Annotated in this window: 72 protein-coding genes and 1 pseudogene (1 of these 73 only partly in view); 44 read left to right on the top strand and 29 right to left on the bottom strand. The window is 63.5% G+C overall.

Annotated elements, in window-relative coordinates:
• Positions 1–183: 183 nt before the first annotated feature.
• Positions 184–1,353 (top strand): tyrosine-type recombinase/integrase, encoded by a 1,170-nt coding sequence (locus L1F06_RS15785; RefSeq protein ID WP_129482075.1) that lies wholly within the window; start codon positions 184–186, stop codon positions 1,351–1,353.
• A gap of 10 nt (positions 1,354–1,363) precedes the next feature.
• On the opposite strand, the gene L1F06_RS15780 is transcribed toward L1F06_RS15785, so the two are convergent.
• The 5 genes from L1F06_RS15780 to L1F06_RS15760 are packed head-to-tail and all read right to left on the bottom strand — an operon-like array spanning position 1,364 to position 4,935.
• A complete protein-coding gene (locus L1F06_RS15780) occupies positions 1,364–1,558 on the bottom strand; it encodes a helix-turn-helix transcriptional regulator (protein WP_100219186.1) in 195 nt (64 codons plus the stop codon).
• Positions 1,555–2,022, bottom strand: coding sequence for a hypothetical protein (locus L1F06_RS15775; protein ID WP_129482076.1), 468 nt, complete (start codon positions 2,020–2,022; stop codon positions 1,555–1,557). Before L1F06_RS15775 ends, L1F06_RS15780 begins: the two co-directional genes overlap by 4 nt.
• Complete coding sequence (locus L1F06_RS15770; protein ID WP_129482077.1) at positions 2,019–2,417, bottom strand: hypothetical protein; 399 nt, start codon at positions 2,415–2,417, stop codon at positions 2,019–2,021. Before L1F06_RS15770 ends, L1F06_RS15775 begins: the two co-directional genes overlap by 4 nt.
• Positions 2,414–3,268, bottom strand: coding sequence for a DNA adenine methylase (locus L1F06_RS15765; RefSeq protein ID WP_129482078.1), 855 nt, complete (start codon positions 3,266–3,268; stop codon positions 2,414–2,416). The genes L1F06_RS15770 and L1F06_RS15765 overlap by 4 nt, the downstream gene beginning before the upstream one ends.
• Positions 3,265–4,935, bottom strand: a complete 1,671-nt coding sequence (locus tag L1F06_RS15760) for a DNA cytosine methyltransferase (protein ID WP_129482079.1) — start codon at positions 4,933–4,935, stop codon at positions 3,265–3,267. Before L1F06_RS15760 ends, L1F06_RS15765 begins: the two co-directional genes overlap by 4 nt.
• Before the next feature lie 74 nt (positions 4,936–5,009).
• On the opposite strand from L1F06_RS15760, the gene L1F06_RS15755 reads away from it, so the two are divergent.
• A complete protein-coding gene (locus L1F06_RS15755) occupies positions 5,010–5,633 on the top strand; it encodes a hypothetical protein (RefSeq protein WP_129482080.1) in 624 nt (207 codons plus the stop codon).
• Between the two features lie 2 nt (positions 5,634–5,635).
• Here L1F06_RS15755 and L1F06_RS15750 read toward each other — a convergent pair whose 3' ends face one another.
• From L1F06_RS15750 to L1F06_RS15695, 12 genes are all read right to left on the bottom strand, one after another.
• Positions 5,636–6,337, bottom strand: a complete 702-nt coding sequence (locus L1F06_RS15750) for a phosphohydrolase (RefSeq protein WP_129482081.1) — start codon at positions 6,335–6,337, stop codon at positions 5,636–5,638.
• Complete coding sequence (locus tag L1F06_RS15745; RefSeq protein ID WP_252576670.1) at positions 6,334–6,615, bottom strand: hypothetical protein; 282 nt, start codon at positions 6,613–6,615, stop codon at positions 6,334–6,336. The genes L1F06_RS15750 and L1F06_RS15745 overlap by 4 nt, the downstream gene beginning before the upstream one ends.
• Positions 6,616–6,640: 25 nt before the next feature.
• Positions 6,641–7,450 (bottom strand): hypothetical protein, encoded by an 810-nt coding sequence (locus L1F06_RS15740; RefSeq protein ID WP_252576668.1) that lies wholly within the window; start codon positions 7,448–7,450, stop codon positions 6,641–6,643.
• A 74-nt stretch (positions 7,451–7,524) separates the two neighbouring features.
• On the bottom strand, positions 7,525–8,352 hold the full coding sequence (locus L1F06_RS15735) for a DUF2303 family protein (RefSeq protein WP_129482083.1): 828 nt from the start codon (positions 8,350–8,352) through the stop codon (positions 7,525–7,527).
• A 61-nt stretch (positions 8,353–8,413) separates the two neighbouring features.
• Entirely contained in the window at positions 8,414–8,758 is a 345-nt protein-coding gene (locus tag L1F06_RS15730; protein WP_129482084.1) for a YfdP family phage-associated protein, read from the bottom strand.
• Positions 8,759–8,807: 49 nt separating this feature from the next.
• A complete protein-coding gene (locus L1F06_RS15725) occupies positions 8,808–9,047 on the bottom strand; it encodes a pyocin activator PrtN family protein (protein ID WP_129482085.1) in 240 nt (79 codons plus the stop codon).
• On the bottom strand, positions 9,044–9,421 hold the full coding sequence (locus tag L1F06_RS15720) for a hypothetical protein (protein ID WP_129482086.1): 378 nt from the start codon (positions 9,419–9,421) through the stop codon (positions 9,044–9,046). Before L1F06_RS15720 ends, L1F06_RS15725 begins: the two co-directional genes overlap by 4 nt.
• Positions 9,418–9,702, bottom strand: coding sequence for a hypothetical protein (locus tag L1F06_RS15715; protein ID WP_129482087.1), 285 nt, complete (start codon positions 9,700–9,702; stop codon positions 9,418–9,420). The genes L1F06_RS15720 and L1F06_RS15715 overlap by 4 nt, the downstream gene beginning before the upstream one ends.
• Positions 9,703–9,713: 11 nt before the next feature.
• Positions 9,714–10,262 carry a hypothetical protein gene (locus tag L1F06_RS15710; RefSeq protein WP_129482088.1) on the bottom strand — a complete coding sequence of 183 codons (549 nt, stop codon included), beginning with the start codon at positions 10,260–10,262 and terminating at the stop codon, positions 9,714–9,716.
• On the bottom strand, positions 10,259–10,528 hold the full coding sequence (locus L1F06_RS15705) for a hypothetical protein (RefSeq protein ID WP_129482089.1): 270 nt from the start codon (positions 10,526–10,528) through the stop codon (positions 10,259–10,261). Before L1F06_RS15705 ends, L1F06_RS15710 begins: the two co-directional genes overlap by 4 nt.
• Positions 10,525–10,716, bottom strand: coding sequence for a hypothetical protein (locus tag L1F06_RS15700; protein ID WP_129482090.1), 192 nt, complete (start codon positions 10,714–10,716; stop codon positions 10,525–10,527). The genes L1F06_RS15705 and L1F06_RS15700 overlap by 4 nt, the downstream gene beginning before the upstream one ends.
• Positions 10,717–10,787: 71 nt before the next feature.
• Positions 10,788–11,462 (bottom strand): LexA family protein, encoded by a 675-nt coding sequence (locus tag L1F06_RS15695; protein WP_177491071.1) that lies wholly within the window; start codon positions 11,460–11,462, stop codon positions 10,788–10,790.
• Between the two features lie 107 nt (positions 11,463–11,569).
• Between L1F06_RS15695 and L1F06_RS15690 the strand changes: the two genes are divergently transcribed.
• From L1F06_RS15690 to L1F06_RS15565, 26 genes are all read left to right on the top strand, one after another.
• The gene (locus tag L1F06_RS15690) at positions 11,570–11,761 is read left to right on the top strand and encodes a helix-turn-helix domain-containing protein (RefSeq protein WP_129482092.1); all 192 of its coding nucleotides are present in this window, start codon (positions 11,570–11,572) and stop codon (positions 11,759–11,761) included.
• Positions 11,762–12,123: 362 nt separating this feature from the next.
• A complete protein-coding gene (locus tag L1F06_RS15685; protein ID WP_129482093.1) occupies positions 12,124–12,633 on the top strand; it encodes a phage regulatory CII family protein in 510 nt (169 codons plus the stop codon).
• Positions 12,626–12,829, top strand: a complete 204-nt coding sequence (locus L1F06_RS15680; RefSeq protein WP_129482094.1) for a TraR/DksA C4-type zinc finger protein — start codon at positions 12,626–12,628, stop codon at positions 12,827–12,829. The genes L1F06_RS15685 and L1F06_RS15680 overlap by 8 nt, the downstream gene beginning before the upstream one ends.
• Positions 12,826–13,380 carry a hypothetical protein gene (locus tag L1F06_RS15675; protein WP_129482095.1) on the top strand — a complete coding sequence of 185 codons (555 nt, stop codon included), beginning with the start codon at positions 12,826–12,828 and terminating at the stop codon, positions 13,378–13,380. Before L1F06_RS15680 ends, L1F06_RS15675 begins: the two co-directional genes overlap by 4 nt.
• Entirely contained in the window at positions 13,377–13,532 is a 156-nt protein-coding gene (locus tag L1F06_RS15670) for a hypothetical protein (protein WP_177491074.1), read from the top strand. The genes L1F06_RS15675 and L1F06_RS15670 overlap by 4 nt, the downstream gene beginning before the upstream one ends.
• Positions 13,514–14,218: a hypothetical protein gene (locus L1F06_RS15665; RefSeq protein WP_129482096.1), complete on the top strand. Its 705-nt coding sequence runs from the start codon at positions 13,514–13,516 to the stop codon at positions 14,216–14,218. The genes L1F06_RS15670 and L1F06_RS15665 overlap by 19 nt, the downstream gene beginning before the upstream one ends.
• On the top strand, positions 14,215–16,995 hold the full coding sequence (locus tag L1F06_RS15660) for a bifunctional DNA primase/polymerase (protein ID WP_129482097.1): 2,781 nt from the start codon (positions 14,215–14,217) through the stop codon (positions 16,993–16,995). The genes L1F06_RS15665 and L1F06_RS15660 overlap by 4 nt, the downstream gene beginning before the upstream one ends.
• A 349-nt stretch (positions 16,996–17,344) precedes the next feature.
• Positions 17,345–17,956 carry a hypothetical protein gene (locus L1F06_RS15655; protein WP_129482098.1) on the top strand — a complete coding sequence of 204 codons (612 nt, stop codon included), beginning with the start codon at positions 17,345–17,347 and terminating at the stop codon, positions 17,954–17,956.
• Positions 17,957–18,234: 278 nt separating this feature from the next.
• The gene (locus tag L1F06_RS15650; protein WP_129482099.1) at positions 18,235–18,591 is read left to right on the top strand and encodes a putative holin; all 357 of its coding nucleotides are present in this window, start codon (positions 18,235–18,237) and stop codon (positions 18,589–18,591) included.
• On the top strand, positions 18,584–18,907 hold the full coding sequence (locus L1F06_RS15645) for a phage holin family protein (RefSeq protein ID WP_129482100.1): 324 nt from the start codon (positions 18,584–18,586) through the stop codon (positions 18,905–18,907). Before L1F06_RS15650 ends, L1F06_RS15645 begins: the two co-directional genes overlap by 8 nt.
• Positions 18,908–19,030: 123 nt before the next feature.
• Positions 19,031–19,540: a hypothetical protein gene (locus tag L1F06_RS15640; RefSeq protein ID WP_129482101.1), complete on the top strand. Its 510-nt coding sequence runs from the start codon at positions 19,031–19,033 to the stop codon at positions 19,538–19,540.
• A complete protein-coding gene (locus L1F06_RS15635; RefSeq protein WP_252576667.1) occupies positions 19,476–21,500 on the top strand; it encodes a phage terminase large subunit family protein in 2,025 nt (674 codons plus the stop codon). The genes L1F06_RS15640 and L1F06_RS15635 overlap by 65 nt, the downstream gene beginning before the upstream one ends.
• Positions 21,500–21,709, top strand: coding sequence for a gpW family head-tail joining protein (gpW, locus tag L1F06_RS15630; RefSeq protein WP_129482103.1), 210 nt, complete (start codon positions 21,500–21,502; stop codon positions 21,707–21,709). Before L1F06_RS15635 ends, gpW begins: the two co-directional genes overlap by 1 nt.
• Positions 21,706–23,286, top strand: a complete 1,581-nt coding sequence (locus tag L1F06_RS15625) for a phage portal protein (protein WP_129482104.1) — start codon at positions 21,706–21,708, stop codon at positions 23,284–23,286. The genes gpW and L1F06_RS15625 overlap by 4 nt, the downstream gene beginning before the upstream one ends.
• Before the next feature lie 8 nt (positions 23,287–23,294).
• Positions 23,295–24,611 (top strand): S49 family peptidase, encoded by a 1,317-nt coding sequence (locus L1F06_RS15620; RefSeq protein WP_129482105.1) that lies wholly within the window; start codon positions 23,295–23,297, stop codon positions 24,609–24,611.
• The gene (locus tag L1F06_RS15615) at positions 24,611–24,961 is read left to right on the top strand and encodes a head decoration protein (RefSeq protein ID WP_129482106.1); all 351 of its coding nucleotides are present in this window, start codon (positions 24,611–24,613) and stop codon (positions 24,959–24,961) included. The genes L1F06_RS15620 and L1F06_RS15615 overlap by 1 nt, the downstream gene beginning before the upstream one ends.
• Before the next feature lie 62 nt (positions 24,962–25,023).
• Positions 25,024–26,049, top strand: a complete 1,026-nt coding sequence (locus L1F06_RS15610; protein ID WP_252576665.1) for a major capsid protein — start codon at positions 25,024–25,026, stop codon at positions 26,047–26,049.
• Between the two features lie 51 nt (positions 26,050–26,100).
• The gene (locus L1F06_RS15605; protein ID WP_129482108.1) at positions 26,101–26,337 is read left to right on the top strand and encodes a hypothetical protein; all 237 of its coding nucleotides are present in this window, start codon (positions 26,101–26,103) and stop codon (positions 26,335–26,337) included.
• 2 nt (positions 26,338–26,339) lie between these two features.
• The gene (locus L1F06_RS15600) at positions 26,340–26,666 is read left to right on the top strand and encodes a hypothetical protein (protein ID WP_129482109.1); all 327 of its coding nucleotides are present in this window, start codon (positions 26,340–26,342) and stop codon (positions 26,664–26,666) included.
• Positions 26,666–27,226, top strand: coding sequence for a phage tail protein (locus L1F06_RS15595; RefSeq protein ID WP_129482110.1), 561 nt, complete (start codon positions 26,666–26,668; stop codon positions 27,224–27,226). The genes L1F06_RS15600 and L1F06_RS15595 overlap by 1 nt, the downstream gene beginning before the upstream one ends.
• A complete protein-coding gene (locus tag L1F06_RS15590) occupies positions 27,223–27,693 on the top strand; it encodes a hypothetical protein (RefSeq protein ID WP_129482111.1) in 471 nt (156 codons plus the stop codon). Before L1F06_RS15595 ends, L1F06_RS15590 begins: the two co-directional genes overlap by 4 nt.
• Positions 27,690–27,893, top strand: a complete 204-nt coding sequence (locus tag L1F06_RS15585) for a DUF7210 family protein (RefSeq protein WP_129482112.1) — start codon at positions 27,690–27,692, stop codon at positions 27,891–27,893. Before L1F06_RS15590 ends, L1F06_RS15585 begins: the two co-directional genes overlap by 4 nt.
• The gene (locus tag L1F06_RS15580) at positions 27,893–28,681 is read left to right on the top strand and encodes a phage tail tube protein (RefSeq protein WP_129482113.1); all 789 of its coding nucleotides are present in this window, start codon (positions 27,893–27,895) and stop codon (positions 28,679–28,681) included. Before L1F06_RS15585 ends, L1F06_RS15580 begins: the two co-directional genes overlap by 1 nt.
• A 74-nt stretch (positions 28,682–28,755) precedes the next feature.
• Positions 28,756–29,121: a hypothetical protein gene (locus L1F06_RS15575; RefSeq protein ID WP_129482114.1), complete on the top strand. Its 366-nt coding sequence runs from the start codon at positions 28,756–28,758 to the stop codon at positions 29,119–29,121.
• A 57-nt stretch (positions 29,122–29,178) separates the two neighbouring features.
• The gene (locus tag L1F06_RS15570) at positions 29,179–29,490 is read left to right on the top strand and encodes a hypothetical protein (protein ID WP_129482115.1); all 312 of its coding nucleotides are present in this window, start codon (positions 29,179–29,181) and stop codon (positions 29,488–29,490) included.
• A gap of 101 nt (positions 29,491–29,591) precedes the next feature.
• Entirely contained in the window at positions 29,592–30,884 is a 1,293-nt protein-coding gene (locus L1F06_RS15565) for a tape measure protein (protein WP_129482116.1), read from the top strand.
• 105 nt (positions 30,885–30,989) lie between these two features.
• Here L1F06_RS15565 and L1F06_RS15560 read toward each other — a convergent pair whose 3' ends face one another.
• From L1F06_RS15560 to L1F06_RS15520, 9 genes are all read right to left on the bottom strand, one after another.
• The gene (locus L1F06_RS15560; protein ID WP_129482117.1) at positions 30,990–34,466 is read right to left on the bottom strand and encodes a phage tail length tape measure family protein; all 3,477 of its coding nucleotides are present in this window, start codon (positions 34,464–34,466) and stop codon (positions 30,990–30,992) included.
• Positions 34,459–35,106 carry a phage protease gene (locus L1F06_RS15555; protein ID WP_129482118.1) on the bottom strand — a complete coding sequence of 216 codons (648 nt, stop codon included), beginning with the start codon at positions 35,104–35,106 and terminating at the stop codon, positions 34,459–34,461. The genes L1F06_RS15560 and L1F06_RS15555 overlap by 8 nt, the downstream gene beginning before the upstream one ends.
• Positions 35,106–35,771 (bottom strand): hypothetical protein, encoded by a 666-nt coding sequence (locus L1F06_RS15550; RefSeq protein WP_129482119.1) that lies wholly within the window; start codon positions 35,769–35,771, stop codon positions 35,106–35,108. Before L1F06_RS15550 ends, L1F06_RS15555 begins: the two co-directional genes overlap by 1 nt.
• A gap of 26 nt (positions 35,772–35,797) precedes the next feature.
• Positions 35,798–36,118 (bottom strand): Mor transcription activator family protein, encoded by a 321-nt coding sequence (locus tag L1F06_RS15545; RefSeq protein ID WP_177491079.1) that lies wholly within the window; start codon positions 36,116–36,118, stop codon positions 35,798–35,800.
• Between the two features lie 299 nt (positions 36,119–36,417).
• Entirely contained in the window at positions 36,418–36,702 is a 285-nt protein-coding gene (locus L1F06_RS15540; protein WP_129482120.1) for a hypothetical protein, read from the bottom strand.
• The gene (locus L1F06_RS15535; protein ID WP_252576663.1) at positions 36,695–37,024 is read right to left on the bottom strand and encodes a hypothetical protein; all 330 of its coding nucleotides are present in this window, start codon (positions 37,022–37,024) and stop codon (positions 36,695–36,697) included. The genes L1F06_RS15540 and L1F06_RS15535 overlap by 8 nt, the downstream gene beginning before the upstream one ends.
• Positions 37,017–37,466, bottom strand: a complete 450-nt coding sequence (locus L1F06_RS15530) for a hypothetical protein (protein ID WP_129482122.1) — start codon at positions 37,464–37,466, stop codon at positions 37,017–37,019. The genes L1F06_RS15535 and L1F06_RS15530 overlap by 8 nt, the downstream gene beginning before the upstream one ends.
• On the bottom strand, positions 37,463–38,104 hold the full coding sequence (locus L1F06_RS15525; protein ID WP_129482123.1) for a hypothetical protein: 642 nt from the start codon (positions 38,102–38,104) through the stop codon (positions 37,463–37,465). Before L1F06_RS15525 ends, L1F06_RS15530 begins: the two co-directional genes overlap by 4 nt.
• Complete coding sequence (locus L1F06_RS15520) at positions 38,101–38,301, bottom strand: hypothetical protein (protein ID WP_129482124.1); 201 nt, start codon at positions 38,299–38,301, stop codon at positions 38,101–38,103. The genes L1F06_RS15525 and L1F06_RS15520 overlap by 4 nt, the downstream gene beginning before the upstream one ends.
• A gap of 1,097 nt (positions 38,302–39,398) precedes the next feature.
• Here L1F06_RS15520 and L1F06_RS15515 point away from each other — a divergent pair.
• The 13 genes from L1F06_RS15515 (at position 39,399) to L1F06_RS15455 (ending at position 50,088) form a co-directional block, all read left to right on the top strand.
• The gene (locus tag L1F06_RS15515; protein WP_129482125.1) at positions 39,399–39,737 is read left to right on the top strand and encodes a DUF3486 family protein; all 339 of its coding nucleotides are present in this window, start codon (positions 39,399–39,401) and stop codon (positions 39,735–39,737) included.
• Between the two features lie 146 nt (positions 39,738–39,883).
• Positions 39,884–41,362: a hypothetical protein gene (locus L1F06_RS15510; protein WP_129482126.1), complete on the top strand. Its 1,479-nt coding sequence runs from the start codon at positions 39,884–39,886 to the stop codon at positions 41,360–41,362.
• Between the two features lie 41 nt (positions 41,363–41,403).
• Positions 41,404–41,922 (top strand): hypothetical protein, encoded by a 519-nt coding sequence (locus L1F06_RS15505; protein WP_129482127.1) that lies wholly within the window; start codon positions 41,404–41,406, stop codon positions 41,920–41,922.
• Between the two features lie 2 nt (positions 41,923–41,924).
• Positions 41,925–43,718 (top strand): hypothetical protein, encoded by a 1,794-nt coding sequence (locus L1F06_RS15500; protein ID WP_129482128.1) that lies wholly within the window; start codon positions 41,925–41,927, stop codon positions 43,716–43,718.
• Positions 43,718–44,164 carry a hypothetical protein gene (locus tag L1F06_RS15495; protein WP_129482129.1) on the top strand — a complete coding sequence of 149 codons (447 nt, stop codon included), beginning with the start codon at positions 43,718–43,720 and terminating at the stop codon, positions 44,162–44,164. The genes L1F06_RS15500 and L1F06_RS15495 overlap by 1 nt, the downstream gene beginning before the upstream one ends.
• Positions 44,161–45,915: a hypothetical protein gene (locus L1F06_RS15490; protein ID WP_129482130.1), complete on the top strand. Its 1,755-nt coding sequence runs from the start codon at positions 44,161–44,163 to the stop codon at positions 45,913–45,915. The genes L1F06_RS15495 and L1F06_RS15490 overlap by 4 nt, the downstream gene beginning before the upstream one ends.
• Positions 45,916–45,923: 8 nt before the next feature.
• Positions 45,924–46,985 (top strand): hypothetical protein, encoded by a 1,062-nt coding sequence (locus L1F06_RS15485; protein ID WP_129482131.1) that lies wholly within the window; start codon positions 45,924–45,926, stop codon positions 46,983–46,985.
• A gap of 26 nt (positions 46,986–47,011) precedes the next feature.
• Positions 47,012–47,584: a hypothetical protein gene (locus L1F06_RS15480; RefSeq protein ID WP_129482132.1), complete on the top strand. Its 573-nt coding sequence runs from the start codon at positions 47,012–47,014 to the stop codon at positions 47,582–47,584.
• The gene (locus tag L1F06_RS15475) at positions 47,574–47,753 is read left to right on the top strand and encodes a hypothetical protein (protein ID WP_129482133.1); all 180 of its coding nucleotides are present in this window, start codon (positions 47,574–47,576) and stop codon (positions 47,751–47,753) included. Before L1F06_RS15480 ends, L1F06_RS15475 begins: the two co-directional genes overlap by 11 nt.
• A gap of 10 nt (positions 47,754–47,763) precedes the next feature.
• On the top strand, positions 47,764–48,330 hold the full coding sequence (locus tag L1F06_RS15470; protein WP_129482134.1) for a hypothetical protein: 567 nt from the start codon (positions 47,764–47,766) through the stop codon (positions 48,328–48,330).
• A gap of 1 nt (position 48,331) precedes the next feature.
• Positions 48,332–49,192 carry a hypothetical protein gene (locus L1F06_RS15465; RefSeq protein WP_129482135.1) on the top strand — a complete coding sequence of 287 codons (861 nt, stop codon included), beginning with the start codon at positions 48,332–48,334 and terminating at the stop codon, positions 49,190–49,192.
• A complete protein-coding gene (locus L1F06_RS15460; protein WP_129482136.1) occupies positions 49,193–49,630 on the top strand; it encodes a hypothetical protein in 438 nt (145 codons plus the stop codon). It abuts the gene before it with no gap.
• Positions 49,630–50,088, top strand: coding sequence for a hypothetical protein (locus L1F06_RS15455; RefSeq protein WP_252576660.1), 459 nt, complete (start codon positions 49,630–49,632; stop codon positions 50,086–50,088). Before L1F06_RS15460 ends, L1F06_RS15455 begins: the two co-directional genes overlap by 1 nt.
• Here the strand turns inward: L1F06_RS15455 and L1F06_RS15450 are convergent.
• Positions 50,071–50,274 (bottom strand): carbon storage regulator, encoded by a 204-nt coding sequence (locus tag L1F06_RS15450; RefSeq protein ID WP_129482138.1) that lies wholly within the window; start codon positions 50,272–50,274, stop codon positions 50,071–50,073. The two genes, L1F06_RS15455 and L1F06_RS15450, sit on opposite strands and share 18 nt — an antisense overlap.
• Positions 50,275–50,361: 87 nt before the next feature.
• On the opposite strand from L1F06_RS15450, the gene L1F06_RS15445 reads away from it, so the two are divergent.
• The 3 genes and pseudogenes from L1F06_RS15445 to L1F06_RS25010 all read left to right on the top strand — a co-directional run.
• The gene (locus tag L1F06_RS15445) at positions 50,362–50,808 is read left to right on the top strand and encodes a structural protein P5 (RefSeq protein ID WP_129482139.1); all 447 of its coding nucleotides are present in this window, start codon (positions 50,362–50,364) and stop codon (positions 50,806–50,808) included.
• A complete protein-coding gene (locus L1F06_RS15440) occupies positions 50,805–51,275 on the top strand; it encodes a hypothetical protein (protein ID WP_129482140.1) in 471 nt (156 codons plus the stop codon). Before L1F06_RS15445 ends, L1F06_RS15440 begins: the two co-directional genes overlap by 4 nt.
• Positions 51,199–51,375 (top strand): annotated as a pseudogene (locus L1F06_RS25010) (hypothetical protein); the annotation flags it as partial. The gene L1F06_RS15440 and the pseudogene L1F06_RS25010, both read left to right, overlap by 77 nt.
• Here L1F06_RS25010 and L1F06_RS15435 read toward each other — a convergent pair.
• Both L1F06_RS15435 and L1F06_RS15430 read right to left on the bottom strand, forming a co-directional pair.
• Positions 51,372–51,578, bottom strand: coding sequence for a TrfB-related DNA-binding protein (locus tag L1F06_RS15435; protein WP_129482141.1), 207 nt, complete (start codon positions 51,576–51,578; stop codon positions 51,372–51,374). The pseudogene L1F06_RS25010 and the gene L1F06_RS15435 sit on opposite strands and share 4 nt — an antisense overlap.
• Positions 51,575–51,943 carry the 3' portion of an AcrIF11 family anti-CRISPR ADP-ribosyltransferase gene (locus tag L1F06_RS15430; protein ID WP_129482142.1) on the bottom strand. 90 nt of this gene lie beyond the right edge of the window, so only the last 369 of its 459 coding nucleotides appear in the window; its start codon lies beyond the right edge, outside the window; the stop codon is at positions 51,575–51,577. The genes L1F06_RS15435 and L1F06_RS15430 overlap by 4 nt, the downstream gene beginning before the upstream one ends.

The raw sequence follows: 51,943 nt of genomic DNA, 5'->3' as shown, positions 1-51,943 counted from the left end.
GCGAAAAATCATCCACATTGACTGTGCACTATGTATTTCTCTGTTTTTTTACGTCCAAGGCGTCCAGTAAAGCCGCAGCCTGCGCGGCGTTTGTGTCCATGAGCATCCTCAGGTGTGCTGGTGCAGCGATGAAAAAAGCGGGTATTTAAGCGGGGTTCGTGCCACCTGCCAGAGATACCCGTTATGCCGTTGACTGACGTCCAGGTCCGCCAGGCAAAGCCTGGGGACAAGCCGCGTAAGCTCAGTGATGAGCGCGGCCTTTATGTTGAAATCCGCCCAAGTGGCAGTAAGTTCTGGCGATACCGCTACAAGATTGACGGTGTCGAGAACGTGTACGCCATAGGCGAGTACCCTGACATTGGGCTGGCTGATGCCAGGGCTGAGCGTGATCGTGCGCGGGCGCTGGTGAAGCAAGGGCGGCACCCTTCTCACGTGCGGCGTATCGAACGGGCCAAGCAGCAATTGGCCAACAACAACTCTTTCAAATCCGTAGCGCTGGAGTGGATCGGCACGAAGACGAACGTCAGTGACAGCTACCGCAACCAGTTGCTGCGGGCGTTCACCAAGAATCTGTTCCCCTACGTTGGGCGCCTGCCAGTGCACGAGGTCACGGCGGCGCAGTTGCTTGAATGCCTGTGCCGGATGGAATCAAGGGGTGCTACTTACTATGCGATCACGCTGTGTAACTGGCTCTCGCAGATGTACCGCTATGCCATACGGAACCTGAAGGCCGAGGCTGATCCGGCAGTCGCGCTGTACGGTGCATTCGTGCGTAAGCCAGTTGAGCACAGTAGGGCGATGACGCGAGAGGATATTGCTCGGTTCAGAGCTGGCTTGAGCGGTTATGGCGGTTTCCGCGCCAACACTATCGCGCTTGAGTTGTTGCAGTTGCTGTTTCTGAGGACCGTCGAGGTCCGGCGCGGCCGGTGGGAGCACGTCGACCTGGCTGCTGGAACCTGGGACATCCCCGCTGAGCTGATGAAAAAGAAGCGCCGGCACCTGGTGCCGCTGCCCCCTCGTGCTATCGAGTTATTGACCGAGCTGCAGGCGATTACAGGAGGTGGCGAGCTGATGTTTCCGGGGCTGCGTCACCCGAACAAACCTGTGGACGGGTCCACCTTCAATCGGGCACTTGAGCGGCTGGGGATGAAGGGTTTCAGCTGCCACGACTTTCGCGCCACGGCTTCGACTCACCTGTATGAATCCGGGCTGTTCAGGTCTGAGGTGATCGAGATCCAGCTCGCGCACGCTGAGGAGAACAAAACCAAGAAGGCCTACAACCATGCTGAGTATTTGCCCGAGCGTAGGGCGATGATGGAGTGGTGGCAGGACTTCGTGCTTGGGTGCAAATGAAGAGGGCGGCTTATGCCGCCCTTTTTTGTTTCATGGATTCGATCCAGCTTTGCACTTCCAGTTGCGACCAGCGCGAGTAGCGGCCCAGCTTCACCTGAGCTGGGAACTCCTCGAACTGGATCATCAGGTACAGCTTGGAACGGCTGCAGCCCACTTGGTCGAGCACGTCCTCGATCTTAATGAGGCGATCCATTGGCTTGTTCATGCGGCCTCCTGCTGCTTGCGCCAGGCACCGAAGGCGTCGAAGACGCGCTCGGCTTGGGCTTCGGTGAGGGTGATTTCGGCGGGGATGGCGAGCCAGGCCAGGCCGATGAAGTGGTAGGGATTGCAGCCCGCCTTCAGCTCGACGCAGTAGGTCTCGACGGCTTCAGCCAGCTGGGCGGCTTTGTAGATGCCTTGCGGGGCGATCTCTACGCTCTTCATGTAGGCAGTGCCGAGTTGGTCGCGGCACAGCGCGGCCAGGTAGAGGCTCCAGCGGTGTGGCATTTCGGTGACTACCGTGGCAACCGCCTCTCGGCCGTTGCCGATCGCGCGCGCGTGCTTCCAATCAACGAGCACCTGTAGTTCAAGGTGCTCGATATCGAGCACCGCCACGTGGTTGCTGCGCAGCAGGGACCGGTAGTAGTTGGCCAGACGAGCCTGGTGGTTGTAGGGCTTGCGCTGACTCATGCTGCACCTGCCTGCTGCTCTGGTTCGAGCAGCTCAACGGGGATTTCGATTGCCTGGCCGTGCAGGTGGCTGACCAGGGCGCGAAGCCCTGCGGTCAGCATGCGGTTTGCCGTATGGCCGGCACGAATGCCGGTCTGCAGGCAACTGGCGCCGTTGTAGTGAAAGTGCAGCTCAAGGCGTGCCTGTTGGCCGTACCGGCAGAACAGCGACCATGCGAGCGCAGAGTCTCGATCCGGGCGAAAGCTGCGTAGTCCGTAGGTTTCCTTAATGAACAGCCGTGGCCCGCTGGCGTACTCGCTGGGCAGGATCACCAGAGGGAGCTTCATCGCTTGGCCAATCGCGTAGGCCAGTGCGATGCCGGTCAGTTGTGATGTGCAGATGGGTTTGGTTGTCATGCTGCACCCTCCAGCGGTAGTCCGCGTTGCTGCAGGGCAGCCATGCAGGCGGGGTTGATCCAAAGGCACTCGGTGCGTGCTGCCGTGCCGCGGAAGGCCGCGATCCGGGCTTGCGTGGTGTTGACGGTCCAGCCTTTCAGGGCTTTGTCGTAGAGCTCGCAGGGGTAGCCACTCACGATCACCATCCCATCCAGCGACTTCAGGGTTTCAAGTAGCTCGACGTGATCATCGTCGGACATCTCGTGCCGGTAGTACCGGCCTTTGTGGGCGCCATGGACTCGCGTTGAGTGCATGTAGGGCGGGTCAACGTAATGAAGAGCCGATGCCGAATCATGCTGGCGAATAACCTCAAGAGCTGGGCGGTTCTCGATCAGAACGCCCTGCAGGCGCTGGCCGAGAGCAGCCAGGTTGTCGGGAAAGCGCGACCACAGTTGTGGGGCGGTACCGTACTTGCGATACGGGTCGACGCGCAGGCCAGAAGTGGCTTTGGTGGCGCCCGCACTGCCGAAGCCCATCTGTGCCCGCATCACGGTGCGGCGCGCCCGCTCGACTGGGTTCTCAGTGAAGATCCATGCCAGCTCGAACTCGTCCCGGGCGTAAGGGGTGAGCACCAGCAGCTCGGCCAGCTCCTCGCGTTGGGTGGCGTTCTGCAGGACGCGAAACAGGTTGACGATATCGCCGTCGAGGTCGTTATAGACCTCGCCATGGCTGCGTGGCTTCTGCATCAGCACGCCGGCCGCGCCGCCGAAGGGTTCGAGATACACCTGGTGAGGCGGGAAGTGCTCAATGACCCAAGGGGCCAGCCGAAACTTGCCGCCGTGGTAACGAATGACGGGGGCGGTGATGATCATGCCGCCACCTCGCTCTGCTGCACATCCACCAGGTTGGCGCGCACGAGGGCGGCGGCGACGGGTGGGCAGACGCTGTTGCCGCACATCCGCACCTGGGCGTCCTTCGGCAGCTTGGGGTTGGTGAGGGTGCGATTGTGGATGTAGTCGGCCGGGAAGCCCTGGGCGGCGTACAGCTCGTGCGGCTCCAGCATGCGCATGCCGATATCAACGATCTGGTACGGCTCGCCCTTGACCATCACCAGGCCGAGGCGGTCCTTGGTGGTGATGGTGTGCAGGGGCTCGGTCAGTGATTGGCCGGTACCGTGCTCGTAGTACTTGAGCAGGAAGGCGCGCACTTCGCCGAGGTGATTGCCGGATGCGGTAATGGTGTGCAGCGGCTCGGTCACTGGCTGGCCGTCACGGCAGGTGCCGCGTAGCTTCACCATGTGGCTGGTCACCAAGTGGTGATGGTCCTTCGAGGTCAACGTGCTGATGGGTTTGCTCAGCGGCCAGCCGGGAGTCTCATTGCCGCCATAGTGTTTTGCGAGGAAAGCGGCCACCAAGCCGATCGGCGCTGCGCCGCCCGGGCGTTTGATGAAGCTGTTGGCGGTTACGGTCGGCAGCGGCTCCTCAACCGAGGTGCCGCGGTCGTTGGTGCGGAATTTGGTGATGACCGGGGCGATCAGCGCGTGGTGCCCACCAGTGGTTACGGTGCGCAGCGGGTCGTTTACTGCGGCGCCCGGGTGCCCGGTGGTATTGACGACCATCAGCGGCGCCAGGGTCGGCACAACAACGCCGGTACCGAGCTTGCTGGTGATGGTCTGCATTGGCTCGTTCAGCGGTTGGCCGCGGAAGTAGTCGTAGCCGTGGTTGATCTTCACCAAAAACGGGTCGGCGTTGTCGATCACGTAGCGCTGGATGCCGCGCGCAATGCGGCGCAGGGTGTTCTCGGCCAGCGGGCGCTTGCGGGTGAAGATCGACGGGCAGGGCAGGGACCAATCGATGATGTCCGCTGCCAGGCGTTGGGGCTTGGCCTGTTTGGCTTTGACCTCGGGGCTGCCGGCCGGCAGGTGCGTCGGCTCGGGCCAGACGATGGGCAAGCCGTCGCAACGTGCGATCAGGAACAGGCGCTTGCGGATGGTGGCGGCGCCGAACTGGTTGGCGCGCAGCTCGCGCCATTCAACCTGGTAGCCGTGGCGGCGCAGGGCGTTGACGAAGCTGTTGAAGGTGCGGCCCTTGTTCTTCGGGCAGGGGCGACCCTCGGCGAGCGGACCCCAGGTGACGAACTCCTCGACGTTCTCCAGCATGATCACGCGCGGGCGCACCGTGGCTGCGTAGCGGATGGCCACCCAGGCGAGGCCGCGAATCTCTTTCTTCACCGGCTTGCCGCCCTTGGCCTTGCTGAAGTGCTTGCAGTCCGGGCTGAACCAAGCGAGGTCGACCGGGCGGCCGCCAGTGATCTCGCGCGGGTCAACCTCCCACACACTTTCGCAGTAGTGCTTGGTGTGCGGGTGGTTGATCTCGTGCATGGCGATGGCTTCGGGGTCGTGGTTGATGGCGATATCCACCGGCCGGCCGAGGGCCATTTCGATGCCGGTGGATGCGCCGCCGCCGCCGGCGAAGTTGTCGATGACCAGGCCGCCGAAGTTGAACGAAGGTTGTGGGTGGATGCGGTAGAGGCTGGTCATGCGGCCCTCCCGTAGACGAGCGAAGCGGCAGTCGGCAAGCTTGGCTTTTTGCCTTTCAAGAAGTGCTGACCAGAATGCGAAATCAGAAAGATTGGTTTATCGAGAAGGCTGTTGTTCTCCTGTTGGTGCTTTTGGCCATGGGTAGCGTGCTGTGGCTGTTGGTGGGCTCGGTTGCCTACTGGGTAAAGCATGGTTGGTTGCCGGCCGATACTTCTGGTTGGGTGCAGGCGCTGGGTGCCTTGCTGGCCGTTGCGGTGGCTATTGCCGTGCCGGCCTGGCAAAAGCGTCATGAAATTGCGTTGATGGAGCGGCAAGAAAGACGCCGACGTATCGATGGTGTCAACGCAGTTCTCTCGCTGACTCAACATCTGATGGGGCACTTCGAAACTGCAGCGAACAAGTTGGATAAGAATCTTCCCTCGCTGATTCATGATCCCCGCTTTGAGGCGATGAAGGCCCTTGCACGCGTTTCGCGTAGCTGCGTAGACCTCGACCTGGTGGTTTTCGGACACGAAATGGTCTCGTTTGTCCTCCCGATCAAAAGTGCCGCTATCTACGCAGTGCAAGTTGCTGAGAAGCCGATCAGCTTCACTCTTGAGTACGAGGCTGTTGCAGCGGAATACCGTAAGCGCGTTAAGGTGCTCCGCGCGCAAGAAGAGCTTCTGATCGGTTACTTCGAATCGCTGGAACGCTACTGACTTCATGCCGCTGCCCTCCGCCGGTTGGTGGTGGCCATCAGGCTCAGCAAGCGGTCATGGAACTGCTGGCGGACGATATCGGGCTGCATCTGCAGGATGCGCTCGGGCAGCGGGGCGTAGCCTTCGAGGCATTCCCAGACGGCTGGGTGCTCAGGCAGTAGGTCGCGCTTCTCGGTGGCCAGAGCGATCATGTCGGCGTGCTTGACGCACTCCGGCAACTCCGGCGGCAGGTGGAAGCGCTCGGCGATGGCGAGCCAGATACGCTTCTCGATCTCGTGGTAAGTGTCCAGCAGCAGGCTGACGCCTCGGCGCTCGGCGGTGGTGAGGATGCGAGTGGCAGCGGCGTTGAGGCCGACCGTATGACGCTGTGCGCTGACCTGGCTGACAAGATCAAGCCAGGCGATTTCACGCTGGCGTGCCGCCTCGATCAGCAGCAGCTTGAGTGGTCGCGTCAGGTCGCTGATGTAGGCTTCGGTGCCGTCGTGCAGCAGCCCGGCCAGCTGCTCCTCGGGCGTGCCGCCTTCTTTCTCGATAATGTACGCGACCAGCAGGCTATGCTGGGCAACCGAGTAGTGGTGGGCGCAGTGGCCGTTGAAGCGGCAGACCAGGCTCAGGGCGTGCGCCAGGTCGGTGGTGATGACGTTCTCGGCGCGCGGGTTGAGCAGGTCGAACGGGCGCGCGCTGTTGGTGAGGATCCAGGTCATGGCTGCGGCTCCTCTTCTGCGGTCAGATCCGCTTCATTCATTTCATCGTCGGTCATGCATTCAGCGACGCGGATGTTCTCGTCGATGCTGAGGGCGGCTGCCATCACCGACAGGGTGTCGGTGATGTCGCGGCGATCCCAATGCCCGTGCTCGTCGACGTGGCTGTTCTTCCAGCAGTGGCAAAAGCGGTCGCCAGCCACGGTTCGGTCATCGGGGTGGTTGTAGCCGACGCAGACAAATGAATTGCCGCTGGTGGCGATGATGTTCTGCAGGGGCATTGCGCGCTTCTGGCGCAGGCAGATTTCAGACTGCGGCATGAACGATACCCTCCTGCTGGGCCTTGGCGGCGACCAGCGACATGGCTTGGTCGTAGCTCAGTACGTGGCGGCGGAACGGCATGTGGTCGGGGCCGAGGTGGTTGGTCAGCACCAGGGCCTTGGTGACCGGCACGGGGTCGCCTGGCTGCCAGTCGTCAACGATCTCCGTCAGACCGAGGGCGTCGGCGATGGCCTGGGAGTCTCGGGTTTTGCCGCAGCCTTCGGGGCCGTAGACGAGCCAGCTTTTGCCGTTGGGTACGCCAGCGGCGAAGGCAGCCGCTTCAAGCAGGGCGGCTTCTGCCTCTTGCTGGGTGTTGGGTAGTGCGGTCGGGGCGTTGCCTTCGAGCTGATCTTCGATTCGCTGGGCGATCTGCTCCAGTTCGCCGCAGACGGTCAGGGCGTGGCGCGCCTGGTCGCTCAGCTCCAGCACCTGGCTGGTGGTGAGTTGGTTGTAGGTCAGGGCTGCCAGCTTGAGCTGCTTGGCGGCACGGCGGATCGCAGTGAGCTCGGCGCGCGTCCAGCTCCGGCCGGCGTAGATGGCGATGCGGCGGTCGGCGTCCTGCAGCTGCTGGTCATGCTCGCGGTTGGCCTTTGCCAGGCGGCCGACAGCGTTGGCGAGCTGGCCTTCGAGGCTGGTGGTGTATTCCTTCGCCGCCTTCTTGGCGTCGTCGTAGCCTTGGTCATAGCCGTTGGTGCGGGCGGTTTCTGCGCTGATGCGCGCCCAGGCGGCCAGGCCCAGCAGGGCGATGATGACGATGGCGGCGATGACGCTGGCGGTGATCAGGGAAATGGTCATGTGCTGTGTCTCCGTTCGAGCCCGCCGCCGGGTGTTGCTGTCAGAGGGCGGCGGCGGGCTTGGGTTGGTTGGGCTTACTTGCCTTGCGAGTAGGTGCCGATGGTCAGCCGCAGCAGGCCGCCGATCTCGCTGGTGAGTACCTGCTGGAACTCTTCAGCGAAGGCTTCCTGCTGGGCTTCCTGGCCGACCCAGCGCAGCTTGAGCACCGGATCCTTCGAGCCGGTGATGACCGACAGGCGCAGGGTGATCGCTGCCACTTCCAGCGGGTCGTAGGGCTTGGTGCTGAACACGAAGGTGGTCGGCAGGGTTTCGAGGCTTTTTGCTTCGATCTCTTCCATGGCGCTGCGACGGTTGTTCAGATCGCCCACTTCGCTGTTCACCTCGGCAATCGCCTTGATGGACATGCGGCGGATAGCGTTGATGGCGGCAGGGATTGGCAGCTGATCGTCACCCGCGCTGGCGACGAGGTGCGGCGCCCAGTCCTCGAGGAACTCGGCCAGCTGCTGTTGGCTGAGCGGGCGGCCAACCACTTCGTCCAGTGCCTTGTAGGCGGCGGTGGGCTTGAGGGTGAGGGTTGCGCGGTCGTCGCCGTGGCCGGCGTCATCCGGGCTGCCGAGGTTGAAGATGACGGTCGCACTCATGGCGTCCTGATCGACGAAGCCAGCCGCGCCGGTGTCTTCCTCGCCGCCGATGTGGCGCTCGACGTAGGTCGCGAAGGCTTTGAGCGAGTGGGTGTGCAGCGAGCCACGGAAGCGGTCGCGGCTCAGCTGGAATGGTTCGAGGTTGGTGAGCTTGCAGCTTTCCGGGGTGACGGCCAGGGTGCTGCCGCCGTGCACGATACGCACGTTGGCGGCTGCGACGGCTTGGGCGATGAGGGTTTCCAGTGCTTTGTGATCGAACATCGTTGTAGTCCTTGTCAGAGTAAGGATGGTTAGGTGGTGCGGTGTTGCGGATTACGGGTGATCAGCTGCGCGCCGGTACGGGCGTGTCTTCCTTGCGGAAGAGCTGGTCGGTCGGGTTGGTCTGGAACAGTTGCAGGCCATTCGGGGTGACGTACATCGGTGTATCGAGGGTGGTGTCTTCGCGCTTCTTGCCGCGCTTGGTGGGCTGCACGAAGTCCAGCTTGTGGGTGATGTTCACCTGGTTGGTCTGGGCGATCTGCTTGAGCTTGAGGGTGATGATTACCTGGCCTTCCTTGCCGTGATCGATGCATCCCGCGGCTACGTCGGAGAGGGCGCGGCCGAGCTGGCTGGCGAATACGCCGGAGTTCAGGGACTGGATGAAGTCGGAGCTGTCAGTGGGTTTCATGTGCTGTGCCTCGGTTGTCAGAGAGTTGCCCGGTGCCGCCGGGCGCGGGTTATGCCGCTTGCTCGGCGCGCGCGTCGAGATAGGCGGCGAGGTCGGCCAGGCGCACGTACAGCGGCGCCAGGCGCGAATCAGAGTTCTTGAAGGTGGCCAGCTGTACCTCGCCGTTGCGGATCAGCGCGCGCAGGTGCTTCTCGGTCTTGATGTGGGAGAAGTAGGCGGCGCGCACTTCGTCGAGCGGCAGGCTGTTGGCCTTGTGGCGCTGCTGGAGCAGTTCGAGTGTGGTGGTCACCGCGCCACCTCCCCGCACCCCGCCATGGGGCGGCTGAGCTTGGCGGCGATGATTGCGGTGACGCCTTCGACGCTCTTGCCGATGGTGGTGGCGGCGATGTTGCCGGCCTCGTCAGTGATCACCGCGCCGAACGGGCGCTCGGTGTCGCCGGTGAGGGTGACGTAGGGCAGCCAGCGGCGCGGCAGCAGGGCGAACAGGGCGCAGTACAGCGCGGCCAGCTCCAGCGCCTGGGGCGGAATGCCCTGCAGGCGCTGGATGCATTCGTCTGCGGCGTCGCGCACGGTGTCGGCGCTGACGGTGCCTGGGTTGGCGTGGTGCATGCTGACCAGCTTGACGACGCCGATGGCGTCCGCGATTGGGTTGGGCTTGTTCATGCGGCGCTGTCCTTTGCGGGTACTTCGGTGATTTCGATGCCGAGCTGCTTGGCCAGCCAGTCGATGCCGGCCTCGGTGACCATGAGCACGGCGTAGTGCTTGCGGATGCCGAGGCGCTTGGGTTCGGTTACGCGCGGGTCCATGAACAGCTTGCCGCCGCCGATGTGGCGTGCTGCCAGGGTGCCGTCGCGGTTGAGGGCGTTGATGCTGCGCAGGTGTGCGCGCAGCTGGCCTTCGGCGATGCCCAGTACCTGGGCGGCCTCTTTCACGGTGCGGTTCATGGCGGCGGGCCTCAGGCTGCGTTGAGCGCGTCTTCGATGTGCTGGGCGGCGACCACGTACAGCTCGCCTGGCGTGCCGGCCTGCAGGTGCTCGGTGCTGGTCGGGGTGGTGACCAGCGCATGCCGGCGTGGCTCGAGGATGCTGGCGTTGTGCACGGTGATCGATACGCCGCAATCAAGGTGCCGGGTACCGCCGATGCGGACCAGGTGGCGAAGCACGATCTCGTCCGTCTCGTTCAGGGCAAACGGCTCGCGCGCTGGGGCAGTCGGGGTGCCGATCGCGCCGGTTTCGGCGGTGTCGGCCGTGCCGTTGGCGATCGCCAGGATCTGATCGTGCAAGTGCATGGCGTTGGCATGATCAGCAGCTTGAAGCCGGATGGTCGTAAAGCTGTGCTCGATGCCGACCACTACTTCGATCTTGCCGTTTGCGGGCTCGAACTGAAGCGAGGCGCGCAGTGTGTTTTCCGGTCGATGCAGATCGATGATGGCAAGGGACGGTTTGCCCAGACCCAAAGCGTTGTGCAGCACCGGTAATGATTGAGGGGTGAGTTTGTAGGTCATGCTGCACGCTCCCGTGCGCTGGCTTGCCGGCGCTGCTGGGTAAACTCGGCAGCGCGCTGCTCGCTGGCGTTTAGAGCCAGGTCGTTGAGGTGCTCGCTTGCGACAATGCTGATTGCGCCCAAGCAGTGCGCTGCGCTGATCCAGCCAAGGGCGACGTAGAAGTCTGCAGACTTCGCGGCGGGATCAGGCGCATAACGCACCCGCTTCAGTGTGCTGAGCAGGCGTGCGCGCCAGGCGGCGCGGTCGTGAGGGGTGATGGTGCTCACGCTGCACCTCCCCAAGGGCCGAAGTCCTCAAAGGCGGGCAGGGTTTGGGGCTGCTTGAGCGTGGGGCGGCCGCCTTCGAGCACTACAAAGCGGCCAGTGGCCTGCTGAACAGCGCGAACGGCGGCGGGGTTGGTGGTGCATGCCGGGTGCAGGAGCACCTGGGCGGTAGTGTGCTGTGTCTGTTGCATCGCGTACTCCAGAGGTCAGAGTGTGGGTACGCGATGAACAATACGACTATGAATAGATCAGGTCAATACATTCATGAATTAAAACTGTGGCCTCGATGTCGTCTCTTCATCCATGAGCCCGTGACCACGCCGCAGATTACGGTGTCCTCGGGTACTGTAATGATCCGATTGGGGAACTCCGGATTGAGGGCCAGAAGGAAGGTGCCGTCCTCTGTGATCTGCAGGCGCTTAAAGGTCGCCTGTCCGTCCGGAGTGCGGCATACGACGTCGTCATCGTGCATAGCCTCGAGCGTCGGCTCTACAACGATCAGTTCGCCTGGTCGATAGTCTGGGAACATGCTCGTGCCGCGGACCTCAAGGCAGAAAGCTTTCTTGCTGTGTGGAAAAGGGCAGTCCAGCCACTCTTCCGCATAACCTGGCTCATACAAATCAATAGCCTCACTCAGGGCGCCCGCCTGCACCCAAGAAAGCCGAGGAACCCTGCCGACAATGGCTGGTCCGGCTACTACGTTCTCGTCAAACTCCAACGCCAGCTTTCCAGCCAGCAGCGCAGCTCCATCGATACCCAACGCCCGGGCAATCTTGTTGACGTTGTCGATTCGTGGGTTATCCGACTCGCCCTTTAATATTCGGTGCACGGTCGGCTGAGACACGCCTGAGCGACGTGCTAGCTCGCCTTCCGACCAGCCTTTCTCCTGCTGCTTGGTCGTCAGCAGTTGGCCGATCAGTTGGCCTGAAATTGCCATTCGGTTTGGCTCCATATTCGCGGGTGAATAATTCGGGATTGTATTGCTCTGTTCAATTCGTGCGCGTATGATCGACACAATTCACGAATGAATTGATGGTGTCCAAGATGACCATTCAGAAGATGCTCGAAGCTCTGATCGCAAGTGGACTAAGTCAGCAGGACATTGCGATGCAAACCGGCGTTAGCCAGCCGACCATTTGCCGGGCGCATCGAGGAGCGGATGTGCTCTACAAGAGCGGCAAACAAATTGAGCGGCTGTATCTGGAGCGTTTCCAGTCCCAACCTCAAGCTGCTTGAAAGAAGGTGCCAGCCCCCCGAAGGGGCTGGCGGGGTGCTCGCCTGAGCTCTGACACACTGGCGGGCGGGTGGTGCAAGGCTCTGACCCCTTGCACCGATGCCGGGCGAGGCTCTGACCCCTCGCCAGGCGCACGACGCTCGATGCCGACACAGCACGTGGAAGCACCGAGTCGCCGTAGCCGGAATAGTAGGGGATGCCCTGGTGCTCTGGCTATGTCGTTAAACGGCGGTTTTAGGTAGTACACCGCGGCGGGGCCTCTGACCCCTGGCGCGGACGGGGTCGAGCAGGGCAACTCTGACTGCCCAGCTCGGCAGACACAGCACAACAGCCGGCCCCGCTTGGGGCCGGCTTTGGGGTAGGTATGAGCCGACTAGATCTCCTGCCGGGCGCTGGCCCGGTGCTCTCCCTGCGCCACGCGCTTTACCGCGCAGGGCGTGACTACCGGGGCGGCATTGGTGCCCTGGCCATCGATATGCACCTCGACCCGGAAACGGGATACGACACGCTGCAGAAGAAGCTCAATCCGACTGAGGAACGCCGTTGGCCGAATCCGGACGAGCTCGAAGACATCATCCGCTTGACTGCTGACCCGCGCCTGCTGGACGCGCTTTTGCGCCCGGCCGGTGCGGTGTGGTTCAAGCCGGTACCGGTGACGGCGACCAACGATGCGTTGAAGGCGCTGGAAAAGCTGATGCGCCGGCAGGGCGAGTTTGTGGGCGGTGTGCACGAAGGCGCTGCGGATAACCGCTGGCAGGCCCATGAGGTGGAGCTGCTGAAGCACCACGGGCATGAGGTGATCCGCAAGATTCTGGGGATGATCGCCGGCGCTGAGCAGGCGATGCTGGCCGGGGAGGATCGCCGCGATGGATGAGCGCTATCTGGAAATGGCCGAGGCGGTTCAGGCCGAGCGCCTGCAGCACGCCATCGATAACCGTGTGGTTTACCAGGGCGAGAGCGCGACCGAGTGCGAGAGCTGTGGTGGCGAGATTCCCGAAGCCCGGCGCCGGGCGGTGCCGGGGTGCCAGATGTGTGTGCATTGCCAGGGGTATATGGAGGGGCGGCGATGAGCAATCAATGCCAACAACCGCAGGCGCACCCAGCACGGTGCGGGTGTGAGCAGGTCGAGAACCATCTAGAATGCCAGCTTGATATTGCTCTGATCAATAACCGCGCCCTGCAATCGCGGCTTGATGAGGCTCAGCATTATGCCGCGCGTATGGAGAGTCTGCGCGACCTAGCAAATATCAGGCTAAACGCTGCAGCGCAGAGATTGGCCGATTGCGAGGCGCTGCTTCGTGAGCTGCACACTGCATGGGAAGAGTCTGAAGGACATGAAGCACTCTTTGAGGCAATGGGCAAAGTTGCGGCCTGTGTGGTTCCAGTAAAAGGGCTTGCGGCAGACAATGCCCGTTTCAACGAGACACTTAGCCGTATTGAATCGACGCTTCGGGATGCCCAACCCGTCAAGGCTGAGTCGGCCGAGTCGATAACCGCAGCTGTAGACGCGGCAATGGTTGAGATGCAGAACATCAGCCCTCCGCTGCGCCGTAGCGAATGCGAGCGACTGATTCGTGCTGCCCTCCCGGTTCTTCGCATGAAGCAGGGAGGTGGTCAATGAACCGACCAGCCCTGCGCGCCCATCTGCGCGCCAAAGTGAACCGTGCCGTCAAGCGCCTGCGTGAACTTCACGCGATGCGCGATTGGGAGGGGATCAAGCTTGCCCTGCAGGCCTACTGGCAGGCCGCCAACGCATGGAGGGCGGTGCTGTGAAAGAGCGTCCGATTCTGTTCAGCGCCGCCATGGTGCGCGCCATTCTTGAAGGCCGGAAGACTGTCACGCGGCGTGTGGTCAAGCATCAGCCTGACGTGCCTGTTACCGATGCGATTCCTCGTCGCAACTATCCTCACGGCCCTGCCACTGTTGATTGGTACTGGAGGCCGCAGCACGGCCACCTGAATGGTGTGCCCAGCAATGGCTGGGATTTCAAGTGCCCGTATGGTCAGCCAGGTGATCGGCTTTGGGTGCGGGAGACCTGGCGCGGCGTCGTCAAGATCAGCCCGCCAGATTCGCCGATGGAGCTTGGTGTGGCTCGCTATGTGCCTGACCGCGACGAATGCTTCCGACTTGAGTATGCCGCGACCCAGGTCCGCGACGACGAGCCTTGGCGCCCGTCTATTCACATGCCCCGCTGGGCATCCCGCATCCTGCTGGAGATCACCGACGTGCGCGTCGAGCGCCTGCAGAACATCACCGCTCAGCAGGCCAGAGCCGAGGGCATCTCGCCGCTTCCGGGCGGTCGGTTCCACTGTGGGCACGATGAGGAAGGCGAGGTTACCTCTAAGTCACCGATCACCGCATTCGCCTGGCTGTGGAACAGCATCAACGGCGAAGATGCCTGGGCTGGCAATCCCTGGGTTTGGGTCGTCGAGTTCAAGCGGGTGGAGCAGAGCGCATGACGCAAGCGAACACCCCTAGCAATATCGCCGCCTGGGCACGCCGCTATATCGAGGCCTTCGGTCTGGCCCTGGTGAAGATCGAGCCCGGCCAGAAGGCGCCGAAGGGCAACGGCTGGAACAAGCCGGGCGGGTACTTCACCGATGCCGACAAGGCCGAACAATTCTGGACGAAGAACCCCAATCACAACATGGGCGTGGTGCTCGGGCCGAGCCGTGTTTGCTCGCTGGACGTCGACCACGTTGAGTACACGCGGCATGTGCTGCTGCACGTGCTCGACCTGAACCTCGATGACCTGGCGGCGGTATATCCGACGCTGGTGGGCAACCCGGCGCGCTTCCGGCTGATGTTCCGCGTGCCGGATGGCGTGGAGCTGAGCCGGCATTCCCTGGTATGGCCCAACCCGCTGGACCCGGACGGCAGCAAGCACAAGCTGGCCACCGCAGCGCTGAAGCAGGCCGAGGCGACCGGCAATGCCGAGCTGACCGCGACGATGCGCGAGCGGCAGAAGGAGCTGGCACCCGTAACGGTTTTCGAGCTGCGCGGCGGCCTGGTGCAGGACGTGTTGCCGCCCTCGATCCACCCGGACACCGGCAAGCCCTACCACTGGCGCACCCCGCCTTCGGCGGATGGCCTGCCGGAGCTTCCGCGCGAGCTGCTGAGCATCTGGACCAACTGGGAGATCTTCAAGCCGCTGGGGCAGGGTGCCTGCGAGTGGGCGCCCGCTCCGAAAGAGCGCCCGGCACCCAAGGCGAAGACGAACCGGCCGGCGACTACTGGCGCAAGCGGTAGCACGGATGTGGTGGGCGCCTACAACCAGGCGCACGACGTCGAGCAGCTGCTGGCGGCGCACGGTTACAAGCGGCGCGGCAAGAAGTGGCTGTACCCAGGCAGCACCACGGGGCTGGCGGGTGTGACGGTGGTCGACGGCAAGGTGTATTCGCACCACGGCGCCGACCCGCTGGCGAACGGGCATATGAACGATGCGTTCGATGTGTTCTGCCTGCTCGAGCACGACGGCGATCAGAAGGCGGCGACCAAGGCGGCGGCGAAGGCGCTGGGGATCGATCATGCCAGCCAGCGCAAGAAGAACATCGGCGGCACGCCGCCGAAGGCCAAGGGCGAGGCGGGGGGGCAGTCTGCGCACGCTGATGACGCCAGCAGCCCGGCCGATGAGTCGGGCGACCTTCCCCCCGCCCCAACCGAGTCGGATAGCGCCGCGCCGGCCGGCAGCACCACTACAGGGGGGGCGGGGGGTGGCTTCCACATCCAGGGCCTGCTCCGGCGCTTCGCGCTGATCGTCGGCACCACGCAGGCGTGGGACGTGGACAACGGCAAGCGCATCAAGAAGGCCGCATTCCAGGCGCTGATCGGCAAGGAACTGTTCAAGCAGTGGGATGCCGAGACGGACCCGAAGCGCAAGAAGACGGTCAGCGAGGACTGGGTGAAGGAGATCGAGCGCGCCCAGGCGCTGGCGGGCAAGGCGGTTGGCGATCTGAAAATGCCGATGCTGACGCGCTATGTGTACATCGACGGCACCAAGGATGTGTGGGACTACGCGAAAAAGCGGCGCGTGGCTGAGGGCGCGGTGAAGATGGCCCTGGGCGATGCCTACAGCCTGTGGCTGAACAGCCCGGATCGGCGCGTGGTGGACATGAACCATATCGTGTTTGACCCGACCATGAGTCATGACCCCGAGGTGTACATCAACACCTATGAGGGCCTGCCGTTGACGCCGGAGCGGGATGACGCGAAGTGCGAGAACCTGATCTGGCTGATCAGCTTTCTGTGCAACCACGCCGAGGATGCGACGGACTGGCTGTGCCGCTGGCTGGCGTACCCGCTGCAGCACAGCGGGGCGAAGATGGACACGGCGGTGTTGATGCACTCGACCACCGAGGGCTCGGGCAAGAGTCTGTTGTTTTCGGTGGTGATGGGGATGCTCTACGGCCAGTACTCGGCAACGGTGGGGCAGACGCAGCTGGAAGGTTCGTTCAACGCCTGGCAGAGCGGCAAGCTGTGGGCGGTGTTTGAGGAGGTGGTGAGCCGCGATCAGAAGTACAACCAGGTGGGCAAGATCAAGCAGTTGATCACCGGGCAGACGGTGCGCATCGAGAGCAAGTTCGTCAACGGTTGGGAGGAGGCCAGCCACATGAACGCGGTGTTTCTCTCGAACGAGATCGTGCCCTGGCCGATCAGCGACAGCGACCGCCGGTTTCTGGTGATGTGGCCAGAGGAGAAGCTGCCGGCGCAGCGGCAGATGGCGATCAAGCAGGAGCTGGCCAACGGGGGCGTCGAGGCGCTGTATGCCTGGCTGCTGGCGTATGACCTGGGCGATTTCGACCAGCAGACCAAGCCGCCCGTGACGCCGGCACGCGAACGCCTGGTGGCGTTGAGCAGGGCGCCGTGGCAGACGTTCGCCAACCTGTGGCGCCTGGGCGAGCTGGGCGATGGGCTGTGGGGCGGGTGCCTGAGCTCTGACCTGTACGCGATGTTCGTGGAGTGGTGCCAGCGCAATGGTGAGCACCGGATGAGCCAGACGAAGTTCAGCCTGTTCATCGAGACACTGGGGGTGGAGAAGACGCGGGCGATCCCCTGGACGGAAGGCAGCACGCGGCGGTTCGCTGCGTTCCTGATACCGCGAGACGAGGGCGCCTTCCTGCCACCATCCATGCAGGCGGCCGCGCTGGGCGCGCATGTGCAGGTGTGGCGCGCCAAGGCGAAGCTGTGCGGGTGGAATGTCGAGGCGTGGGACCACGTCAAGGCGGCTGCAGCATGAGTGCGCCTAAAAGTGTGTTGGGTGTGTTGGCACTGTGTAGGCTTGATTTCGCAACCTTACACACATACAGCCCTGTAACCACGCGGGTTCTAGCCGAGTGTGTAAGGTGTGTAAGGTTTGAGCGCGTGCGCGCGCGTGCGCGGAAAAATTTTTCACGCTGTATCGCCTATCTGGCTGCCCTGAACCCTTCGAAATTTTCCTTACGCGAGGCTCTGAAAACCTTACACACCTTACACACCTTACACAGATGCTCTAAAGCCTTTGTTTTCATTGGAGTTTTTGTGTGTTGGGTGTGTGTAGGGTTGGCGGTTTTTGTGTTGGGTTGGGTTTTTGATGCGAGGGACGGGCAATGATCGAGGCTATCGAGACGCTGTTGATGCACTGGGGCGATCAGCTGACCCAGAACGGCCTTGGGGGCGGATTGCCCAGCACCATGGGCACCATCGTCGAATTCGCCGGGTGCGCGCCGCGCGGTGGGGTATACGGAGCCAGGCTGCTGGTGGCGGGCGCCGGGCCAGATTACGCGGCGGCCGAGGTGAACCAGGTGCTGTACGCAATCGAGCGGCAGGAGGCAGGTGCGGCGCTGGTGCGGCTGGCCTATGCGCGGTACCGCAACGAACCCAGGCTGACCATCGCCGAGCAGGTGGATGCGCTGGAGCTTGGGCGCGGCGTTGCCGGGCGGCGGGCGTACTACCGGCAAGTGGGCGTGCTGCATGAGCGCTTGCAGGCCGGGCTGCTGGAGCGTCAGGGCAAGCTGGCTGCACTGCGCCGGGAGGCTCGGCGCGAGGGCGAGCGGATGCGCAAGGCCTCTGCGCAGCAGGCCGGTGCGGCGCATCGCGGTCGCGGACGGGAGTTCGAAGCGGCGCAAGGTGGGCAGGGTGCAATCGCGGCGCACAAGGCCCGCAAGGCTGCTGCCAAGGCGGTGGATGCTGACCGCTCGTCGGGCGACTCGGCGTCATAAGGCGCCGGCAAGGCGTCGAAGGGCGCCGGCTGGAATAACCCATAAATGGGGGTTTTCGGTTTGTCACTCGGGGGGTAAAAAGTCACCACGATTCGATAGGTACGCCTAGCGAGCAACAGAGCGACGTGCTGTGTCGCACCACCCGAGACCCGACTCGGATTCAGAGCCCCGCCCCGCGGGGCTTTGTCTTTTCTGGCTGACGCTACCTGGCAGGGGCGGCAGCCTTTCCCGCGGCACGCGGGTTTTTTCTTCTGGCCCTTGGCCGCCTGGGAGGGTTTATGAGCGAGCCGAGTGGTGTGGTGGCTGGCGGCCTGCTGGCCAGCATTGCTGGTGCCGGCTGGTTTGCCGGGATCGATGGTAATGCCGCTACCGGCGCACTGTGTGGCTCGCTGATCTTCTTGCTGTCACGCCATGAGTTCGCGATGTGGAAGCGCGCGGTCTACTTCCTGATCAGCCTGGTGATGGGTTACCTGTTCAGCCCGGGCCTGACGGAGTTCGAAGTGTGGGGCTTCCGCCCGTTCGTGTACTCCGGCCCGGCCGCGTTCGGCGCCTCGCTCATGGTCGTGACGCTGTCCCATGCTGCTCTGCGTCAGCGGGGGCGGCCTGACCTGGGTGGAGGTGGTGTCGATGGCTAGTTCCTGGCTCACGGGTCTGACCGCGGTGCTGTGCATCGTGATCTTCGTTCGGCTGTTCACGTACCGGCGCAATGGCGCCGGGTATCGCTGGGGCAAGTCGGTCGTGGCATTCGCGGTGATGATCGCGTGTGGTCGGCTGCTGATCGAGGTGTTGACCTCGGGCCTGGTCGTGCCGCTGGAGTTCTGGCCGTTCGTGCTGCTGCTCGGCGTGTTCGCCCTGGCGGTCGTGCGAGCCGAGGGCAACGTGGCCCGGCTGGTGCAGCCGGGCGACTTGCCGTGGTCGGGTGTCGAGCGGCGGCGGGGTGGTGGCCGGTAACAGCGGGTCCTTCCTGGCCTCCCTTCGCCACGCGACGGCGTAGACCGCGATCTTTTTGCAGATAGACGGGTGTATAGGGGGTTCCGCTTCCGGGGCTGTCTATCCCGGGCTTTGGAGTTGGTCATGCCATCACAGAAAGAGATTGCTCAGCACTTGGACATGAGCGAGCGCAACTGCCGCGATGTGCTCAAGGCGCTGGGCATCGATTGGAGCGAATCGACCCTCGACGAGATCCGCACCGCGTACATCCGCGACCTACGCGAGAAGGCCGCCGGGCGGGGAGGCAGCCAGGTCGAGCAGCTCAATAACGCCCGCATCGAAGAGTCCACGGTCAAGGCTGCCAATGGGCGGCTGACCTATCACGAGAAACTGGGAACGCTGGTACCGGCCGCAGATGCTGCGCTGGCCTTGAAGGATTGGGCAGGCTTCGCCAACCGCGAATATCAAAGCGGTGTCGAGAAGATCGTCCAGCAGATCGAGGCCGAGCACCAGGTAACGGTCGACCGCGACGGGGTGAACCGCATTGCTGGATCTACAGTCAGCCGAATTGGAGGCTATGCGGATAAACTTGGCCGTCGTATTGCTGGACGCGGCCCAGCAGTTCAACCCGCCCAAGGATCAGCCGACGGCTGAGTACATCGAAAGCGAGTTCTATCTGCCGGCCGAAGCCGGCGTGCTGCACGGTCTCTACGAGTTCTACTACACCCCGTACTTCCTTGGCGTAGCCGCGGCGCTCGACGACCCCGACGTCAAAGAAATCGACCTCATGAAGGCGGCCCAGATCGGCTGGACATACTTCATGATCGCGGTGCTGTTCAAGCGCATCACCGGTCGCCCGATGCCAATCATGGTCCTGTTCGCCAAAGAGGGTGACGGCAAGGCCTTCCACGATGAGAAGCTGGTACCGGCCATTCGAGCGAACGAGGCGGTTGGCCGGCTGGTTGACGTGGAGACGGCGAAGAAGTCCGGCAACCGTTGGAACCACAAGGGCTTCCCCGGTGGCTTCCTCAAACTGGTTGCGTCCAACTCGCCCGGTAACGTGAAGTCGACATCGAGCGTCGGCCTGGCCGTGGTGGAGGAGCCCGACGACACCAGCGACGATGTGAAGGGCCAGGGCGATGCCATCGGCCTGCTCGAGGAGCGCGTCAAACGCTACCCGGGTTCGAAAACCGTCGTCGGCGGCACGCCTTCGCTCAAGGGGCTATCGAAAACCGAGCAGCGCCTGAAGCAAACCGACCAGCGAGTGCTGCCGATCTACTGCCACGGTTGTGGCGAAGCGCACGTGCTGGACTTCGAGCACATCACCTACATCAGCGGCGATCCGGATAGGGGCGACGTACCGCACGAAGTCTACGGCTATGCCAAGCCGGAAACGGCCAAGTACGCATGCCCACACTGCTCCGAGCTGTGGGACGACAACCAACGCAAAGAGAACATCCGCCGCACGGTCTATGAGGCAGTCGAGCGCGGTGACCCGATGCGTGGCTGGGTGGCGACGGCTCCGTTCTATGGTAAAGCCGGCTTCATGGAGCTCAGCGAGCTCTATGCCTGCTTGCCAGGCACATCGCTAGCTGACCTGGTGCGCGAGAAGCTCGCTGCCGAGAAGCTGGCCGATGCCGGCGACCCGAAGCAGCTGATCAAGTTCGTCAACCAGAAGCAGGGTCGGCCCTACGAGTACCGCAGTGACCTGCCAGAGGCTGACAAGCTGCGGGAGCGTTGCGAGGAGTACCGCGAACTGGTGGTGCCCGGCGGCGGCTTGATTCTGTTCCTTACCGTTGACGTTCAGCACGACCGCATTGCGTTGATCCTGCGGGCCTGGGGGCGTGGTGAGGAAAGTTGGCTGGTGCTGTGGACGGAGATCGCCGCGCAGAGCGGTACCTCGGACAAAACCGACCCGGTATGGACGGAGCTGGACCGCATTCTCTTCGGCTCCTACGCGCACGCCAAGGGTTACCGGCTGCATGTCAGTGCGGCCAGCATCGACTCGTCGGACGGGCAAACCAACGACGCCGTGTATCACTACGTGCGTACGCGCAAGAAGCGCTTCGCCAAGCTGCTGGCCATCAAGGGCAGCACCAATGTCGATGCCGAGATCCTCACGGCGCCGCGCAAGATCGACCTCAACACCACCAGCACCAAGGCATCGCGCTATGGCCTGCAGGTGTACATGGTCGGTGGCACCAAAGCGAAAGACCTGCTGTTCGAGCGCCTGAAACTGACGGGCAGCGGCCCTGGCCGCATGCATACCTACAAGGGTGTTCGTGCGGACTACTTCGACCAGCTACTGGCCGAGGTCAAGGCGCCTAGCCGCAAGCATGGCGGCAAGAAGGTCTACCAGAAGAAGGCGGGCGCGGCCAACGAAGCGCTGGACTGCGAGCAGTACCAGATTCACCTGGCGCGCTACATGCGCTTGCACCTGAAAAAGCCTCAGGACTGGGACGACATCGAGGCCCGCTTGATGCAGGCCGACCTGCTGGCTGAGGCGGACGAACAGGTGCCAGTGACTGCAGAGCCCAGTGCAATTCAACCTGCTGCTGCCAAGCCGGCAGTCAGCCTGGCCGATCTCGGCCGGATGATGAACGGAGACGACTGATGGCCACCCTGCAGCAACTCAATGAGGCACGCGAAGCGCTGCACCTGCTCATTACCGGGCAAAGCACGGTGCGCGTGCAGCGTGACGGCAAGATGGTCGAGTTCACCCCGGCCAACCGGCGCGACCTCGAAAACTACATTACCCAACTGGAGGGCCAGCTGGGCGTCGGCTCCCAAGCCCGTCGCCGGCCGGCACGTGTGATCGCATGAGCAAGGTTCAGATCCTGGCACCCAACGGGTTGCCGGCCCGCGAACAGCTCAGCACCTGGCAGGGTGCCGGTGGCGGTTTCGGTGGCCAGCTGGAACGCTGGCAGCCGCGGCTGCAATCGGTCGACGCTGCACTGCTGCCCAACCTCAAGTTGGGTAATGCGCGTGCCGAGGATGTCACCCGTAACAATGCCTTCGCGGCCAACGGCGTGCAGCTGCACATCGACAACATTGTCGGGCACCTTTTCCGGCTCAGCTACAAGCCGCGCTGGCGTCTGCTCGGCATCACTGATGCAGATGCTCGTGCGTTTGCCCAGGACGTAGAGGCCTGGTGGTTCGAGTTTGCAGAGGATCCAGTCGGCTGCTGGCTCGATGTCGAGCGCAAGCGCACTGCCACCATGATGGTGCGTGAGGCTGTCGGTACGCACACCCGACTTGGCGAAGTCTCTGCCGCGGCTGAGTGGATCGAGCGACGCGGCACACCGATGCGGACGGCAGTGCGCATGGTCAGCCCCAAGCGCATCGGCAACCCTGGAGATCGAGCCGACAGCGAAAATCTGCGTGCCGGCGTCGAGTTCGACCGCAATGGCGTAGCGATCGCCTACCACATTCGGCAGCTCACCTCCGGTGGAATGGGGCTCGGTACCGGCTACGGCCGCGAGTGGCGGCGCGTCGAGCGTGAGGCGGCCAACGGGCGCATCAAGTTCATTCACGTGTTCGAGCCCAGCGAGGACGGCCAGGCCCGTGGGGCCAATCAGTTTCTCACGGTGCTGGAGCAGAGCCACATGCTGCCCAAGCTGCAGCACACCAAGCTGCAGAATGCCATCGTGAACGCCATGTACGCGGCGACCATCGAGAGTGAGCTCGGCAACGAGGCAGCCTTGGAACTGATCGGTGCTGGCGACGAAAGCGTTGAAAAAATCGCCAAATACATGATGGCGGTGAACAGTTTCAACAGCGGCAGCAAGCTGGCCCTGAATGGCGTGAAGATTCCGCACCTGTGGCCAGGCGAGAAGCTGCATCTGCAGACCAGTGGCAACGTCGATAACGGCTATGCCGACTTCGAGTCGAGCATCCTGCGCTGGATGGCGGCGGGGCTGAACCTGCCTTACGAGCCATTCGCCCGCGACTACCGGCAGAGCACCTACAGCAGCGCACGCGCTTCGATGATGGAGGGCTGGCGCTACTACATGGGGCGTCGCAAGGTGATCGCCTCGCGCTTCGCCACGCACCTGTTCGTGCTGGCGTTCGAGGAGGCCTTGCAGCGGCGCTTGCTCACGCTGCCACGCAAAGCCACCCGTGGCTTCTACGAGGCGCGTGCGTCGTGGTGCAACTGCGAGTGGATCGGCGCCGGCCGCCTGGCCATCGACGGGCTCAAGGAAGTGAAGGAAGCGGTGCTGCGCATCGAGTCCGGCCTGAGCACCTACGAGAAGGAGCTCGCCCTGCTGGGTGAGGACTACCAAGAAACCTTCGCGCAGCAAGTGCGCGAGATGAACGAGCGCCGCGAGGCTGGCCTGCCGCCGCCGAGCTGGATGCAAGCCCAGGCATTGGCGCCGGAACAACCCGAGCCCACCGAATAGGACGCCCCATGAACTATCCGCAAATCGCCAGCCGGGTGCTGAACACACCCCTGTTGCTGGAGTCGGCCTATGCGCGCGTGTTTTTCAGCGCGCTGGGCAGTCGGCTGAACATTGCCGAACTCAAGGACGAGCAAGGCGCCGTCGACATGGGGCAGAAGCTGCGCGTGGATGCCCGCACCTACAACAAAACGCGCACCAACAGCTGGGGCTTCGAAGAAGTCCTGTTCCAGGTGGTGGATGGAATCGCCTTGCTGGATGTGAAAGGCACCCTGGCCCACAAGTCCGGCTACCTCAAGCCGTACAGCGGCATGACCGGTTATGACGGCATCATCAACCGCTACGCGATGATGCTGGCCGAGAGCGACGTCAAGGGCGTGCTGATGGACATGCACACGCCAGGCGGCGAGGTGTCCGGCTGCTTTGACACCGCCGACAGATTGCGGCAGATGGCACAGCAAGCCGGCAAGCCACTGTGGGCCATGGCCTGCGACTCGGCTTGTTCCGCGGGCATGGCCCTGGCCAGCGCCGCTGACCGGCGCCTGATCACACAGACCGGCTACGTCGGCTCGGTCGGTGTGGTGATGGCCCACGCCAGTTACGAGAACTACCTGGAGCAGGAGGGCATCAAGGTCACGCTCATTCACTCCGGTGCGCGCAAGGTCGACGGCAACCCCTACGAGGACCTGCCCGAGGAAGTGCTGAGCCGCTTCCAGACCGACACCGACGCGCTACGCCAACAGTTCGCCGAACTGGTTGCCCGCAACCTGGGTATTTCCAGTGAAGCGGTGCTGGCCACCGAAGCCGCGGTGTTCCGTGGCCAGGCGGCAATCGATGTCGGCTTCGCCGATGCCTTGGTCAACGGTCATGAGGCCGTCGCCGAGTTTTCTGAATACCTGTCCACCCCGGGCAGGGTGACAACCCTAGGAGTCAAACGCATGGCTGGAGATACCCCCGCGCCGACTGCCGAAGCTGCACCGCCTGCCCAGGCGGCCAGCCCGGCCCCGGCCACCACCGACGCCGCTGCAACCGCCAGTGCCGAGCGCACGCGCGTGCAGGGCATTCTGCAGCACGCCGAAGCCGAAGGCCGCGGCAAGCTCGCCAACCACCTGGCTTTCAACACCTCGATGTCTGTCGAGGATGCCGGCGCCATGTTGGCAGCTGCTGAGAAAGAGCAGGGCGCCACCCTCGATGCCAGCACCGCGCTGGACAAGATGATGGCCAACGAAGAACAGCCGAACCTCACCTCTGGTGGCGGTGACGCAAAACCCAACCAGGCCCAAGCCATTGTCGGCAACTGGGCCAAAGCCACGGGAGCGAAAGTCTGATGGCCACCGTACAACAGCCCGTCGATAACTGGGTGACCGGTTCCGACTCGTACCAGACCACGTTGGTGACGATCCTCTCTGGCCAGAACTTGCCCGAGAAGAAGCCGCTTGGCGTGGTAACCGCCAGCGGCAAAGTCGTTGCCTGGGATCCAGCTGGCGATGATGGCCGTGAAGTGGCCGTTTACATCACCGCCTACGCGGTCGATGCCACTGGCGGCGATCAGCAGGCGCAGGTGATCAAAACCGGCACCTTCAACCCCGAACAGGTGGCCTGGCCTGCCGGTACCACCGACGCGCAGAAGCTGGGCGCCTTCGTCGGCACGCCGATCAGCCTGCAGCTGCCGGTTTAACGGCAACTACCCAACCCCATCAGGGCCGCATCAGCGGCCTTTTTCATTTCAGGAGACTGAACATGGCCGCTGGCTACGATACGACCACCCTGCTGGGTGTGAAGGAACTTCTGCCGAAGTTCACCCCGCTGTTCCTGCAGATGTTCTTCCCGACTGCCGCCACCTTTGACACCGAAGAAGTGGCCTTCGACAAAATCAAGAAGGATCGCCGCCTGGCTCCCTTCGTTTACCCGCTGGTCTCGGGCCGCGCGCGTCGCGAGCGTGGCGGCTTCCTCACCACCATGAAGCCGGCCTACATCAAGGAAACCGATGTGGTGCGCCCGACCCGTCTGCTCAAGCGTCGCCTGGGCGAAGCGCTGAATGGCGAAATGAGCCCGGCACAGCGTCACGACGCGGTCGTGGCGGACATCCTCGTCGAGCAGGAAGAGAACATCGTCGCCCGCGAAGAGTGGATGGCGGTGGAGGCCGTCCTCTACGGCAAGGTCACCATGGCAGGTCCCGACCACCCGCCGGTCGAGGTGGACTACGGTCGCAACCCGGATAACCAGATCGTCCTGGCAGGTGCCGCGAAGTGGGACACCGTAGACCCGGAAACCTACGACCCCACCGACGACATCGAGGACTGGGCGGCGCTCACCACCGGTTCTGCTGGTGTGCTGATGATGGGTAAAGGTGCCTGGCGTCTGTTCTCCCGCTTCAAGGCGGTGAAGGAGAAGCTCGACACCCGCCGTGGCAGCACCAGCCAACTGGAGCTCGGCCCGCAGCTGGAGAAGGAAGTCATGCGCAAGGGCTTCTTCGGTGAATACGAAATCATCGTCTACACCGGCAAGTACACCAACGACGAAGGGCAGAAGGTCAACTTCATGCCCGAGTACGGTGTGCTGGTGGCGCCCGCCATGGCAGACAACGTGATGGCCTACGGCGGCATTCAGGATGCCAAGGCCAACGCCAACGGCATCGCGGCGGCCGAGCGCTACCCGTCCAACTGGTTCACCGACAACCCCAGCGTCGAGTGGCTGCAAACGCAGACCGCCCCGGTGCCGGTGCTGTTCGACGCCGACGAGTTCACCTTCGTCCTGGTCGCCTGATCAGGCCTCAGCCACTGAGGCGCGCTATGGCGCGCCTGCAGGAGAAAGCACATGGCAAAGCAATACATCGTGAAAACCACCATCCATGGCATCCCCAAGGAGGGCGGCAAGAAGGTAGTCATCCGCAGTTCGCCCGAACCGCAGGACGTGCCGTCTGCCTTGGTGAAAGAGCTGCTCGCTCGTGGTGTGATCGAAGAGGCCGGCGCCACCGCCAAAGCCAAGGCCGATGCTGACAACACGCAGCAGGATGGTACCGACGGTACCGGCGACGACAACTCGGGCGACTGACCATGAGCAGCGACTTCGGCCGACTCATGCGGCGTGCTGACGACAGTCTCTTCCGCGTGTTCGGGGAGGATCGCTGCCAAGGCAAGCCCACCTACACGCCACCCAACGGCGCCGCGCAATGCTGCGAGGTGATGCTGGGGCGCGACGTAGCAGTGACCGGCGCCGACGGCATGTTTCGCTCGGTGAAGATCGTCGCCTCACTGCGTACCCACCAGGTGCGCGGCAAGCGCGGCGGGTTGCTGGAGCTGGCCGAAGGCCGGTTCAAGCTGCATGACTTCATCGACACCGACGGCATTGTCGAGCGCTGGGAGCTGCTGGAGGTGACCTGATGGCGGGCTATGACAGCGTGCGGGTCGAGTACCGTGGTGATGCCACCCGCTTCGATGCCGCGCCGGACAAGCTCCGGCGTGCCATCCAGCTGGCACTCAACACCGTGGGCCGCAGCACGCGCACCCAGAGTTGGCGCGAGATCCGCGACGAGATCAACCTCAAGCCCAGCTACATCCAGAAGGAAGTCAACTTCATCCCGGCCACACCGGAAGACCTGCGCGTGATCATCTACGCCCGATCGCGTGGCGTGACGCTCAGCCAGTTCCCGCACCGCCAGCTGTGGCGGCAAGGGAAAAACGGCAAGCGCGTGCCGGCCGGCGTGCGTGTGGATGTTGGCAAGGGCTGGACGGAGCTGAACGAGGGCGCCTTCATCGCCCCGATTGGCCCCAAGGGCGGGTTGATTGCCGAGCGTATCGGCAAGCCCCGCTTGCCGCTGGAAGTGCTGCACGGCCCGTCGCCCTCGCAAGTACTCAACACCAAGCTCGAAGACATCGGCGCCGACGCCGAGCGCAAGCTCGAGGCCGAGACCGAACGCCAACTGAGGCGGATTGACCTATGACCAACCCCATCAAGCAGGCGGACCAGGCCCTGGTCGACCGCCTCGGGCGGATCACGCCTGCCAATGGCTACCTGACCGACGCCGGTACCCGCATCAAGGAAGGCTGGCTCAGCGACCTGATGCAGAGCGATGACCTCGTGTTTCCCTTCATCGCCAAGCAGCCCGGCCTGTACGTGCCGGGCAGCTGGGGGCCGGGTGCGGTGCTGACCCGGGTAGGCCGCCGCATTGTCGGTGCCGTAGACGGTAGCCGCGATGACTACCTCGAGCAGCTCGAAGAGCTGTATTGCGATCTGGTGGCCTGCCTGCAGGTGCCGGAAGGCATCCCCAACCCATGGGGACCCAAGGGGCCGCGTCAGGTAACGCTGGAGCCTGGCCAGATGTTCCCGCCTGGTGAAGGCCTTGCGGCCGGCACCGTGTTGTTCCCACTCCAACTCCATATCCACATCAACGCAGGTAGAACACCATGAGCGGACGCAAGCAAGAAGCGGCCCCGGCGGGCGCCGAAAAAGAGAAAGCCAAGCGCGAAGACGTCGAGCTGAGCGCGGATCACGAGCACGGCGGCAAGCTGTGCAAGGCCGGCAGCAAGATCAGCGTGCTGCCACACCAGAAAGCCTGGCTGCAGCAGCTGGGCAAAGTCGCCAAATCGGCTGAAGAGGGGGGCAAGTAATGGCCTGGGTAAAAGAGACGTTTATGTTGGCAGGCCGAGTGCTTTGCCGTGAGGCAGGTACGGGTAAGCCTTTCCAGCCGATGGGGCTCGGCTCCTCTAAGACGCAGAACAATGAGGTGAACAAACTCACCCTGCGCAACACCATGATCCCGAATGGTGGCAACTACGACACCGCCAGCCAGGTCTCGGCGATGAATCTGTCGTTTAACTTCCGCGAGTTCTTCAGCGCCAACTTTGCGCGCCTGCTCTGGGCGACGGTTACAGACCTGCCGTCTGGCCCAGTGACGGGTGAAGTGGTTACGGCTGGTGTTGGCCAGATCAGCATGCTCAAGAACATGCCGCTGAGCATCACGACCGTGGTCGATGCCGACACCGGACTGGTAGAGTACGAGGAAGACATCGACTTCCGCCTCACTGGCTCCGGTATCGAGCCGCTCCCAGGTGGTGCGCTGGCTACTGCAATCGCTGCGGCTGAGGCTGCGAACGAGGAGTACCAGCTCGAGGTCGATTACGTCAGTGCCCCCATCGATGACATTCAGCCCCTGGCTGGAAGCGCCATCGAGCTTGAGCTGTTGTTCGAAGGTGTGAACGCCGTCGGCACGCAGAAGCGCGTCAACAACCTCTACTACCGCTGCAAATTCGACCTGGTAGCGGCCCTGGAGTGGATCAACGTCGAAGACTTCATGGGCATGGAGTGCACCTGCGAGGTGCTTGCGGACGCTGGTCGCAGTGGCCCAGGCAAATCGGCGTTCATGAAGATCATGAAAGAGAAGCCTTTGCCGGCTTGAGGTGGTGGCCAGGGATGGCTGCTTTTCGTGTCCAGCATGATGGGCTAGATTCCCTCCAGTCGATAGGAGGAAACATGAAGATCATCGCAGGGACATTCGGAGTTAAGGGCTCGGCCTTCATTGGTGGCGGCAGGCTGCATATCGAGTCGTCCAAGAAGGCCAGCTACACCCCGGAGCAGATCCAAAGTGTCGAAGTCGACCAGGTCAATGAAAAGCGCTTTAGCGTGGGTAGTGCGCTGATTGGCGCATTGCTGCTGGGGCTCATTCTGACCGCTTTTCTCGGTGGCGTTGGGTTGGTGGCTGGACTGCTGATCGGGGCGCTTGGCGGCTTCGTTTCTGAGAAACACAACGCCGCTGAGGTGGCCTTCGTTGACGGCAACAAGGTTCGCCTGCTGTGTACTCCCCGAGCAGTCAACAAGCTCATAAGGCTGAAGGGCTAGGCCCGCATCACCACACGCAACCCGCTTCGGCGGGTTTTTTATTTCCCGGAGTTAGACATGAGCGAAGGCGCCACCGGTAAGTCTGTTATCAAAACCCTCAGCGGCGGTACGCGCGTGTGCTGCATGGAGCTCACCGTTGCGCAGGTGCGCGGGCTGCTGGAGCCGCGCCAAGGCAATGACCTGATTGACGAGTTGCTGCTGGAGGATGTGCGTCTGCCTGATCTGCCGCTATTCACCAGCCTGAAACTGGCCGATCTGGAGCAGATGCTGCCCAGCGATCTGGAAGTGCTGGTGGAAGGCTGCAAGGAGGCCAACCCCAGTTTTTTTCGCATGCTGGCCAAGGTGGCCAGTCTCCGCAATCCAGCCTGAAACAACTTGATGACGTGGCGTGCAAGTTGATCCGGCTGGGCCACCACGGTGTTTGGGACTACCCATGGTCCCTGTTCCTGCACGCAATCAAGGGGTGATGTATGGCTGACGTTGAGCTGCGGTTGGTTGCGGACGTAGACAACGCCGTAAAGGGCATCGGTAGCCTGAGCAAGGAGTATCAGGGGCTGGTGAACCAACTGGCCAAGCCGCTGAAACAGGTGAACGCCTTCCGTGAATTGGAAAGCAGCCTTGAAGGTACTGAGCGTCAAACCCGCTCGGCACGTGACCGCGTGCGCGAGCTGGGAGATGAACTGGCGCGCACTGCCGAACCGAGCAAGCAGCTAACGGCGCAGTATCGCGATGCGGTTAATGAACTGCGTCGGCTGGAGCGCGCAGAGGGCACCGCCCAGCAGCGCCTGGCCCAGCGTCGGCGGGAGTTGCAAGCCGCTGGCATTGATACTCGTAACCTGGTGGACGAACAACGTCGTCTTAGCCAAGAGCTGCAAGGTGCGCTTTCGGCCGGCCGAAACGAGCAGGCTGTGACCGGCATTCGTGCCCAGGCTGCTGCATTGGCCCAGCTCGCCCGCGAGCAGCGTGCTTCGAACCTCGAGGCTGCTAGGCAGAATCTGGGGGTAAGTCGCTATCGCGACCTGCAGGCTGAGATTGGGCGCCTGCGTGGGCAGTACCAGCTGCTGCGCTCGTCAGGGAACCTGACGGCGCGGGAGTTGGCCGTAGCGCAGCGCAGCCTGACGACCCGGGTGCGGGAGACGCAGCAGGCCCTGCGCGACATGAACGCTGAGCAACGTCGTGGGGCGGGTGCACTTTCGGGCATTGGAGTGGTTGCAGGGCTGTACGCCGCGGGGCGTGGGCTGCGAGGCGTCACCAATACCGCCGACCAGTGGACTGAGATCAACGACCGTATCCGTCTGGCCTCTGAGTCGCAGGCCGAGCACGCGCAGGGCATGGAGCGCTTGCGCGAAATCAGCGACCGAACCTACACAGACATGAAGAACAACGCCGAGCTTTACATCGGCTCGTTGTCGGCGCTGCGTGAGCGAGGCTTTACCAGTACGGACGCACTGAATCTTACCGAGGCCCTCGGGCTTGGGCTGGTTGCCAGCGCCGCGAAAGGTGAGCGGGCCGCATCGGTCATCAATCAAATCAATCAGGCGTTGCAGGACGGCCAGCTGCGCGGCGACGCCTTCAACAGCGTCATCCGCAACACACCTGCCCTGGCTGATGCGTTGGCGCGGGGCCTGGGTAAGACCCGCGAAGAGTTGGCGGCCATGGCGAAGGCCGGAGAGCTAACTACTGATGTCTGGGTGCCGGCTCTGATCGGTCAGGTCGATGCCCTCGGCGAAGCGGTCGACGGTATGCAGGTTACCGTCGTGTAGCGCCGCGCGATATTTGACCCTATGTTTGCGCGATATCGGCGGCGCTGGTTAAGTTTCACCAGTGGCAAAGGAATTACCAAAAAGACGGATTTGGAGCCTTGGGAACTAGTGATTGAAACCGAGAAGCTGCCTGATCGCCATGGGGTTCCGACCGATCTTCTCTAGAAGATAGTTTTCTGAGCCGCCTGCTGACCAGACACGTGCCGCCATCTCTTCTGCGTTGTCCACCGTGTAGAGCGAAATCTTGTTGGTTACCGGAGAAGCTACGGTTCTAGGCTCCGCCATTCGGGTCGTACCAAGGCCAGGTGAAGGAAGCGCGGGTGCCGGAATACCAGCCAGCCCACCAGTGCTATGCCCGATGCGGTAGGCATCGAGCGCTGCCAATCCGTGGGTATTGAGTGCGTTCAGGTGATCCAGCATGCCGGGCTGCGTCACTACAGACGCTCGCACCACGTACTCATAATCAGATAGCCAAGCAGGGATGCTGTCACTGGTGGTGGTACCTGGGCCGCGCACGTGCCCGCCATCGGCGAAGCGCGAGGCCATAACGGATGACATAAACCCACCGCTGCCCGCAGCAGCTCCAGCGCCGCCACCCGCGAACATGCCACCGAGCGAAAGCAGCGTGCCCAACCAGCCACTGCCGCCACCAGCACCGCCCTTGCTCCCCGCTGCGCCTGCCACGCCATTGGCAGCGGCCAGGCTGATGGCGGCAGCCTCCAGCGCTGCCGCGCCGGCGATCAGCGTACTACCTGCACCAGACAGCGCCACCGCTGAGGATGTGACAGCAGCAGCGCCAGAGGTCAAGTCGGTGTCGCCGCCACCAGCCCCACCAAACAGGCCCATCACGCCACCGGTGATGGACTGCGCCAGGTTCTCGGCCGCCATGCGGGTGAGCGCATCGAGCACGCTCTGGCCGAGGGCGCTGACGGCCTCGCGCAGGGTCATGGTGCCGCGCGCCAGGCCCTGCAAGGCTTGGGTAAGCCCATTAGTCAGGCCGTCCTCCAGGGCTTGCCTGAGTTTGTTCGCGCCTTCCTCAGCTCGAAGGATGTAGTCATTGATCTGGCTAAGCATGCCTTTGGCTGCCTCACCGATCTCGCCTGGCTGCTGCGCCAATTCACTAAGGATCGGCCTCATTTTCTCCAGCTGGCCAGCGGTCTCCCGGTGGATCTCCAAGATGCGCTCGCGCGCCTGCAGTTCGGTGATCAGGCCGGCATCCTGCTGCACGTTGACCGACTGTTCCTGGCGCTGAGCGTCGTTAAGGATACGGTCCATCTCGCGCTGTACGTCGTCGACGCGCACCTTGGCTTCGGCTACAGGGATCAGCTTGTCGAGCCAGGCTAGGCCGGCTTCGTTGCCGGCCTTCTCGAACTCAGTACGCATGCCGGCGAACTTGGTGCGGATCTCCAGCAGTGCGGCATCGGTTTCACGGCCCGAGGCGCGGAGGAACTCGGCCTCCAGACCGGCATTGGCACGTGCGTTGGCATCGGCCTGGCGCTGCGCCTCGCTGGCATCGATCAATGCCAGGGCGGCTTGTGCGCGATCGAGCATGGCGCCGGTCAGGCCTTTCTCGGCCAGCTCGTACTGACGCACCTCGGCAGCAGTTAGCCCGATCTTGGAGGCCTGATCCTCCAGGCCCTGAACATAGCTCAGCTGCTGTCGGATGCTCTGCTCGGTGGCGCGCAGCGCGGCTTGAGCGGCGCGCTCCTGTTCGCGCTGCGCGGCAGTGGCCTTGCGTTGCTCCTCGGTCGCCCTGCGCTTAGCTTCGGCTTCAGCCTCGTTGGCCTCACGCTGCTTATCGGTGGCAGCGGCGGCTTCCAGCATGCGGCGGCCCAGCTCGCTGGTGGCCTCGATGTTCTGCTCCTGCATCACCCGCTGCGCACGCTCTACGCTGGTCAGGTTCTGCAGGCTTTGCAGCTGAGCCTCGGCACTCTTGAGGAATGCGTCGCCGGCCTTGGTGCGCTCCTTCGATGCCTCGATGGCTTCTCGGTTAGCGGCTTTCTCGTCTGCTGTTTGCTTTGCGTTCTGAGCATCTAGCTCCATCCGGCGCCGGATGCCTTCCTCCTCGGCGGCCAAGCGAGCCTCAAGCACCGGATCAATAGCGCCGCCAACACGATCTCCGCGTACACCAAACTGAGCTGCCTGACGCTGACGCTGAATAGCCGCTAGTTGGTCATCCAGAGTCTCTTCCCGCCCAATACCGAGCATGGCATCCCACGCCACGGCGGCGACGTTGGTAATTCCTTTCCAGGCGGACTCAATCAAACCCAGCTTCTCAGCGATCTCCACTGATCGACTTTGCATCGCCCCGCCCAGAGCCTCCATCGCCAACTGTGTGGCGCCGGCCTGATCGCCCTGGGCCTCCAGTGCGGCGATCTGCTCGTAAACCGCCAGGGTCAGGTAGTTGTACTCGACGTTGAGCTTGGCGGATGCCTCGGCTGGCTCCTCGGCCAGCTTCTTGAAATCTTCTACGGTGGCGCTGATCGCCTGCCCGACGTTGTTCTGCATCAAGACGGCAGTGGTGCCGATCAACTTGATCTGGTCTGCGGTGAACTTACCCGACGCGGTGATTTCAGCGAGGGCAGCAGCAGCCTGGCGTTGAGTGCCGGAAATTCCGCTGATCTCGCGCGCCATGCCTGCCAGTCGATCCGACGTCACGCCCGCCGAATTTCCCGTCAGGGCAATGGCTTTTTCGTACTCGTAGGTCTCGGCCGCCCCCTGGACGGCCGCGATCACAGTGGCACCAATGGCTGCGGTAACGCTGGCAATGGCCAGCGTGAGCGGGTTGATGGTGCTGACCAGGGCACGGCCGGCGTTGGCCCAGCTGCCGAAGCTGTCGCGGATCTGGCCGCCTTGCTGCACCGCCACCAGCCACACCGGCATACCGCTGGCCAGGCTGGTGGTGATATCGGTGATCTGCATCGGCAGTTGACGCATGGCCTGCTGGTACTGGCCAGCCGTGATGCCAGCGACGCGCATAGCGTCCGTGGTGCCGCCGAGGCGCTGGCGTTGCTCCTGGAGCTTGGTGTTGAACTCGTCGAAGGTATCCAGATCGATCTGGCCGGAGGCGCGAGCACGGCGCAGCTGCTGCTCCATGCTGTCCAGCTCGTCGAGCTTGCGAATCACCGGGTCGATCTTGCCCAGCAGCTGCTGCAGCTCCTGGCCTTCCTTCTCGGCGGATGCAGCGGCTTGAGCGGCGGCCTCAGCGGCACGTAGATCGGCCTGCGCTTTTTCCTGGGCGGCACGCTCTGCGCCGTGGTAGGCGTTCATCGCCTCGGTTTGGGCGGCTGCATTCTGCTGCCAGGCGCTGTTGGCCTCCTGGGTAGCGGCAGCAGAACGCTGGATGCTTTCAGCCATGCCATCGGCCGCTGCCTGCTGCTGCAGGCTGGCCTCGACCATGGCACGGATGCGGGCGGCCTGCTGGTCGGCGCTCTCGCCAACCTGGCCGAGCTGGGTGCTCGATGTCGCAGCGGCGGCGCCGACGTTCTCGACCGAATCGGCCAGCGCCTGCAGCTGCTGCTGGCCTTGTTCCAGGTCAGTGCGCAGGCGCAGGGCAAATTCGATATCGCCGCGATTATTCATTCAGCGCATCCCCAAACACATGCCGCAGCTTGGCCCAGTCTTCAGCAGTGACGCCTTCCGGTGGCGCGTCAGGCTTTTCAGCATGCAGCGCTGCCAGTGCTTCAGGCGACGTGCCGAACACATGCTCGAAAACCTCCCGATCTCGCGCAGTCATGCCACTACCAGGAACATCATCACCGCTCTGCCGCTGAGCACTGGCCACCGCTACCTGAGACAGGTCAGTCAGGCCCAGCAACGCCGGATCACCCGTCAGCGCGATGCTCTCCAGTGCCAGCACTTCCCCGGTGGCCCCATTGAAGCGGAACACGGGCGAGATAAAGCGCTTCTTGCCGCTGGCGATCTGGGCTTTCGCTTCCGCCGTCCAGCTCGCATCCGCGACATACAGCCCATCGTCGCGCCACTCCAGCGCCGTCGCGCGGCCAGCCTCGGGGGCGTCGGCCTTCTTCAAGCTCTCATGCTCGAAGTCGATCAGCAGCCCCTGGCTGTTCTGGTTGGCCAGTGCCGCGATCTGCCGGCCACGCTCTGGCATCAAATACCAATGACCACCTGGGCGCCCATCATGCGCATGGAAGCGGCCCACCGGAATGATGCGGAAGGCCTTCGGCAGTTGGCTGGAAATACGCAGCACGGCCAGGCTCATCACGCACCACCTGGCAGGCGATGCGGCTCACGCACGCCCAGCTGTCGCAGCTTGGCATCAATCTGGTTAAGGCCGCTGTCCAGCTCACCGATCTGCCGATCCAGCTCCTGGATCAATGCACGGCGCTCGGCTACCGGCGCCCCGACCGTGTCCGGGTTCGGTTCCGGGTACTTCGCATCGAAGTACTGCTCCAGCTTCGCCTTGACCAAGTCGCCGAACAAGAAGCACGCGGAGCCGATGTAGCTGGCGTTCATCATGGCGATCCCATCACCGAAAATCGGCAACGGAGAGGCACCGAAGACTTGCCCGCCCTTGGGCGTCTCACCCGGCTCCAACACGGTCTCGATATCGCGCAGGCAGAGGTAAGGCTCGGTGAGATTGTTGGCCTTGGCAAAGTCCCGATCACGCTTCGGTGTGGCGATCACCTGGAACAGATCGTCCAGCTTGCCGCGCTCCAGGTACTGCTTGGCCCATGCGTCGATATAGTCGAACAGGAACTGCTTGGCATCCGCCTTGCTCAGCGCCTGGAGATACAGCGCCTCGCGCTGTGCGTGCAAACCGTCCCTTTGCTCCTGGAGCTTGCTGCGTTGCGAGCGCAAGTCAGCAGTAGCCGTGCGGAGCGATTTGGCAGCCTCTTCTGCTGCATTGAAGTTAATGCCTAACATGATGTGCCTATCCTCTCGTGGCTGGCCTACTTGGCCTGTGCGCGCTTCAGAATCTTGTAAACAGCGTTGACCGACAGCCCGTGCTGAGTGGCCAACTCCGAATGGTTGCCCCCATCGAACGCATCGACGATGGCCTGTCGCCGCTTGGCGTTCCGATACTTCATATCCTTGGGTACCGTGATGCACTGCCCCCCCCAGTTCTCAACCAAGTCGTCAACCACGCAGTCTGCGGCCTCCTGGGCCTTGCCGTCGTCGAGGCCGTAGCGCTTCAGAATTACCATCGTCCGATCAGCAACATCGACCAACAGATCATGGCGCCGCACCGTCATTCGGTAGCTGTAAGACATCTCGTCACCCATCAATGTATGAATACAGGCCCATATTTGCCGTGGCAAAACATCTGGGTAATTTGGACGCGGCAAAAACATTGCCAGCAGGCGAGAGAGCCCAAACGCCAGAACGCGCCTTACAGCGTGAGCAACGCAAAACCGGCATCAGTGCTGGGGAATGAACAGAAAACGCCAGGAGCGGCCTGTTTGGGCGTTTATAAACTCGCCCCAGGGCATGCGCCGAGAACGCAGGTAGCGCCGCTATCGAGCGCCCACAAAAAAGCGCCCCGCAGGGCGCTTGAGGTGACGCGGCAGAGTCAGTGCTTCGGCGCGGTGACGGCCTGGATCGCGTTGGCGTTGGTTTCGTCCAGGAGCTTTACCAGCTCCATCACCTTGCACTGAGTTTCCTCGATGTCGAGCCGGACGCTCTCCAACTGCTCAGCAGTCATGCCCAGCGCACCAGCCCGGCGAATGAAACAGGCCTTGAGCAACTGCAAGCCGATCAGCTCACCCAGAACCTTAAGCTCTGACTCGCTGGCCATGTCGATCAGGCTCTCGGTGGCCTTCAGCAGCTCGGCCTTCATCCAGGCTTTGTCAGTCATGTCGCGGCTCTCCTGTAGTGGCGCCGGGGATCTTCCCATACTCACCAATCTTGCTTAGCTCGTAATCACGCAGGTGGGTGAACAGCGCGTTCATCATGCCCTGAGCATCGCTCATCAGTAGCGAGCAAGCGTCAGCCACCACTGGCAAGCCGTCGAGGTTGGCCGCATTGCGATACTCGCTCAACGTCTCCAGTAGCTCCCGGACTGCAACCAGGCGCCTATTCGCGCACTCCCACAAGTCCGTAGGCCTCGCCCCGGCATCGAAGTAGAGCACCTCGCAGCCAGATTGAGAATCAGCCGGTAGCAACTCAAGCTTAACCATGACGGCGCCCCTTGCCCGGCTTGCGGGCCTTCTTGCGTTTCGGAAAAGGCAACACCTGCGCCTTCGGCCCAGCATCCACCACCACGAACTCGGCGATAGCCCGACCACCGAGGCGCGCATAGAGCATTGCGGCAGCCGGCGTCCTGGCCAGCTTACAGATACGCATGGCGCCCTCCAGGTCGAACACGCGCACCCGCGTCCGCCCCTCCGGCTCAGCCTGATGCAGGTCGATCAGGAACGAACCCAGCTCATCACCATTCTTGGCGCACAACTGCTCGATGGCTGCCAGCGGCTCGACGTACCCCAAAGCCAGGCCCAACTGCCGATCCGTCACGAACAACTGTTCACCGTACTCAACCACCGTCACATACTCCGGCTCGCCGGCCAGCGCGATGCAATTGACCGCTGGGCGAATGCTGGGGAACTGAATGATGGTGCTCATTGCGCACCCCCTTGCATCCAATACTTGCGATACAGCTCATAGCGGGCGGCGTTCAGGCCGGGGCAATAGCGCGTCTCCAGCAGGTGATCGATCTGCCCATCGATCATGCCCGTCAGCTTGTCCACCTCCTCGGATTCGCAGTAGCGCAGGAACGTCTTCACCAGGTCGCGGCAATACGCCTTCTCGCGCTCCAGGAGCTGCTGCATGGGGTCAGGGCCACGCGGCACCAGGCGCAAGCTCGGCACGTGTCGAGGCGGCGGCAGTAGCTCGACGTCCTCGACGGGGAGCGTCTCGACTTCAGGGACTGGTGGCTGCTGGTCGATCTTCATGCCGCCAGCGTCGAGCCATTGCAGCAGATGAATGGCCCCAGGGCGCTTGCTGTACTGGCAGATGTAGCGCACGCCGGCTTCGTCGAATAGGCGTACAGCATGACCTACGCCGTCGATCCTAGCCTTGATGCTCAATGGTTCAAGAGCGGTTCTATGACGACTGAAGACAGTAGTGATGCTGCCAGCAGTGCGGTACTCCAGCACAGCGGCTAAGTCTTCGGCGGTCATAAAAGATCGACCACCAAGGCCCAATACCCGTAGGGTAATGCTGTAAACCACAGATGTGAACAGCAGTTCGATATCGGTCATTGGCCACCCCCAGCGCGCAGAGCGCGAGCCAGGCCAAGGATCAGCTCCAGGGAGCGGGCGCAGTTCATATGGTGGTTGTACCGGCTCATACGGCTGGATAGGCTTGAGTCGGCGCGGAGGGCGGCAAGTGCCATTGCCCGGTGAGCAGCGATCCGGTCCGCAGTCGCGGACGGATTGGGGGCGTGTGATTTCGCCATGGTGTGGCTCCTTTTGCTGAGGAACCGCCGGCATCACTTGCACATGATGGGTGGCGGCTGTGTGCGGGTGTGCAAGACCGGGGCAAAAGGAACCCGGCAGGGCCGAAGCCCTCCCACACACAGCCACCATAGGAGCGAACAACGGGCACAAAAAAAGCGCCTGCTGGTCTACGGTGGCGCTTGTGCGCCTTTTGCTTACTCGGGCTTGCACACCCGGCTGCCGAATTTGCGGCAGCAAGCGAAGGCTAGCATCGACAGTTGCTCAGGGCAACACTGCACCTAGAAAACTCCAAACCGTTTGGCGTCTAGGAAACTGCCGAAGTAAGCAGAAAGCCGAACGGTTCGGAGTTCGCTAATCACCTAACCCTTTGAAAAAGCTGGACTCTCAATCTTGAAAACTCCGAACGGTTCGGAAAAATTGCCGACTTCGTCAGTCCCCCATAACGGTGTGCTGCCCCCACTGCACCCCAAACGGTTTGGTGTTTTCCGCACCGTGCGGGATTTTAGTCAAGACCGTCTTGGATCTACTCACCCGCGCGGGCCCGCCCACGCGGGGCCTTCTCTAATCAGACCCAAGACCGTCTTGGGTTTTAAACCCGCACCGTGCGGAGTTTTGAAGACCGTCTTAACCGCGACCGTCGAGGTTTGCATGCCGTAAGTCTTAACCGTTACCCACTTTGGTTTTCATAACTCATTGAAACTAAAGAACCAGCCTCCGCAAAACTGGTAACCCATTACGACTTTTACCGCGACCGTCGCGGCTTACGAACTGAAAACCGTCTTCAGTTTCAAGCTGATCAAATGGGCCGATGACGGCCCATTTGATCCACTGAAAGAACCGCCAAGCATTAGCGGTTTCCTCGCGCTGCCGGCCAGCAAATACGGGCTTTTACACACGAAAAACCGCTAATCCATTAGCAGTTGGAAGGCCTACCCAGCCCACCACCGCCACCCCATCCAAACAGCCGACCAATTTGGAAGCCCTCCAGGTAGCAGCCCAGCCACCCCTTCCAAGCCTTGCGATTGTTGACGGAACAAAACGACAACGCCCCCCAGGCATGCGCTCATGGCAGCACCACAGCCAAGAGGAACACACCATGGGCCGCCCCTTCGCCTTGAACCGCCTACCCAGATCAATCCGTGAAGAGCTGCTGACCCGCCGCGCCGACAAGCCCGGTTTGACCCTCGACGATCACGCCGCGTGGCTGACCGACCTCGGGCATCAGGTGTCCCGCTCTTCGATATACCGCTTCCTGGAAGCTCATGACGCCAAACAGCACGTCACGGCTGATGCCGCAGAGCCGACCGACGCCAAATCGATCCGTCTGGGCTGCTTGATGGTTGCCGCTGGAGTCAGCACACCCGGTGATAAAGTCGACCTACTGAACACCGCCGAGGAGCTACTGATCTGGGTCGACTCGCAGGCTTCCGAGTAACCCGAAAAGGCGTTTCCCCCTCGGCAACGCCTTTTCACTTCCTATCCCAATAAGACCCAGCCAAGGCCAATAAGTCCCACAATTACCGCGCTTTTCCCCTCTGATCTTTCTCACACCTGCACACCGTCGGTGATGCGCTAACCCGGTTGAACAACGCCTGGGAGGAGGCCATTGGCAAAGCCGACACCAAGCCGCTGGTCAGTGCCATCGAGGAGCTGACCCGGGTCATCTCTGACCCTGTTGTGATGGACAACCTGGTGTCGTTGGCCAGCGCGCTCGTCACTTTGGCCTCGACAGCCGCTCAGGGCGGTTCAGAGTTCGTGGACCTTGGTCAGCGCATCGGCTTCATTGCTGCCAACGCAACCGGATCTATCACTGAACTGGATAAGCTCGATCAGCAGATCAAAGACATCGACCGCAGTCTGGCCGGCACTGGTTTGAATCGCACCCTGGCGGGCCTGTGGTACTCGAAAGAGGAGCTGCAGGCGCAGCGGCAAGCGTTGGTGGCCATGCGCGAGTTACTGGTGACCGAGCAGACCGGCATGAATGCCGAGCAGCGCAACCTCGAGGAAGAGCGCCGTAAGGAGTCCGAACGCCAGCGCTCTGCCGATCTTGCCAACTATCGGCAGTACATCAGCGAGTTGGGCAAAGCCCGTGACGGCCAGGTAAAGGCCGCCGAGGAAGCGGCCAAGAAGCTGGTCAGCGCTGAGAAGAAGGCGATCAGCGATATCGAGAAGGTTCGCGCCGACCGACTAAAAATCGAGCAGCGGTATCAGGAGGCGCTGGCAACGCTCGGCGGCAGTGGGCAAGCCTCCTATGGCGCCGCGCAATCGCTCAAGGTTGGCGCTCGGCAGGCACTCCAGGCTGGCGATGTGGAGGGCGCGCAGCGCCAGGCACAGGCCGCCCTGAAAATGCTGCAGGAGCTGGCCGCAGCCGGCGAGAACACCTATGGCTTCGAAGGTTTTATCAAGGAGCTGCAGGCGATCGAGCTGGCCGCCAACGACATTGAGCAGACCAATGCTGAGGCGAAGCTGCAGGCTATCCGCGACGAGATAGCCTCGCTGAAGGATCAGGCCAAGCAGCTGAAGGATATCCCGGTGTCGGTGAAAACCGACGACGAAACGCTGGAGCAGGTGCGTACGCAGATCCAGATGCTGGCCGAGCAGCTGGGGAAAACGGAGATCGTGCTGCCGGTGCGAGTGGCTATGCCTGCCCTGGCCGGTTCGCCGGCCGAGCCGCCGGCGATCCCAGGCTTCGCCGGCGGAGGCATCCTGCGTGGACCTGGTACCGGAACCAGCGACAGCATCCTGATGTGGGGTTCCAATGGTGAGGGGATCGTGAATGCTCGTGCCGTGAAGCACTACGGCGCTGACCTCATTCATCAGCTCAATAGCTTGCGTGTTCCTCGGTTCGCCACAGGAGGGATTCTTGGGAATGTTCCGGCTCCCTCCATCCCCTCGCTGTCACCGGCCCTGCAGGAGCAACTGGCCGGCGGGGGGAGGGAGTTCCTGGGTGACATGAACATCGTGCTGCCTGGTGGACAAACTCTGCAGGTTTCCGTGCCGATCAGCCAGGCCGAGAACCTGAAGCTGGCCCGCCTCAAGTTCGGCCGAACGCACGACTGACCAGCCCGCCTCGCGCGGGCTTCTTTCTTATGGAGCCTCGAATGCCTCTACCGATGTTGATCCTCGGCGGGGTGCCTATTGTGCTGCACGCCGGGGCGCCTGATCTGAGCAGCGAGCCGCTCAGCGGCAAGGCGCGCGTGCGCATGGGCAATGGTGACGCGGTGCAGATGACGCATTGGTCGGGCAAGCGCAGCGGGACGATAGTCGGCTCTGGCTGGATGCCACCAGGCCTTGACGGCCTGGACTACAGCCAGCCGCTGGAGCTGCTGAGCGTGCAGCAGGAGACCATCACCGGCACTGCCAATGCAGTGGCGTTGAGCAGCGAGCCTCGCGCTGACCATGCCCCGTGGGCGCTGGCGCTGGTCGGCCGCGAGTGGCTGGAGACCCCGTGCGTTGTGGCAGCAGGCGTTGCTACAGCAACACCGATACCTGGCGCAACGCTTTACAGCATCAGCTGGTTTCCAAAGATCACCGTCTTTGCCGAGCTGTCGAGCAAGGGCGTGAGCCGTGGTAATAGCGCCACGCCGCACAGCTGGTCCGTCACGTTCGAAGAGGTATAGCCATGCTGCTGGGTAATGATCTGCTCGGCGGCGCGCCGCTGGGCAGCCTGCCGGGTGCCGCAGCAGAGCCGGTGGTTGTTGGCGGGCCGAATGCGATTGTGTGGGCCAGCCGGGTGATCGTGTCCGGTGTGAACTGGTCGTCGCGCATTACCGGCGAGGTGACCGTCGACGCCGAGGAGGGCGCCGCCCGCGTTGCGCAGTTCGCCCTGTGTCTGCCCGCCGGGCCGGTGCTGCCGCTGGAGTGGCGCAGGCGCGAGGTGACCATCGACTACATCGACAACCTGGGCGAGAGCCGGCTGTTCACCGGCCGCATCGTTGACCCGGTGTGGAACCGCACCGACCGCACGTTGACCTGCACCTGCAGCGACCAGCTGCAGGAGGAGGTCGAGGCGCTGCCCATCGATGAGGTTGACGACCTGACGGATGGGCTGTGGTCCGAGGACGTGTTCGAGCCGGTTGAGGGGCGCAGCCATTGGGATTACGCCCAGGAGCGCATGAGCACGCGCACCGCCTCGCTCGACTGCGATGCCTACGGCGCGCCGCGTGTGACCAGCTGGTATGCCAAGAGCAGCCCCGACTTCGTGTTCGGCGACGGCGCGACCATCTATGACACTGTCGTCGTAGGGTTCAGCGAGGACAAGCGCGAGACCAACCGCGTGCTGATCGAGGGCGACTACCGCTTCAGCCGCCTGCGGCAGCTGAACAAGCCCTACCACTGGCAGCACCCGGAGACCGAGGGCATGGGCGGCGAGGGCGGCTTCTGCGCCTGGTTTCTCGATTCCACCGAGCTGCCGACCGTCGACATGATCCTCGATGCCGTCACCGACAGCGGCCAGCAGCTGCTGAGCGGCGCCACCTGGTATCGCACCCTGCCGAGCGGCATCTGGTGTGACCCGCCGGTGGGCTGGAACAACAATTTCAACGACCAGTTGCTGGGCTTCTCGCTGGTGGCGGCGCGCCGCTGGGCGCAGCCGGTCACTGAGAAATACACGCTGGACGTGCGGGCCGATGCCTCGATTGCCGCCGCCGGGGAGCTGGTGCAGCGCGACAGCGTGGCCATCGACATCGAGAGCGAGCTGGCCGAGCGGTGGGAGGCGACGGCGTTCGGCGTGAACACCGCCGCGCCGGCGGTCGGCGGCAGCTCGAACGGCATTCCGCGGCCTGGCTACCAGGGCTCGGCCACGCCGGGCCGCCCAGCGGATGACGGCGTGAGCGGGCACACCGATGTGCGCGATGAGGCGCGCCGGCAGGCTGGCCTGCGCGTGCTGCTGCACCAGGCGGTGGCCACCATCATCGGTGACCATCGCGGGACGACCGCGAACTGGGATGCGCCCGCCGGCTGGGTGCATGGCATTGACCTGTCGCACACCGCCCGGGTGGACGACCAGGGCGTGAGGGCGCAGGGCAAGGTCCAGCGCCTGCAGTGGCGCCTCGACCACGGCGGCGGCGGTGCGCTGTGCAGCGTGACCGTTGCGCTCATGCGCGGCGGTGGTGATGTGAGCGACCCGCTCACGCCGCCCGCGTTCAGCGTTGAGCCGCAGCCAGAGCCGCCCCCGCCTGACCCGATTGCCGACAACCTGCCGACGCAGATCGGCGGGCGCGGCGAGGTGTACGACGACGAGCTGGACGGGTTCAGCGGCAGTTGGTCGGTGGGCGATGGCGTCAGCGAGGGCTTCCCGCGGCGCTTCCAGCTCACGGCCGACGAGGTGCCTGCCGAGCAGCGCGACGAACTGGTGGTGCCCATCGAGGGCGTTTACCGCGTCGCGATTCCCAATGACTTGTTGGAGTTGAGCTGATGACGACGCTGGCACAGCAGCGGGCGCAGATCCGCAAGGGCATCGAAGAAGCACGCAAGCCTACGGCGGCCGCGGAGCGCAAGGCCATTGGCGAGGCCATGATCGCGCGCCGCCGCGGCGAGCAGCAGGTCGACGACATCAATGCCGTGGTGCGCCCGCCGAAACAGCGGCGCGCCCTGCGCAGCATCGAGCCGCGCGGCGGCCTGGCTGCGCAGAAGGGCCGCGGCAACTACGTGCCGCCCGCCGTCAACCCTGGTGCCGGCGGCGGCATTGCCAGCCCGCTTGTGGAGACGGACTACAGCACGCGCCTGTATTGGCCTGGGCGGGTGGTCACGTCCGTCGACGGGCTGCTGAGCTTCCTCATCCGCCCGATCAAGGAAATCACCCAGCAGGACGCCAACTCGGCCGTGGTGAAACAGCAGTTCGCGGAGCCGCCAGCGCCATGATCGACAGCCACAACCACCCGCTCGACGAGACCGAGGCGTTCGGTGTTACGGCGCATGGCCTGGTGCGGTTCGATTCGGTGCTCGGCTATCGCCGTTTCGTTGATGACGTGCCCTGGCCCATGGCCGGGACGCTGCCGTCCAACGCCTGGCCGCTACAGCTGGTGCGGATGCCGGGCGTAGCCGAGGTGCCGTTGACGCCTGAGCAGCTTGCCGAGGAGCGGGCGCAGGGGCGCGTGTGGCAGAACTACGCGCTGCTGCTCTCGGAGTGGCGCCTGTTCGGGCAGAACATCGGCGGCTGGATTTACTTCGCGAGCGATGGGGTGCGCTGGGTGATCCGGCCCGGCATTCTGCCGCAGCCACGCGCCGGTCAGCCGTACAGTGTGACGCTCGACTGCCGGCCGTTCGGCTATCTCGACGAGGCACCTGCCGAACCTGTGGAGCTGATTGCCGGCATCGCGGACATTCAGCAGGAGGGCACGGCGTTCCGGCTGATCGAGTTCGAGACGATCAATAGCACCGGCAGCGTCGCCCTGCTGCGGCTGTTCCCGGTCGGCGGCGGGTTGCCGACAGGCTTCCTGCGGATCGATATCTCCGACGTGGACGATGAGCTCGGCGCGGCGATGTCGGTGCAGCTGAGCCAGGTCGCGGTGCGCGGGGAGTGGAACACGACGCACCCCGGCATCAGCTCGGCCGCCAGCCTGTACCAGAACCGCGCGATGTTGCCGCAGGCGAACATCTCGGGGCACGACACGACTGCCGAGGGTTTCCCGATATTCCCCATCGGCGGCGGCACTGTTAATGCCACGCTGGCTGGGCTGGTAGAGGTGGATGCCGCGCGCACCGTCGGCTTTGCGTCCTACGCCACGTACCGCAAGGGTAGCGGCGAGGTGGTTTCCGGGCGAACCGGCCGCGTGATCGGCCTGGCGTTTGATCACGCCGATGTGCTCTGTCAGTTCGCGTACGACACACAGTACCGTTACACGTTCTCGATGCCGAGCCCGGCAGGCTCTGCCAGCGGGGCGCTGACGGCCACTGCATCGTCTGCCCCAGGCGCCCTGGTGGGTGTGATCGGCTATCCGATGGAGGTGATTACCCCCGTTGCGGCCGAGGTTTCCCGAACGATCAGCGAGCGCATCGAGCGCACCGTGCGGCTGACCCGTAACGGTGTGGCTGTGATGGAGGCGCTCAGCGCGAAGCACTACTCGGCGGTGCACGTCATCCCCCTCGCGCCCGTCGCGCCAGGCGTGGATTGGTGCTTCAGCGCGTTGTACAGCGCCGAGGAGGGGGTGAGCGACATTCGCGGGTTCGGCACGGTCGGCGAGGGCGGTGGCTACACCCTGCCGCTGCTGCTGAACGCGGCGGGTGTGTCAGTGCCGACCGTCGCCACTCAGGAGCTGGGAGGCCCCTGGCCGCGCGAGTGGGTTACGACGCCGAGCACGACCACCGGCCCGGCCGCGCCGCAGTACGCCGGGGAGGTGCCCGTTGGGACCGACCAGCGCGACGCCGACACGATTGGGCTGAACGTCTCGCCGGTGTTCTATCAAGCGGGCCGGGCTGGCAATGGCATGAGCATCTCCGAGCGGGAGGTCATCGAGGGCGTGACGCAGATTCGCGAGATGTGCGTGGCCTGGCCGCACGCCACTGCCGAGGCGCGCGGGATTCTCTCGGCCAGTTCCGGGGCGGCGTATCACCCACTGACTCATGACCTGGTAACCGACAACATCGGCGGCACGCCGGTGTCATTCATTTGAGGACGCCCATGGACTTCATCAACAACTACGCCCAGCAGGTGGCCCTGGCCCAGGGTGCCACCGGGTTGGCCCTGGCGCTGCCGTACGGCACCTATCGGCTGACCCTGAGCGATGGCCGCGGCGCGGATGCAACGCGGTACGAGCATGTGCAGGCGGTCGTGGTAGACGGCGCTGCAACGCTGCAGCGCGGCCTGGAGGGCACCGAGGATGCCGAGTGGCCGGCTGGCAGCTGGATCTACTGCAGCATCACGGCCGGCGTGCTGGGCGACATGCTGGAGCAGCTGGAGGCCGCCGCGTGGACGCCGGCCAACTTCGTCTGGCGCCTGGAGCAGGGCATGGCGGGGCAGGGCAGCAGCCTGTTCTGGGCGGCGGACGCAGTTGGCGCGTATGCCCGCGTGGATTTCGGCAGTCTCTTCACCTGGGCGCCCTACGTGACCATGGGCGGCGATGGCCAGGTGGACATCGCCGACGGCTACGTTGGCGTGTACGGCGAGGGCGACGGCGTGGGCGTGCAGCAGCTGCTGGGCGTGCTGAGCATCAGCACCGGCACCACTGCCGCTGGCGACATCACCCTCACTGCCGCCCCCGGCCAGGCAGCCGGCTACGTTGAACCGGCCGAAGTGACCCGCGCGCAGCTCGCCAGCGCGGACGCGCGGGCACTGTTGCGCCTGCCGTCCGCGCCCACCGCGGCGCAGGATTTCGAGCTGGAGGTGCAGTTCACGGTGCCGGGCCTGGGCTCGATCATGTTGCGGCAGCGCCGGCTGGAGAACAGCGGCAACCTGACCGTGCACTACTACAGCGGCGGCAGCGAGGTAACGGTGAACACCAGCGTGTCCATGGGCACGTTCGACCGTGTGCTGAACCTGATCGTCGCCGACGGCCAGGTCGAGGTCGCCAGCCGCACCAGCTGGGGCGCCGCTGGCAAGACCACGCTGGCGACGATCCCTCTGTCGAGCATCGACGAAGACAGCGGCGCGCTGTCGTTCAGCGCCCGCATGCTCAAGACCGCCGGCACCACGCCGCGCACGCTGCAGGTGAAGCGGTTCGCCGCCTGGGCTGCATTGCAGTAACCCATTCAACTACAGGAGTAGCCAGCATGCAGCCGGCCTGCGTAGACCTGTCCGTCGTTCCGGGCACAACGTACCGCGACACCGTCCGGCTGATGCAGCCGGAGTTCATCTACCTGCCGATCACCAGCATCGACGCGAGCGAGAGCGGCGTGCGGCTGACCACCCAGCATGGGCTGGCGGGTGACTGGCCGGTGTGGGTGCGCGGTGTAAACGGCATGCCCGACCTCAACCGCGACCCGCGCAACGCGCTGCCCTGGCGTGCCAAGCGGCTGGATGCTGAGACGCTGGAAATCAACGCGCTGTCCGGAGCCGGCCTGCAGCCGCGCGGCGGTGAGCTGGTGTACAAGCTGCCGGTAGACCTGGCAGGCGCCTCGGTGGCCATGCGCTTCATCCGTGATGGCCAGGAGCTGCTCACGCTCAGTGTCGGTGCCGGCCTTGCCAGCCCAGCGCCGGGCACCATCACCCGCGAGCTGACGCCCGCGCAGACCGCGCTGCTGACCGGCGTCTGGCAGTACACGCTCGACGTGACGTTCAGCGACGGCACCGTGACCCGCTACTACCGCGGCGGGCCGCAGCAGGAGTGCCGCAATGGATGCTGACGCCTACCTGGCCGTGCTGGAAATCCCCGACATCGAGTCGGGCGAGGTCGAGCGCGAGTATCTGGTGAGCCTGCAGCAGCCCGAGGTGCACAGCACGACGGTGGGCGAGCAGGGGCCGCCAGGGCGTGACGGTACGGGTGCCGTCGAGTGGACTGAAAATCAATGGTGAGGTGATGAGCATGGCTCTGATCAAGTACTTCAAGGTCTCAACGCTTCCGGGCTCCCTGGAGCCGGACAGCTTCTACTACGTCGAGAACGGCACTTATGCCGAGTCCTACTTGACCAACGGTGCGGGCGTGGCGCGCGCCATCGGCAACAGTGCGATGGTCAACGCGCTGATCAACGCCGCGTTGGCCGAGCTTGAGGTGGAGGCGAACGCCGTCGATATCGTCGCGGATATCGCCGCGCGTGATGCGCTGATCGCCACGCTGGAACGCAATGCGATGATCCTTGTCGTGGACGCCAGCGCTGACCCGACTGTAAATGCCGGGTCGGCGCTATACGCATACGCCCACTCGACCGTGCAGACCTACAAGATTGCGGAGTACGAAAGCATGGACGTGGTGCTGGAATGGTCGGCGATCCAGAACGGCCCGAGCAGCACGCCGGCGCAGATCGACACGGCCGTTTCGCAGAGCCACACCCATGCGAACAAGGCGACCCTCGACGGTTTCAGTGAGTCGGGCGGGCTGTTGCGCTATGGCGGCCAGCCCATCCCAACCGAGTGGGATGGAGTGAACTGGTGATATGGCCGTCCTCAAGGTTCACAAGGTCGTCGCGGCGCTGCCGGACCCGCTGGAGCCGGACGCCTTATATTTCGTGCGCTCTGGTGCCGGGTACACCCTGTACGTCACGAACGGCGCGGGCCTGGTTGTGGCCTATTCCCCGAATGCGGTGCCGGACGACACAAAGTTGCCGCTGGCTGGCGGGCTACTAACCGGCGACGCGTTCACGAACGCTGTGTTCGGTTGGCGTGTATCGGCGAGTGACGCTGCGCTGCAGCGAGCCGACGCTAGAGACGATGCGACGAATTTCTCCCGCCTGCATTGGTACGGATTGAGTGACGCTGGGGCGACGAGCAACTTCAGGCATGCCTGGTTCGACGGCTCGGCCTACATCAACGTCACGGCGGCCGGCGGTGTTGTCACGTTCGGCGGGCAGCTGTCTGCCGCTCAGTTCAATGGAAGCGGCGCAGGCCTGTCCGCCCTGAACGCCAGCAACCTCGCGGCCGGTACCTTGCCGGACGCGCGTATATCCGACACGGGTAACCAAACGCCGACATTGGTCAACAGCTTCTCGTTCGGTGGTATCCCGCTTAGGTACAGGAGGGTTGGGGGTATCTGCTATGTCTCCGGCCAAGTCAGCCGTGCAGCCATTCCGCTGGCCCTGACGATTTTCACCTTGCCTACTGGGTATCGCCCGAGTGCGGGGCAGCAGTCCTTGGGGGAAATGTTTGGTGCTGGAAATAACCAGCGTCAGCCGTTCCGCTTCTCGATTGATACGGGTGGCGTTGTCCAGGCTACATGGGCTGCTGGCGAGGCAACAGGCGGGACGGCCCCCACTGGCACGCTGACCTTCACCCTGGACTTTTCTTTCCCGGTGGCATAGATGAGACACGAACTCGACAACCTCGGTTACTTCATCTGCGATCTGCCGGAAGGCGGTTATGCAGAACATTGGACTGATGACCCGGTGCCGCAGCCGATAGGCGTGCCTCGCTACGTCGGAGCCAGTTATAACCCACCGACCGGCGAGTGGTTTGCTGGCCACTGGGTGGATGAGGCAGAGCCCGTGCCGGTGCAGGTCCCCGAAGTTGTGACGATGCGTCAAGCACGCCTAGCGTTGCACGCCGCGGGTCTGCTTGATCAGGTAGATCCGGCTATCGATCAGCTGCCAGAACCGGCTCGCACAGCGGCGCGTATCGAGTGGGAGTACAGCCAGGTGGTGCGGCGAGACAAGCCTTTCGTCATGGCGATTGGTGGCGCGCTAGGCCTGGGAGCTGCGCAGATCGACGACCTGTTCATCACGGCAGCGGGGATCGAATGATGGCTGTGCATCTCGCTCTGTACAAGGGTCATGGCCAGGTCGGCAATGTGTTCATTCGTTGGTGGACAGGCAGCATCTACAGTCACTGCGAGCTAGTGGTAGATGGCGTCTGCTACAGCTCCTCGGTCATGGACAAGGGCGTTCGCAGCAAGCCGGTCGGTTTCGGCGCAGGAGAGATTGACCTTCGCTCTCAGCATTGGGACTTGGTCGATCTGCGCTGGGCTGACGCTAATAGGGTGGTGGAGTACTTCGCGGCGAGCGATGACGACCGCTACGGCTGGCCTTCACTGATTCTTTCGCAGTTCCTCAACCTCAATCGCCCTGTGCGGCATGCGCAATTCTGCAGCGAGTGGTGCGCGAACGCCCTCGGTCTACCGAACGCGCCGAGCTACAGCCCGGCGACGCTGGGGCAGTTGTGTGCTTGGTTGGCATCTGGTCGCCTAGCGATTTCGCAATAGCTCGCCGCGAACTATCGCCACAGCCTGTGGTGCACTGATGTTGATTTTGACCTGATCGCCATTGAACTCACCGAGCTCGATCATGATGCCGCGGCCGATGAGCTCCTGCAGCTCCTCTGGCGTGACGTTCGGCTCTAGCCGTAGAAGCAACCGCTCGCCCGGGCGTCGTGTAAGTGTCAATGCCATGTCGCCTGCCTCCGTGCAGTAGTAGTTCCCAAACCATCCTAGACCAAGCCCGCCGAGTGCGGGCTTTTTTGTGCCTGGAGAAAGCCAATGTCCACACCACGCGGCGTCCGCAACAACAACCCCGGCAACATCGATTTCAATCCGCGCAACAACTGGCAGGGCCAGCTCGGCCTGGAGCTTGGGGTGGCTCGGCCGCGCTTTGCCCGCTTCGACACGCCGGAAAATGGCATCCGCGCCCTCGGCAAGCTGCTGCTCAACTACCGCGGCAAGGATGGTATGCCCGGCGTCGGCGGCCCTGGCATCGACACCGTGCGCGAAACCATTAACCGCTGGGCGCCTGGCCACGAAAACGATACCGAGGCCTACATTTCCGCCGTCGCCAGGGCGCTCGGCGTGAAATCCGATACCGTCATCGACGTACGCCAGCGGCCGGTGCTGCGTGCGCTGGTGGTCGAGATCATCAAGCACGAGAACGGCCGCCAGCCGTATCGCGCCGAGGTGATCGACGAAGGTGTGCGGAGGGCGCTGGCATGATTCCCACCCAGTACCAGCTGGCCGCCAAGGCTGGCGGCGTGCTGCTGCTCATGGCGCTTGCCGCCGGCGTTGTCTGGTGGGGCATGGCGCCGCGTATCGACATCGAGGCTCGCCGCGCTGACAAGGCCCAGGCCGATCTGGGTAAGGCAGAGCAGCTGATCGAACTGCAGGCGGGCGTGCTCGCGCAGCAGCAGAAAACCCTGGGCGATCTGGCAGAGATCGAGCGGCGCATGCAGCAGCTCGGCCAGGCGGTAGCCCGTAACCACGCCGCCCACGCGGCTGCCCTCGCGGAGCTGAAACGCAATGACAAAGCCGTCGCCGATTATCTCACTGGTGCTGTGCCTGCTGCTCTCGGCCGGCTGTACGAGCGCCCCGAAACCACCGACCCCGCCGCCTACGCCGCCCCGCCTGGAGTGCAGCCTGGTGCCGTGCCGCCTGCCGTACCGCCCACCCGTGCTGGTCAATGAGCAGTGGGGCGAAGCCCTGGACGCGGCCGACGCCGCGCTGCTGAGTTGCGCCGGGCAGGTGCTGGCGTGCATTGAGAGGCAGGGGGTGCAGCGGGATTAGAGCCCGGCTGCAATGCGCGCAAGCGCCAGGCCGCGCTCGCAGCTGCGTAGCGCGCTGTTGACCGCCTGCGGGGTGGTGCCGACTTGCCGCGCTGCCTCGGCCGGGGTGATTCCATCGACCAGCACCAGGCGCGCCGCCGCCTTGCTCGCGCCCTCGCGCATGCGCAGTAGTTCGGCTAGGGCAGAGAACTGCTGGGCGGTCATGCTTTCACCAGATCGGCTTCCCGGCCGAGCATATCAACAAGGTAGGCGGTGCCTTGTTCGTCTCTGACTGCGACACCGCGGAAGCCAAGCAGCTTAGCGGCGCGGGCGGTGTAGTGCTGAATATCCCATGAGGCTTCGGCCATGTCTTCGACGTCGACGTTGCTGTTGATGTCGTAGATGGATTTGCTTTCCTCGATCAGCGCTTCGGCGGTGTCTTCGTCGATGTCGAAACGGGCGGCCACTTCGGCGACCAGGCCGGCCAGCTTCTCGGCGCCCTCATGGTAGAACAGGGCGCCGGCGCGGATCACGGCAGCGTCATCCAGTTCGATGGTGTAGGCGATATGGCTGCCAGCGGTCATTACGTA

Source organism: Pseudomonas hydrolytica (genome assembly GCF_021495345.1).
GTDB lineage: Bacteria > Pseudomonadota > Gammaproteobacteria > Pseudomonadales > Pseudomonadaceae > Aquipseudomonas > Aquipseudomonas hydrolytica.
The sequence above is the reverse complement of the archived record's forward strand: the minus strand, read 5'-3'. Positions and strand labels throughout refer to the sequence as shown.

Coding starts and splice junctions, on each gene's coding strand:
- L1F06_RS15580 (WP_129482113.1), top strand. CDS start 27,893: ATGGCCTGGGTAAAAGAGACGTTTATGTTGGCAGGCCGAGTGCTTTGC.
- L1F06_RS15525 (WP_129482123.1), bottom strand. CDS start 38,104: ATGACCGATATCGAACTGCTGTTCACATCTGTGGTTTACAGCATTACC.
- L1F06_RS15655 (WP_129482098.1), top strand. CDS start 17,345: ATGATCGAGGCTATCGAGACGCTGTTGATGCACTGGGGCGATCAGCTG.
- L1F06_RS15605 (WP_129482108.1), top strand. CDS start 26,101: ATGGCAAAGCAATACATCGTGAAAACCACCATCCATGGCATCCCCAAG.
- L1F06_RS15650 (WP_129482099.1), top strand. CDS start 18,235: ATGAGCGAGCCGAGTGGTGTGGTGGCTGGCGGCCTGCTGGCCAGCATT.
- L1F06_RS15435 (WP_129482141.1), bottom strand. CDS start 51,578: ATGACCGCCCAGCAGTTCTCTGCCCTAGCCGAACTACTGCGCATGCGC.
- L1F06_RS15610 (WP_252576665.1), top strand. CDS start 25,024: ATGGCCGCTGGCTACGATACGACCACCCTGCTGGGTGTGAAGGAACTT.
- L1F06_RS15505 (WP_129482127.1), top strand. CDS start 41,404: ATGCCTCTACCGATGTTGATCCTCGGCGGGGTGCCTATTGTGCTGCAC.
- L1F06_RS15500 (WP_129482128.1), top strand. CDS start 41,925: ATGCTGCTGGGTAATGATCTGCTCGGCGGCGCGCCGCTGGGCAGCCTG.
- L1F06_RS15735 (WP_129482083.1), bottom strand. CDS start 8,352: ATGTTCGATCACAAAGCACTGGAAACCCTCATCGCCCAAGCCGTCGCA.
- L1F06_RS15575 (WP_129482114.1), top strand. CDS start 28,756: ATGAAGATCATCGCAGGGACATTCGGAGTTAAGGGCTCGGCCTTCATT.
- L1F06_RS15515 (WP_129482125.1), top strand. CDS start 39,399: ATGGGCCGCCCCTTCGCCTTGAACCGCCTACCCAGATCAATCCGTGAA.
- L1F06_RS15570 (WP_129482115.1), top strand. CDS start 29,179: ATGAGCGAAGGCGCCACCGGTAAGTCTGTTATCAAAACCCTCAGCGGC.
- L1F06_RS15740 (WP_252576668.1), bottom strand. CDS start 7,450: ATGACCATTTCCCTGATCACCGCCAGCGTCATCGCCGCCATCGTCATC.
- L1F06_RS15550 (WP_129482119.1), bottom strand. CDS start 35,771: ATGTTAGGCATTAACTTCAATGCAGCAGAAGAGGCTGCCAAATCGCTC.
- L1F06_RS15615 (WP_129482106.1), top strand. CDS start 24,611: ATGGCCACCGTACAACAGCCCGTCGATAACTGGGTGACCGGTTCCGAC.
- L1F06_RS15480 (WP_129482132.1), top strand. CDS start 47,012: ATGCAGCCGGCCTGCGTAGACCTGTCCGTCGTTCCGGGCACAACGTAC.
- L1F06_RS15450 (WP_129482138.1), bottom strand. CDS start 50,274: ATGGCATTGACACTTACACGACGCCCGGGCGAGCGGTTGCTTCTACGG.
- L1F06_RS15780 (WP_100219186.1), bottom strand. CDS start 1,558: ATGAACAAGCCAATGGATCGCCTCATTAAGATCGAGGACGTGCTCGAC.
- L1F06_RS15645 (WP_129482100.1), top strand. CDS start 18,584: ATGGCTAGTTCCTGGCTCACGGGTCTGACCGCGGTGCTGTGCATCGTG.
- L1F06_RS15745 (WP_252576670.1), bottom strand. CDS start 6,615: ATGCCCCTGCAGAACATCATCGCCACCAGCGGCAATTCATTTGTCTGC.
- L1F06_RS15720 (WP_129482086.1), bottom strand. CDS start 9,421: ATGAACAAGCCCAACCCAATCGCGGACGCCATCGGCGTCGTCAAGCTG.
- L1F06_RS15495 (WP_129482129.1), top strand. CDS start 43,718: ATGACGACGCTGGCACAGCAGCGGGCGCAGATCCGCAAGGGCATCGAA.
- L1F06_RS15520 (WP_129482124.1), bottom strand. CDS start 38,301: ATGGCGAAATCACACGCCCCCAATCCGTCCGCGACTGCGGACCGGATC.
- L1F06_RS15600 (WP_129482109.1), top strand. CDS start 26,340: ATGAGCAGCGACTTCGGCCGACTCATGCGGCGTGCTGACGACAGTCTC.
- L1F06_RS15765 (WP_129482078.1), bottom strand. CDS start 3,268: ATGATCATCACCGCCCCCGTCATTCGTTACCACGGCGGCAAGTTTCGG.
- L1F06_RS15680 (WP_129482094.1), top strand. CDS start 12,626: ATGGATGAGCGCTATCTGGAAATGGCCGAGGCGGTTCAGGCCGAGCGC.
- L1F06_RS15595 (WP_129482110.1), top strand. CDS start 26,666: ATGGCGGGCTATGACAGCGTGCGGGTCGAGTACCGTGGTGATGCCACC.
- L1F06_RS15690 (WP_129482092.1), top strand. CDS start 11,570: ATGACCATTCAGAAGATGCTCGAAGCTCTGATCGCAAGTGGACTAAGT.
- L1F06_RS15565 (WP_129482116.1), top strand. CDS start 29,592: ATGGCTGACGTTGAGCTGCGGTTGGTTGCGGACGTAGACAACGCCGTA.
- L1F06_RS15685 (WP_129482093.1), top strand. CDS start 12,124: ATGAGCCGACTAGATCTCCTGCCGGGCGCTGGCCCGGTGCTCTCCCTG.
- L1F06_RS15440 (WP_129482140.1), top strand. CDS start 50,805: ATGATTCCCACCCAGTACCAGCTGGCCGCCAAGGCTGGCGGCGTGCTG.
- L1F06_RS15760 (WP_129482079.1), bottom strand. CDS start 4,935: ATGACCAGCCTCTACCGCATCCACCCACAACCTTCGTTCAACTTCGGC.
- L1F06_RS15660 (WP_129482097.1), top strand. CDS start 14,215: ATGACGCAAGCGAACACCCCTAGCAATATCGCCGCCTGGGCACGCCGC.
- L1F06_RS15560 (WP_129482117.1), bottom strand. CDS start 34,466: ATGAATAATCGCGGCGATATCGAATTTGCCCTGCGCCTGCGCACTGAC.
- L1F06_RS15755 (WP_129482080.1), top strand. CDS start 5,010: ATGCGAAATCAGAAAGATTGGTTTATCGAGAAGGCTGTTGTTCTCCTG.
- L1F06_RS15730 (WP_129482084.1), bottom strand. CDS start 8,758: ATGAAACCCACTGACAGCTCCGACTTCATCCAGTCCCTGAACTCCGGC.
- L1F06_RS15530 (WP_129482122.1), bottom strand. CDS start 37,466: ATGAGCACCATCATTCAGTTCCCCAGCATTCGCCCAGCGGTCAATTGC.
- L1F06_RS15710 (WP_129482088.1), bottom strand. CDS start 10,262: ATGACCTACAAACTCACCCCTCAATCATTACCGGTGCTGCACAACGCT.
- L1F06_RS15460 (WP_129482136.1), top strand. CDS start 49,193: ATGAGACACGAACTCGACAACCTCGGTTACTTCATCTGCGATCTGCCG.
- gpW (WP_129482103.1), top strand. CDS start 21,500: ATGGCCACCCTGCAGCAACTCAATGAGGCACGCGAAGCGCTGCACCTG.
- L1F06_RS15700 (WP_129482090.1), bottom strand. CDS start 10,716: ATGCAACAGACACAGCACACTACCGCCCAGGTGCTCCTGCACCCGGCA.
- L1F06_RS15540 (WP_129482120.1), bottom strand. CDS start 36,702: ATGACTGACAAAGCCTGGATGAAGGCCGAGCTGCTGAAGGCCACCGAG.
- L1F06_RS15625 (WP_129482104.1), top strand. CDS start 21,706: ATGAGCAAGGTTCAGATCCTGGCACCCAACGGGTTGCCGGCCCGCGAA.
- L1F06_RS15695 (WP_177491071.1), bottom strand. CDS start 11,462: ATGGCAATTTCAGGCCAACTGATCGGCCAACTGCTGACGACCAAGCAG.
- L1F06_RS15665 (WP_129482096.1), top strand. CDS start 13,514: ATGGAGGGCGGTGCTGTGAAAGAGCGTCCGATTCTGTTCAGCGCCGCC.
- L1F06_RS15485 (WP_129482131.1), top strand. CDS start 45,924: ATGGACTTCATCAACAACTACGCCCAGCAGGTGGCCCTGGCCCAGGGT.
- L1F06_RS15620 (WP_129482105.1), top strand. CDS start 23,295: ATGAACTATCCGCAAATCGCCAGCCGGGTGCTGAACACACCCCTGTTG.
- L1F06_RS15675 (WP_129482095.1), top strand. CDS start 12,826: ATGAGCAATCAATGCCAACAACCGCAGGCGCACCCAGCACGGTGCGGG.
- L1F06_RS15770 (WP_129482077.1), bottom strand. CDS start 2,417: ATGACAACCAAACCCATCTGCACATCACAACTGACCGGCATCGCACTG.
- L1F06_RS15670 (WP_177491074.1), top strand. CDS start 13,377: ATGAACCGACCAGCCCTGCGCGCCCATCTGCGCGCCAAAGTGAACCGT.
- L1F06_RS15455 (WP_252576660.1), top strand. CDS start 49,630: ATGGCTGTGCATCTCGCTCTGTACAAGGGTCATGGCCAGGTCGGCAAT.
- L1F06_RS15490 (WP_129482130.1), top strand. CDS start 44,161: ATGATCGACAGCCACAACCACCCGCTCGACGAGACCGAGGCGTTCGGT.
- L1F06_RS15590 (WP_129482111.1), top strand. CDS start 27,223: ATGACCAACCCCATCAAGCAGGCGGACCAGGCCCTGGTCGACCGCCTC.
- L1F06_RS15470 (WP_129482134.1), top strand. CDS start 47,764: ATGGCTCTGATCAAGTACTTCAAGGTCTCAACGCTTCCGGGCTCCCTG.
- L1F06_RS15585 (WP_129482112.1), top strand. CDS start 27,690: ATGAGCGGACGCAAGCAAGAAGCGGCCCCGGCGGGCGCCGAAAAAGAG.
- L1F06_RS15750 (WP_129482081.1), bottom strand. CDS start 6,337: ATGACCTGGATCCTCACCAACAGCGCGCGCCCGTTCGACCTGCTCAAC.
- L1F06_RS15475 (WP_129482133.1), top strand. CDS start 47,574: ATGGATGCTGACGCCTACCTGGCCGTGCTGGAAATCCCCGACATCGAG.
- L1F06_RS15775 (WP_129482076.1), bottom strand. CDS start 2,022: ATGAGTCAGCGCAAGCCCTACAACCACCAGGCTCGTCTGGCCAACTAC.
- L1F06_RS15715 (WP_129482087.1), bottom strand. CDS start 9,702: ATGAACCGCACCGTGAAAGAGGCCGCCCAGGTACTGGGCATCGCCGAA.
- L1F06_RS15465 (WP_129482135.1), top strand. CDS start 48,332: ATGGCCGTCCTCAAGGTTCACAAGGTCGTCGCGGCGCTGCCGGACCCG.
- L1F06_RS15445 (WP_129482139.1), top strand. CDS start 50,362: ATGTCCACACCACGCGGCGTCCGCAACAACAACCCCGGCAACATCGAT.
- L1F06_RS15785 (WP_129482075.1), top strand. CDS start 184: ATGCCGTTGACTGACGTCCAGGTCCGCCAGGCAAAGCCTGGGGACAAG.
- L1F06_RS15555 (WP_129482118.1), bottom strand. CDS start 35,106: ATGAGCCTGGCCGTGCTGCGTATTTCCAGCCAACTGCCGAAGGCCTTC.
- L1F06_RS15545 (WP_177491079.1), bottom strand. CDS start 36,118: ATGTCTTACAGCTACCGAATGACGGTGCGGCGCCATGATCTGTTGGTC.
- L1F06_RS15640 (WP_129482101.1), top strand. CDS start 19,031: ATGCCATCACAGAAAGAGATTGCTCAGCACTTGGACATGAGCGAGCGC.
- L1F06_RS15535 (WP_252576663.1), bottom strand. CDS start 37,024: ATGGTTAAGCTTGAGTTGCTACCGGCTGATTCTCAATCTGGCTGCGAG.